The sequence below is a fragment of the Micromonospora sp. NBC_00421 genome, assembly GCF_036017915.1.
Classification (GTDB): Bacteria; Actinomycetota; Actinomycetes; order Mycobacteriales; family Micromonosporaceae; genus Micromonospora.
In genome coordinates, this window is sequence record NZ_CP107929.1 from 4,147,418 (window position 1) to 4,204,749 (window position 57,332).

Below are 57,332 nucleotides of genomic sequence, written 5' to 3' on the forward strand. Positions count from 1 at the left end.
TGGCCGTACCGCCGCTTGTCTTCACCGCCATCGTGGTCAGCGTGGTCAGCCTGCGCGGGGTGGCCAACGCCGCCCGGCTGGCGCTGAAGACGCTGCTCTGGTTCGGCATCACCGCGCTGATCGCGGTGAGCATCGGCATCGGCATCGGCCTGCTCACCGACCCGGGCCGGGGGGTGACCCTGGACGTCGGCGGCGCCACCCCGCCGAAGACCACCGGCTCGTGGACGGACTTCCTCACCGGCATCGTGCCGACCAACCCGGTCGGCGCGTTCGTCGAGGGCAACGTGCTCCAGATCGTCTTCCTCGCCGTGGTGGTCGGTGCCGCCGCGCTGCTTGTCGGCGCGGCTGCCGAACCGTTCGTCGAGCTCAACCGGGCGGTGCTGAGCATCGTGCAGAAGGCGCTGTGGTGGGTGATCCGGCTCGCCCCGATCGGCACCCTCGGCCTGATCGGCCACGCCGTCGCCGCGTACGGCTGGGACCTGCTGGCCCCGCTGGCGAAGTTCACCACCGCCGTCTACGTCGGCTGCGCGATCGTCCTGTTCGTGGTCTACCCGCTGCTGCTGGTGACGGCCGGCCGGCTCAACCCGCTGCGCTTCTTCGCCGGTGCCTGGCCGGCGATCGAGCTGGCCTTCGTCTCCCGCTCCTCGGTGGGCACCATGCCGGTGACCCAGCGCTCCGTCGAGCGGCTCGGCGTCCCCCGCGAGTACGCCTCCTTCGCGGTGCCGTTCGGCGCGACCACCAAGATGGACGGCTGCGCCGCGATCTACCCGGCGCTCGCCGCGATCTTCGTGGCGCAGGTCTTCGGGGTCGACCTCGGGGTCGGCGACTACCTGCTGATCGCCTTCGTCTCGGTGGTCGGCTCGGCCGCCACCGCCGGCCTGACCGGCGCCATCGTGATGCTCACCCTGACCCTGAGCACGCTGGGCCTGCCGCTGGCCGGGGCCGGTCTGCTGCTGGCGATCGACCCGATCCTCGACATGATCCGCACCGCCACCAACGTGGCCGGACAGGCCGTCGTGCCGACCATCGTGGCCGCCCGCGAGGGCACCCTGGACCGGGACGCCTACGCCAACGCCGGCCGGCGCGACCTGATCGACCCCGACGACGAGACCGCCGACGCCGACCGGCCGACCCGCCGGGACGAACTGACGCCGGCACCCGCCTGAGCGCCGGCCGGGTGCCCTGCCGTCGGGGCGGTGGGGCACCCGGCCGGGTCCTCCCCGCCCTGCACCGCTGCCCGTCCGTACCGGAGGATCACCCGCATGAGTGCCCTGTTCACCCCGCTCGCCCTGCGCGGCGTCACCCTGCCCAACCGGATCGCCCTGGCACCGATGTGCCAGTACAGCGCCGGCCCGGACGGCCTGCCCACCGACTGGCACCGGGTGCACCTCGGCTCCCGGGCCGTCGGCGGTGCCGGCCTGGTCCTCACCGAGGCGACCGCCGTCGTCCCCGAGGGGCGGATCAGCCCCCAGGACACCGGCCTCTGGTCCGACGCGCACGTCGACGCGTGGCGTCCGGTCACCGCGTTCGTCGCCGGCCAGGGGGCGGTGCCCGCCGTGCAACTCGCCCACGCCGGGTTCAAGGCCAGCACGTACCGGCCGTGGGCGCAGGAGCGCGGCGGGGTGCCGGACGCCGAGGGCGGTTGGACGCCGGTCGGGCCGGGAGCCGAGCCGTTCCTGCCCGACTACCGGCAGCCGACCGCGCTGGACGCGGCGGGGATCGCCGAGGTGGTGTCGGCCTTCGCCGTCGCCGCCGGTCGGGCCGTCGACGCCGGCTTCGCCGTGGTGGAGATCCACGCCGCGCACGGCTACCTGCTGCACGAATTCCTGTCCCCGCTGACCAACCACCGCACCGACGGCTACGGCGGCGACCGGGCCGCCCGGATGCGGCTCACCCTGGAGGTGGCCCGCGCGGTACGCGCCGCCGTCGGTGAGCAGGTCCCGGTGCTCGCCCGGATCTCCGCCACCGACTGGGTCGACGGCGGCTGGACGGTGGACGACAGCGTGGCCCTCGCCGCCGAGCTGGCCGCGACCGGGGTGGACCTGGTGGACGCCTCCTCCGGTGGGGCGGCGGCCAGGGCGACCATTCCGGTCGGGCCGGGCTACCAGGTGCCGCTGGCCGCGCGGATCCGCCGCGAGGCGGGCGTCCCGACGGGTGCCGTCGGCCTGATCGTCGAGCCGGAGCAGGCCGAGCAGATCGTCGCCGGCGGGGAGGCCGATCTGGTGCTGCTCGGTCGGGAGCTGCTCCGCGACCCGTACTGGCCACGCCGCGCCGCCGCCAAGCTCGGTGCCACCCCCGACTGGCCCGACCCGTACGCCCGCGCCTTCTGACCCCGCGCCTTCTGACCCCGCGCCGGACGGCCCGGCGGCGGCCCACGCCGGGTCACCGCGCCCTGCGGTCCCGCGGTCGCTGTCTTTGTGGAGAGTTCTTGTCGCCCCAGCGACAAGAACTCTCCACGAACCTGCGGCACCCACCCTGCCCGACGTCGCCCCACCCCAGGCGCGGCACCATCCCGCATCGCAGCGGCGCACCCGGCGCACCGGCCCCGGGTCAGCCGGCCAGGTGGCCCCAGTCGTCCTCCAGGTCACGCCACGGGCCCTGGGCGACGACCGTGCCATCGACAAGCACCACCACGTGGTCCGCGCGGACCAGCGCGGCCCGTTTGGAGGTGGAGCCGACCACTGTCACCCCGTGCTCGCGCAGCGCCGCCCAGAGCGCCAGCTCGGTGGTGACGTCCAGCGCGGACGACACGTCGTCGGCGACAAGCAGTTCGGTACGCGGCGCGAGGGCCCGGGCCAGCGCCAGCCGCTGCAACTGCCCGCCGGAGAGCCGGGTGCCCTTGTGCCCGATGAGCAGCCCCAACCCGCCCCCGGTCGCCAGGTCGTGGGCGAGCTGGGCGGTGGTCACCGCCCCGGCGGCGTCCACGTCGTGCCCGAGGGCGATGTTGTCGGCCACCGTGCCGGAGAGCACCCGGGGGAGCTGACTGACGTAACCGACCTGCTGGGGGCGGAGGAACAGCTCCGGCTCGGTCACCGGCTCGCCGTTCCAGCGCAGCTCGCCGACGTGGTGCACGATCCCGGCCAGCGCCCGCAGCAGCGACGATTTGCCCGCGCCGACCGGACCGACCACCAGCACCAGTCGGCCCCGGTCCACGGTCAGGTCGACACCCCGGACGGCCAGGGTGCCGTCGGAGTGCACCGCCCCGAAGCCGACCAGTTCCAACCGGCGCAGTGGCCGGCGGGGCGGCGGCTCCGGCGCGGGGGCGGTCCCGGCGACGAGGTCCACCCCGGGCAACTGCGCCGAGTACGCCCCGGTCCCGGTCATCGCCACCGTCCGGCGGGTCCAGACCCGCGCCGACGGGTACTGCGAGACCAGTGACGCGGCGGTCCAGGCAAACCAGCGGGCCGCGCCGAGAGTGGAGACGGCGACCAGGGTGGCACCGGCGGAGAGCCCGCCGGCCAGGTAGAGCGCCCACGCACCGATCGGCAGCAGTCCACTGGCCAGCGAGGGGGTGGACCGGGCCCACACCTGCGCCGAGATCTCCCACCGCTGCCGGTCGCTGCGGACCAGGTCCAGCGCCGAGAGGTGGTCGAGCACCGGCCGGGTCGCGCCGGCCAACTTGACCGTCCGGGCCGCCGACAGCGAGGAGACCAACGCGGTGGCGAAGGCGGCGCGGGCGGCGACGGTGTCCCGGGCGGAGCGTTCCAGCCGGGGGCCGAACAGGGTGGCGGCGAACCCGGAGACGGCCATCGCGCCGAGGAAGAACAACGCCGGTACGAAGCTGCCCGTCACCGCCGTCATGACCACCATGATGACCAGGGCGATGAACTGGTCCGACATGTTGTCGGCGAGCTGCACGACCCGTTCGGTGTCGCCAGCCTGGGCCACCACCTCGGCCGGGGTGTGCGCGCTGGTCCGGCGCGGGCCGGTCTGCCCGTTCACCAGCCGCAGGCTGATCCGCAGCATCTGCCGTACCCACCACTGGGGGAAGCGCAGGTTGGTCCAGTAGGGCAACGGCAGCACGACCAGCAGCGCGCCCGCGATGCCGATCGCCGGCAGCCACGGGTTGCCGCCGTCGACCACGTCCGCCCAGAGCCAGGGCAGCACCGTACCGTCCAGGCCGAACACGGTCATCACCACGAACATCGCGATCGACAACAGGCCGAAACGCGGGTCGTTGGTGGCCAGTCGCAGGATCTCCCGCATGGTCCGCGCGGGGGCGGCGGCCGGCAGCGGCGGCGGCTCCCCCTTCGGTACGGCAACCGCCGCCCGCCCGGACGCCCCGGTCTCCCCGGTCGCCCCGGCGGCTCCGACCCGAGCCGGCCCGTCGGCTCCGACCCGAGCCGGCCCGTCGGCGGTCGGGCAGGTGACGCCCGGACCGTCGAGCAGGTCCACCCCGCCCCGGGTGGCGCCGGCCAGGGCCACCCCGACCGGGGCGTACGCGGCGGCGTGGCTGGTGGCGAGCAGCTCGGCGAAGCGGGCCGAGGAACGCAGCGGTCCAGCCTCCAGGACCGCCCCGTCGGCCATCACCACCACCTCGTCGCAGCGCTGCACGGAGGAGAGCCGGTGCGCGATGATGATGCCGATCCGGTCGGTGAGCAGGCGTTCGGTCGCCTCGCGTACCCGGGCCTCGGTGACCGGGTCGAGCCGCGCGGTGGCCTCGTCGAGGATCACCACGTGCGGATCGCGGACCAGGATGCGGGCGAACGCCACGAGCTGTTCCTGACCGGCCGAGAGCACGTGGCCGCCCTCGCCGAGCCGGGTCCGGATGCCCTCCGGCAGCTCCGCGACCCAGCCGGTGAGGCCCAGCTCGGCCAGCGCCCGGGGTGCCTCGTCGAGCAGGTCGGGGTCGAACAGGGCGACGTTCTCGGCGAGGGTGCCGGCCAGGATCTCGGTACGCTGCGGCACCACCGCGATCCACCGGCGCAGTTCCTCGACGTCCAGGTCGCACAGGTCGGTGTCACCGAGCAGGACGGTCCCGCGCGGCACCTCGACCGCCCGGGTGAGCACCTTGGCCAACGTGGACTTGCCCGACCCGGTCCGGCCGACCAGCGCGTACGACCGGCCCCGGACGAAGCTGAGCCGGACGTCGCGCAGTGCCGGCCTGCGCTCGCCCTCCCCGCCGGCCGGACGCTCGCCTTCCCCGGCGGCCCGATGCTCGCCCTCCCCGCCGGCCGGACGCTCGCCTTCCCCGGCGGCCGGATAACGGAAGGTGAGCCCGCGCAGGGTCAGGTCGCCCTCGGTGGGGACGACCCCGCCGGACGGTTCCTGTCGGGCGTCGGAGAGCAACAACACCCGGGCCCAGGCGCCGAGCGCGTACTGAAGGTGTGGCACCCAGCGGGAGAGGTGTTCGACGGTCGCGCCGAAGCTCAGCGCAAGCAGCCAGATCGCGGTCAACCGGGCCCCGTCGACCCGGTCGGTGGTCAACGCCCAGGCCCCGGCGAGCACCACTGCGGCGATCCCGACCCGGATGGTGCCGGCGGCGACGGCGGTAACCCGCGCCGACATCAGGAAGACCCGGCGGCAGCGGGCCAGCACCTCGGCCGCCCGCCGGGCGTAGAGCCGCAGCACGTACGGCTGGGCGAGGCTGGTGCGTACGTCGTCCTGGCCGTGCACCGCCTCCTCCATCACGGCGGCCAGGTCCGACCAGGCCTCCTCCTCGAACATCCGCGCCGGCGCGATGGCGGAGGTGGGGCGGCGCAGCAGCACCCCGAGCAGCACGGTGAGCAGCAGCATGGCGACGCCGGCCGGCCACCAGACGAACAGCGCGCTGACCGTGGCGAGCAGGCAGAGCACCAGCCCCTGGACGAGCCGTACGCCGTTGTTCCGCAGCTCGGCGGCGACCTGGTAGACGTCGTTGTCGATCCGGTCGAGCAGTTCACCGACGGGGGTGCCCTCCAGCGTGGGCAGGTCCTGCCCGAGAGCGACCCGGCAGAGCCGGCGGCGCACGTCGGCGGACCAGTCGGCGGTGATGCCCGCCATCAACAGCGCGATCACCAACTCGGCGCAGACGGCGACGACCAGCGCCACGACCAGCGCGGTGAACCAGCCGGCCGAGCGGTGCACCAGTACCGGCCCGGCGACCGCCGAGGCGGCGGCCTGGCCGGCGGCGCCGAGCACCACGAGGACGATCACGACCGTCACGCGACGCGGCGCGGAGGCCCAGAGATCACGGAGCAGGCGCATGGAGATTCCCTCCGGACTCGGGGCGGCGGTCCCCCCAGCCTGCCCCCCAAACCCCCTCCCCTCAACACATTTACCCCCACCCCCACTCCCACCTACCCCCGCTCCCACCTACCCTCACTCCCCCTGCCCCCGCCCCGCTGCCCCCCCGTCCCGCCCCGCTGCCCCGTCCCGCCCCGGTGATCAAGAGCTTTACGTCACCCGCCACATCAAAGTTGACCCAAACCTCTTGATCACCGAACACCATCGCCGTCCCGCCCCGGTGATCAAGAGGTTTGGGTCACCTGCCGGGGGGATGTTGACGTATTTCTCTTGATCACCGGGGCGGGACGGGGCAGCGGGGCGGGACGGGGGGCAGCGGGGCAGGGGGCAGCGGGGCGGGGCAGGGGGCAGCGGGGCGGGGCAGGGGGCAGCGGGGCGGGGCAGGGGGCAGCGGGGCGGGGCAGGGGGCAGCGGGGCGGGGCAGGGGGCAGCGGGGCAGGGGGCAGCGGGGCGGGAGGGGGAAAGGGGAGGGAGGGGGGAGGGGGTGTTAGAAGAGGATGGTGGCGAGGGTGCCTACCGGGTGGAAGCCGCAGCGTTGGTAGACGCGGCGGGCGGGGAGGTTGAAGTCGTTGACGTAGAGGCTGACCGTGGGGGCGACCCGGAGCAGCGCGTCGCGTACCACGGCGGCCATCGCGGCGGTGGCGATCCCGCGTCCCCGCCACTGCGGCGCCACCCAGACGCCCTGGATCTGGGCGGTCCGGCGGGTCACCACCGCCAGTTCGGCCTTGAACACGACCTCCCCGTCGACCAGGCGGGCGTACGCCCGACCGGCCCGGACCAGGTCCTCGACGCGGCGGCGGTAGGCCCGGCCGTCGTCGTCGGCAAGCGGTGAGACACCGACCTCCTCGGCGTACATGGCGACCGCCGCCGGGAAGAGCCGGTGCACCTCGCTGGGCCGCACCCGACGTACCTCGGGGTCGACCGGGATGCGGGGCAACGCGTCGGTGGCCAGTAGCGGCTGGTTGGGGCGTACGTCGCGGGCCGGGCCCCAGTGGTCGGCGAGCCGTTCCCAGAGGCCGAGCACCGCGTCGGCCCGCCCGACGATGGAGGAGCAGAGCCGTTCCTCGCCGGCGAGCTGCTCGGCGAAGGCGGCGACGGCCGAGTCGGTGGCGAGGATCGGGGTGAGGTTGCCGCCGAGCCAGCAGATCGACTCCAGGTTGCGGCGGGTGCCGTAGCCCAGGATGCGTCCCTCGGCCCGCCACCAGGCCAGCCCTCGGGCGGAAACCCGTTCGGCGACCTGCGCGCCCGCGAACGGGTCGAGGTCGAGCAGCCGCTCGACCGCGCGTCGTTCGGACTCTCCCAGTTGACGTACCGGCACCGTCAGCACGGTTACCAGCCTGCCAGATACAGGCGGTGGTCCGCCGGGCGACCGGCGCAGCCGCCTGTCCGCCGGCCCCGGCCCGGTCCCACCGCGAACACCCTTGTCGGCGACACGTTGGCGATATATCGTTGATGCATCAGCGACACTCTACGGAAGGAACGACACGATGGGATTCCACAGTCGGATCCACGCACTACAGGAGGCACGTCAACGCGGCTTCGGCTTCCCGCCCGTACCGCCCGGCCCACACGGGCACGGGCACGGGGGTTGGGGCGGCGGCCGGGGTGGTCGCGGGCGGGGCCGGGGACGCCGGCCCAACGTCCGGGGTGCGGTGCTGGCCCTGCTCACCGAGCGGCCGATGCACGGCTACGAGATGATCCAGGAGATCGACTCCCGCACCGGTGGGGCCTGGCGGCCCAGCCCCGGTTCGATCTACCCGACCCTGCAACTGCTTGAGGACGAGGGCGTCATCGCCATGAGCACCGACCCGGCCGGCGGCGGGCGCAAGCGGTTCGACCTGACCGACGCCGGTCGGGAGGAGGCCACCACGGCCGCGCAGACCCCGCCCTGGGCGGAGTTCGCCGAGGACACCGTCAACAGCTGGCACGACATCCGCGACGCCGGCGCGCAGGCCATGCACGCGCTGCGGCAGGTGATGACGACCGGCACCGACGACCAGCGGGAACGCGCCGCCCAGGTGCTCGACGAGACCCGCCGCAAGCTGTACGCGATCCTCGCCGAATCCGAGTGACCAGGCCCGCACGGGAGAAGGGCGGCCGTCCCCTGCTGGGGGACGGCCGCCCTCGGCGGTGTCTACAGGTCAGTGCACGGTGACGGTGGGGCCGGGGATCAGGTCGCGCAGCTCCTCGGGGATCTCCGCGCCCATCTCGTCGGCGATCCGCAGCGCCTCTTCGATAAGCGTCTCGACGATCTGCCCCTCGGGGACGGTCTTGACGACCTGCCCCTTGACGAAGATCTGCCCCTTGCCGTTGCCGGAGGCGACGCCGAGGTCGGCCTCGCGGGCCTCGCCGGGCCCGTTCACCACGCAGCCCATCACGGCGACCCGCAGCGGCACCGGCAGCCCCTCCAGGCCGGCGGTGACCTCCTCGGCGAGCTTGTAGACGTCCACCTGGGCCCGGCCGCAGGACGGGCAGGAGACGATCTCCAGGCCACGCTCGCGCAGGCCCAGCGACTCCAGGATCTGGTTGCCGACCTTGATCTCCTCGACCGGCGGCGCGGACAGCGACACCCGGATGGTGTCGCCGATCCCCTCGGCCAGCAGCGCCCCGAAGGCGACAGCCGACTTGATGGTGCCCTGGAACGCCGGCCCGGCCTCGGTCACGCCCAGGTGCAGCGGGTAGTCGCACTGCTCGGCGAGCTGCCGGTACGCCCGGATCATCACCACCGGGTCGTTGTGCTTGACCGAGATCTTGATGTCCCGGAAGCCGTGCTCCTCGAACAGCGAGCACTCCCACAGCGCCGACTCGACAAGCGCCTCGGCGGTGGCCTTGCCGTACTTGGCGAGCAGCCGCTTGTCGAGCGAACCGGCGTTGACGCCGATCCGGATCGGCGTACCGGCGGCGGAGGCCGCTGCCGCGATCTCCCTGACCTTGTCGTCGAACTGGCGGATGTTGCCCGGGTTGACCCGGACGGCCGCGCAGCCGGCGTCGATCGCGGCGAAGACGTACTTCGGCTGGAAGTGGATGTCGGCGATCACCGGGATCTGCGACTTGCGGGCGATCGCCGGCAGCGCCTCCACGTCGTCCTGGCTGGGCACGGCGACCCGGACGATCTGGCAGCCGGAGGCGGTCAGCTCGGCGATCTGCTGGAGGGTGGCGTTGACGTCGGAGGTGAGGGTGGTGGTCATCGACTGCACCGAGACCGGGGCACCCCCACCGACCGGCACCGAGCCGACCATGATCTGGCGGCTGGCCCGGCGGGGGGCGAGCGGCGGGGGCGGTACGGCGGGCATACCGAGACTGACAGCGGTCACTTGAGCACTCACCTCGTGAAGAGCGTGATCGGGTTGACGATGTCCGCGGTGGCGGTGAGCAGCGTGAACGCGCCACCGATGAGGATCACCGCGTACGTGATGGGCATCAGCTTGAGGTAGTCGACCCGGCCCGGGTCGCGCCTGCCGATCCGGGCGTAGAGCCAGGAGCGGGCCCGTTCGAACCAGGCGATGGCGATGTGGCCGCCGTCGAGAGGCAGCAGCGGCAGCAGGTTGAACACGCCGACGAAGAAGTTCAGCGAGATGAAGAGCAGGACCAGCAACTGCCAGACGCCGTTCTCCAGCGCCTCACCGCCGAGCCGGCTCGCGCCGACCACGCTGATCGGGGTGTCCTTGTCCCGTTCGCCGCCGGTGACGGCGGTCCACAGGGCGGGGACCTTGTCGGGGATCCGCTTGAGCGCCTCGTAGGTGCCGACGGCCAGGTCCTTGGTGTAGCCGGCGGTGGCCGGGATCGCCTCGACCGGGCCGTAGGTGACGTTCGCCGGGACGCCGGGCGGGAGCATCGGGCCGGCGACGCCGAGGGCGGAGACGGTGACCGGGGCGCCGTTCGGGTCGTCGAGCGGCTTGCGCTGCACGGCGGCGAGGTCGGCCCGGACCTCACCGGGCGTCCCGTCGCGCTCGTAGCTGATCGTGGCCGGCTGCCCCGGGGGCAGGTCACGGACGGTCTTGACCAGCGCGGTGTAGTCGGCGACCGAGACCCCGTTGATGGCCACGATCCTGTCGTCGTCGCGCAGCCCGGCCTGCTTGGCGGGGCTGACCGGGTCGCCCGGGGCGCACTCGCGGGCCGCGTCGGTGGGGATGACGCAGTCGACGACCTTGACGTGTGCCGGCAGCGGGTTGGGCAGGTTCTTGTTGGGCAGGCCCATGAACATGGCGGCCAGCCAGATCGCGATGACGGCCAACGCGAAGTGGGTGACCGAGCCGGCCGACATCACGATCGTCCGCTTCCAGACCGGGTAGCGCCACATCGCCCGCTGCTCGTCACCCGGTTCGACGTCGTCGTCCTGCGGCGTCATCCCGACGATCTTGCAGAAGCCGCCGAGCGGGATGGCCTTGACGCCGTACTCCGTCTCGCCCCGGCGGAACGACCAGATGGTCGGCCCGAAGCCGACGAAGTAGCGGGTGACCTTCATCCCGAACGCCTTGGCGGTCAGCATGTGACCCGCCTCGTGCAGGCTCACCGAGATGAGGATCGCCAGGGCGATCACCAGCACCCCGAGCAGATAGAGCATCAGGCTTCCTTCCCCGACCCCGAGATGATCTCCTGCGCGTGCGCGCGCGCCCACGACTCGGCGGCGAGCACGTCCTCGACGGTACCTGGTGCACCGAAATCGGGGGCGTCCTCCAACACCCGCTCCAGGGTGTCGACGATGCCGAGGAACGGCAGCCGCCCGGCGACGAACGCCGCCACGCACTCCTCGTTCGCCGCGTTGTAGACCGCCGGCCTGCTGCGGCCCGCCTCGCCGGCCGCCTTGGCCAGCGCCACCGCCGGGAACGCCTCGTCGTCGAGCGGGGCGAACTCCCAGGTGTGGGCGGTGGTCCAGTCGACTGCTGCGGCGGCGTCCGGCACCCGGTCGGGCCAGCCGATGCCGAGCGCGATGGGTAGCCGCATGTCCGGCGGACTCGCCTGGGCCAGGGTGGAGCCGTCGACGAACTCGACCATCGAGTGGATCACCGACTGCGGGTGCACCATCACGGTGATGTCGGCGTAGGGCACGTCGAACAGCTCGTGCGCCTCGATCACCTCCAGCGCCTTGTTGACCATGGTGGCCGAGTTGATCGTGACGACCGGCCCCATGTTCCAGGTCGGATGGGCCAGCGCCTGCTCCGGGGTGACAGCGGTCAGCTCGTCGCGCCGCCGCCCCCGGAACGGCCCGCCGCTGGCCGTGACGACCAGCCGCCGTACCTCGCCGCGCGTCCCGCCGCGCAGGCACTGGGCCAGCGCCGAATGCTCCGAGTCGACAGGCACGATCTGCCCCGGCCGCGTCACCGCGGCCTTCACCAGCGGGCCGCCGGCCACCAGCGACTCCTTGTTGGCCAACGCGAGGGTACGACCACAGCGCAGCGCGGCAAGCGTCGGCGCGAGCCCGAGCGACCCGACCACCCCGTTGAGGACCACGTCGCAGGGCCACTGCGCCAGCTCGGTCATCGCGTCCGGGCCGGCGATGATCTTCGGCAGCTTGAAGTCACCGGTGGCCCAGCCCCGGCGGCTCGCCTCGGCATAGAAGGCGAGCTGGAGATCCTGCGCGGCGGACGCCTTCGCCACCCCGACCGCGTCCACGCCCAGTTCGAGCGCCTGGGTGGCGAGCAGTTCGACGTTGCCGCCGCCGGCACCGAGCGCCACCACCCGGAACCGGCCCGGGTTGCGCCTGACGATGTCGATCGCCTGGGTGCCTATCGAACCGGTGGAGCCGAGCAGTACGAGATCCCGGGGAGTTGTCACGCGGCCATTCTGCCCCGTACGCGCTGTGCGCCGGCTGGGAGCCTCACCCCTCGACGTCGCCCTCCGCGCCCGACGACCCGCCCCACGCGCTTGATCAACACATCGGGGCCGATACGGGGGTATCCACGTCGACCTTCACCCCCATATCGGCCCCGTTGAGTCGATCATCACGTCGGCGGCAGGCATGTGGGACGGGCCTGTCGCCCGCCTGTCGCCCGCCTGTCGTCCGGGCGGCGAACGGCAATGAAACGGCGGGCGACTGCGCCGGCAGTACGATCAATTTCGGGCGGAGTTCAGGTCACCTGAGCGGGTCGCGGCGACGAAGCTGACCCAGGCAGCGGGCGGGAAGGTCAGCGCGGGGCCGCCACGGTCCTTGCTGTCCCGCACCCCGACCACCTGCGGCAGATTCGTCGCCACCTCCACACAGGTGGAGCCACCGTTGTCGCTGCGGGTCGACTTGCGCCAGACTGCACCGGTCAAGTCCATGACTTCGCCAACTCCCGAATGAGATCCCGGGAGGCCCGGCGTGGCAGTGCTTCACCGCGCAGGCTCTCCCATCTGCGCTGAAGGCTATCAACATCGTCCGGCCGGTCGGTGATGTGCGCCCGCAGGGCGCTGTCCAGGTGCACGACCTCCCCTCCGTCGGGCACGCGGACCAGAATGAACGGACCAGCCAGGCCGGCGTGCATCCCCGCATCTGCTGGCACCACATGCACGCTGATGTGCGAGTGCTCAGTCAGCCGCAGTAGATGCTCGAACTGCTCGATCATCACCGCCGGTTCGCCGATTCCCCGGCGCAGCACCGCCTCGTCGATCACTGCCACCACCTCGGGCGGATGCTCCCGGGTCAGCACTGCCTGCCGATCCATTCGGGAGGAGACACGCTGCTCGATCTCACTCTCCCGAAGCATTCCGCCGCCGTGCAGCACCGCACGGGCGTACGCCTCGGTCTGTAATAGGCCGGGGATGAGGGACGGTTCGAACCAGCGGATCAAGGTGGCCTCCCGCTCCACGCTGATCCATTCGCGTAGCCACGGGGGTGCGGAGTCGGCGCGGACCAGGGCGAGCAGCCGTTCGAAGAGGCCGCCGGCCGCCAGGGCGGCGTCCGCGCGGGTGATGAAGTCCTGCGACGGCGTCCGGTGGCCGATCTCCACCATGCCCACCAGCGACGACGAGTAGCTGATCTGTTGGGCCAGGTCCTCCTGACTCAGCCCGCGCTCCTTTCGCGCCCGGCGCAGCTCCGCCCCGAGAAATTCCAGGGTCGACATCGGTCCACCGGTCATCACACCTCCACCACACATTTGTCACCAACCGCCAGCGCCGGCCACCTGGCCGGACCCGTTCGGCACACCCGACGCTGAGACCCCGCGCCACCTTCCGACAGTAGTCGCGTCCACAGCAGAGTGTGAACAGGCACAAGGAAGGACGAACCAATGAGGAAGCGGCACACCCCCGTACCGATGTCGCCACGGCATCGGCGGAACTGGTCGCGGTGGGGTCGGTACTGCACCTGCGGGCTGCGCTGGCCGTGCCCGGACCGGCTGGCCGGCGTACCCCGGCGGGAACCGCCACCAGCCACGCTGCCCGCGCCGCGCCACCACCTGTGGAACGGTCCCACCGCCGTGCACTGGGTGAGCGCGACGGGCCTGATCACCCCGGGCCAGGCGTTCCGGGCGAACGGCGGCCACCGGTGACCCCGCCGGGCGGCGCACCGCCGACGAACCGGCCTGAGGGCACCGCGCCGGTGACCGCTGCGGAAGGTGCGCCACCGCCCGCCGCACCGGTCGTGTCGGCCGGCACAGTGACGGTGGGCGACCTGGTCACGGTGGGCGAGGCCGACTACTGCTACGGGACCGGCCCGTTGCGCCTGCGGCTCACCGCGCCGCCGATCGGCCTCGACCGCGTCGGGCTGGAATGGGTCGAGCTGACCGGGGTGCCCCTGCACCCGGACGGCAGCGTGGCGCAGGGTGGACGATCGCGCACCGTCCTGGTCCGGGTGGCCGCGCTGCACCGCCGGTTCGCGGGACCGGCCCGATGAGCGACGACCCGGCGACCGACCGCCGGACAGGCGGCGACCGGGCGACGGCGCTCGAACGGTGGCGGCAGGCGGCGGGACGGCGGGACGGTCCCGGGCCGCACGTCGCCGCGCGGCCCACCTGGCGGTGCCGGGTCTGCGCCGCCCCGTGGCCCTGCCAGCCGGCCAAGCTGAGCCTCCGGCGGGAGTACGCCCAAGACCGGCCGGCGCTGGCCATCTACCTCTGCCTGCTCATGCAGGATGCGATCACCGATGCGCTGCGGGTCGGCACCGGCACTGTCGACCCGGCCGCATACTTCACCCGGTTTCTCGCGTGGACCCGCCACGGCTGGCCGCCGCCCCCACCTTCGGAAACGGGTTGATCCACACCACGGGGCCGAGGTGGGTGTGTCCCCGCCGACCGGACACCCCTACCTCGGCCCCGCTGAGTTGATCATCGCCCCGGGACCAGCCCGGGACGACGGGTCAGGCGTAGGTCTCGAACTCGGCGACCTTCGGGGTGGCAGCAGAGCTGTTGATCCGGAAGGTGATCTTCTTGAGGGAGGTGCGGGTGAAGGTGATCACGCCGGCCCGGCTGCCCGACGCAAGCACCGCGCCGGTGTCGCCGTTGAGGACCTGCCAGGAGGTGATGCTGCCGGCCGAGCCGGACGCCTCCCGGATGTTGATCGAGGACACGCCGGTGGCGGAGCCCCACTTGATCGAGATGTCACCGGTCGACCCGGCCGGCGACCAGAAGGTGCCCATGTCGCCGTCGCGGACGTCGCCGTAGCTCGTGCCGCTTGCCTTGCTGGAGCCGTCCGAGCCGGCCCCGATGCTGAGGTTGGTCCCGCCGGGGTTGCCGGTGGGCGGCGGGGTGGTCGGGGCTGGGGTGGTCGGCGCGGGCGTCGTCGGTCCCGGGGTGGTCGGGGCCGGAGTGGTCGGCGAGCAGCTTCCGTTCGACTCCTTGAGGCCGGTGTTCGCGCCGGCCGTCTGCCGGACGATGTCCGGCACGCAGCTCGCCCCGTCCAGCCGGTAGGAGTACGGGATGCTGACGCTGGTGTTCGACGGCATGCCCGGGCCGGCGGGGTTGGTCTCGCTGCCGGGCGACGACCAGGTCACGTTGTCCAGGATGTTGCCGCTGGCCTGCCAGTAGCCGGCCTCGCTGGTGTAGAAGGTGCCCAGCACGTCCCGGGAGTTCTTGAAGTAGTTGTTCTCCACCTTGGCGCGCGCGCCGGCCCGGGAGTTGATCCCGGACTCGTTGAGCTGCACGTACGAGTTGTTGTAGGCGTGCGCGATCCCGCCCCGCAGCAACGGCGTACGGGAGTCGATGTTCTGGTAGAGGTTGTGGTGGAAGGTGACGAAGCCGTTGCCCCGGTCGCTCTCGCTGGACCCGATCAGCCCGCCCCGGCCGGAGTTGCGCAGGATGCTGTACGACAGCGTCACGTACTGGACGTCGTCCTTCATGTCGAACAGCCCGTCGTAACCCGCCGACTCGCCACCCGACGCCTCCAGCGTGGTGTGGTCGACCCAGACGTTGCGCACGCTGCTCTCCATGCCGATGGCGTCACCGCCGTTGGAGATGGGCGAGCCCGACTTCTTGACGTTCCGGACGGTCACGTTCTGGATGATGATGTTGCGGGAGTCCCGGATGTGGATGCCGAGCTGGTCGAAGACCGCGCCGCTGCCCACCCCGACGATGGTGACGTTGCTGATCTCCTTCAGCTCGATCTTGTCGGCGGCGGTGTTGCAGCTGCTGCCGGAGACCTTCGTGGTGTTCCCGTGGTTGATCGTGCCCTGCACCTCGATGACGATCGGGGTGCTGCTGCTGGCCCGGTTGCACAGGGCGGCGTGGATCGCGGTGCCCGTGCTGGCCCGTACGGTCTGCCCGCCCGCGCCGCCGGTGGTGCCGCCGTTCTGGGTCGCGTAGCCGCTGGCGCTGCCGGCCGCCGCCGACGCCTGGTGCACCGGCAGGGCCACACAGATCGCGGCACCGACGGCCGCCGTGGCCAGCCCCGCCTGGACTCGTCGTGCAACTGGTCGTCTCATCCTCGCGTCACCTTTCTCATTACCTGGTGGTGGTGCCGCTGCCGGGGTGGTGTGGTGCCCGGCCGGGCGGCGGTGATGGTGGTGATCCTGCGAACCTCTGCGCGCCGGGGACGGGCCGGGCCTTCGCGGCCGTCGGGCGGAGTCGCCGGTCGGCCAGGGTGGTTGCGCCGGTGTACCGGATCGACCCGCTCACCGTGCTGCCGCGCACGGCGAACTGGCGCCTCCGGCGGCAGCAGAACTCGCCGAGGCACCCGCACTGAGCATCTGGAAAGCGCTTTCCACAAGCGAGGATAGGACGACGTCAATCGATACCGCAAGATGTCGTCCGGATTGCGGGCTAATGACCACCTGAGGGGGTTAATGACCACCTGGGGAGTCCGGGAGCGCCCGACGGACGAAGGTCTCCAGCTCCTCGCCGCCGTACCAGTCGGTGCGGCGGCCCAGGTGGGTCATGCCGAGCCGGCGGGCCACCGCCATCGACGCCACGTTGCCGGGGGAGACGACCGCGTACACCTGCGGGGTGCCGGTGGCCAGTTCCCGGTCGACCAGGGCGCGGGCCGCCTCGGTGGCGTACCCGTGACCCCACGAGTCGGGGTGCAGGTGCCAGCCCACCTCGATGTCGTCGGTGGGCACCTGCTCGTCCCGGCCGGGCAGCGGCTTGAGCAGGATCGTGCCGACCACCAGGCCGGTGTCGCGCACCTGCACCGCCCAGGTGCCGTACCGGTCGCCGTGGGTGGCGTGCCGGGCCCGCCAGAGCGCCAGCCGGTCGGCCGCCTGCGCGGGATCGGTCAACGGCAGGCCGGGGGCCGCGCCCAGCCAGCGCACCACCTCGTTGCGGGAGTAGAGGTCGAAGATCCGGGCCAGGTCGGCCGGCGAGTCGGTCCAGTTCCGCAGGATCAGCCGGGCGGTGGTGAGCACGGTCATGTCGCGGGATCGTAATGCGTGCCCGCCGCCGACAGGGGGAAGAACATCGCGATGGGCGACCCTTGGCAGCGTACGAAGCGGATCATCGGCGCCGCGTTCCGGCCGGTACGCGGACGGGACCTCTCCCTGCACGCCGCCGCGATCACCTTCTACGGGGCGATCGCCGTGGTGCCGGTGGCCCTGCTGGCGATCTGGCTGACCTCGCTGCTGGCCGGCGCGGACCGGGTACGCCGGCTCACCGCGTACGCCGTGGAGACGCTGCCGGACGCGATCGGTGCGCCCGACGCGGTGGACGCGCTTGTCAATGCCGGGGTGCAGTTGACCCCGCTGCTGGCGCTGGCCTCCCTGCTGCCCGCCTCGCTCTACGGGGAGGGGCTGCGCCGGGCGTTCGTCTCGGTGGCCGCGTCGCACACCGGTGAGTCGTTCGTCGGCTGGCGGGGGCGGTTGCTACTGCTGCCGCTACTCGCCCCCGCCCCCGCCCTGCTGCTGTCGATCCTCATCGCGCTGCCCACCACCACCCGGCTGATCCGGCAGGGCGGCTGGGTCGCCGCGCTCGGCATCGTGCTGTCGTTCCTGGCGGTGTGGCTGGTGCTCACCCCGGTGCTGATGTGGGTGTTCCGGGTGGTCGGGCCGGCCTCACCGGACTGGTTGTCGACGCTGGCGGTCGGCTCGTTCACCGCCGCCAACCTCTCCGGCTTCCTGCACGGGTTCGTGCTGTTCTGTTCGCTCCCGCTGGACCTCGGTGTCCCGTTCGGCGGTTTCGACCCGGTCGGGGCCGGTGTCGCGGTGCTGCTCTGGCTCTACCTGTTCCACGTGATCGTGCTGGCCGGCTACTCCGCCACCCTCGCGTTGTCCCGCTGGCGGGCCCGCCGCGCCGCCGCCTCCGGGTCGGCATCCGGCTCCGGGGCCGCACCCGCAGCCGACGGCTCCGCCGGGTCGTCGGTCTCGCGCAGGCCGTAGCGGGCCCAGAGCCGGGCCAGGGGTGTCGGGGCCCACCAGTTCCAGCGGCCCAGCAGGCGCATGGTGGCGGGCACGAGCAGGGCCCGGACCAGGGTCGCGTCCACCACGATCGCCACGATCATGCCGATCCCGATCAGCTTGATGTAGGCCATCCCACCGGTGGTGAAGCCGGCCACCACGATGATCAGCAGCAGCGCGGCGGCGGTGATGATCCGGCCGGTGCGTTGCAGGCCGACGGCGACCGCTGCGGTGTTGTCGCCGGTGCGGTCCCACTCCTCGCGGACCCGGCTGAGCAGGAACACCTCGTAGTCGGTGGCCAGTCCGAACAGCACCGCGAGCATCAGGATGAGGTTGCTCGGCTCGATGAACCCGGTGGAGGTGAAGCCGAGCGGGCCGGCCAGGTGCCCGTCCTGGAAGATCCAGACCACCACGCCGAACGACGCGCCGATCGACAGCAGGTTCATCAGCACCGCCTTGACCGGCAGCACCACCGAGCCGAAGGCGAGGAAGAGCAGCAGCAGGGTCGCGCCGGCCATCAGCAGCGCCATCCAGGGCAGCCGGTGACCGAGGCTGTCCAGCAGGTCGACGTCGGCGGCGGGCCGCCCACCGACGAGCACCTCCGCCCCGGCCGGGCCGGGCAGGTCGCGCAGCTCCCGCACCAGGTCCCGGGCGTCGTCGCCGGTCGGCTCCCCGGGGTAGCTCACCGACAGCAGGGTGGACTCCCCCTCGGCCGCCGTGACCTGGACGCCGGTCACCCCGGGCAGCGCCGCGATCCGGTCGGCGAACGGTCGCGCCGCGTCGGCCGGCGCACCGGAGACCAGCACCTCGATCGGGGCGATCGTGCCGCCGGGGAAATCGGCGGAGATCCGCTCGGAGACCACCCGGGGCGCGGCGTCCGCCGGCAGCACCCGCTCGTCGACCCCGCCGAAGGTGATCCGCGCGAACGGGGTGGCCAGCACGCCGAGCAGCACCGCGACCCCCACCAGGTAGAGCACCGGCCGGCGCATCACGCTGCGCGCGATCCGGGCCCAGGCGCCGCCGGCCTCACCCGTCGCCCGCCGCGCACCCCGCGACCCCCGCCGCCACGGCAGCGGTACGCGCACCGCGTCCACCCGGTGGCCGAGCACCACCAGCAGGGCCGGCAGCACGGTGAGCGCGGCCAGCATGGCGATCAGCACGGCGGCCATCCCGCCGAAGCCCATCGAGCGCAGGAACGGCTGCGGGAAGATCAACAGGCTGGCCATGGCGAGCGCGACGGTGAGCCCGGAGACGAAGACGGTCCGACCGGCGGTGAGCATGGTGCGCCTGATCGCCTCGGCGGTGCTCCGCCCGGCGGCCAACTCCTCCCGGAACCGGCTGATGACGAACAGCGCGTAGTCCACCGCCATCCCGAGGCCGATCAGGGTGATCACGTTGATCGCGAAGATCGACACGTCGGTGACCATGTTGACCAGGCGTACCGCCACGAATGCGCCGAGGATGGCCAGCCCGCCGACGAGCAGCGGGGTGCCGGCGGCGACCAGCCCACCGAAGATCAACACCAGCAGCACCAGCAGCACCGGCATGGACAGCAGCTCGGCCCGGGTGACGTCCTCGGTGCTCTGGCTGGTGGCCTCCGCCTGGAACGCCACCAGCCCGCCGACCTCGGTCCGCAGACCTGGTGCGTCCAGTGCCGGACGCAGCGCCTCGAACTGCGCCGAACGGGCGTCCTCGTCGGTGCCGGTGAGCTTGACAAGCGCGTAGGTGGCCCGCCGGTCCTCGGCGACCAGCGCGGGCGCGGGGGCGTCGTACCAGGTGGTCACCTGGGCCACCTCGGCGCGCTGGCGCAGCCCGGCCACGATGAAGGTCACCGGGTCGCGGAACTCCGGATCCTCGACTGAGGCGGTGTCGCTGGACCAGAGCACGATCACGTCGGCGCCCTGCCTGCCGAGTTCGGCGGTGACCCGCTGCACGGTCCGGCTGGACTCGCTCGCCGGGTCGTCGAACCCGCCCCCGGTCAGCTCGCCGAAAACCCCGGTGCCCCAGGTGGCCCCGACGGCCATCAGCACCCCGGCGGCGGCCAGCACCACCCACCGGGCGCGCACCACCACCCGCCCCCACCAGGCGAACATCGCCTCTCCCCTCGTCGACCCCACCGTCGCCCGACCCGGGCCACCGTCACCGGACCCGAACCGCCCGGCGACGGCAGTCGCGCCGTGACCGGGATCAACTATCGCAAGTGTCGTTCGCGTTCCGGGGGCGACCCGGCACCGCTGGGACCGCAACGGCCCGCACCCGATCGAGCCGGCAGACGGACGCGGCGCGCCGCAGTAGGCTGCGCAGGCATGAGCGATGCGAGTGAGCTGCCGTCCCGCGCCGACGTCGTGATCATCGGATCGGGGCACAACGGGCTGGTCTCCGCCGTCCTGCTGGCCCGTGCCGGGCTGGACGTGCTGGTGCTGGAGGCGGCAGAGGTGATCGGCGGGGCCACCCGCACCGAGAACCCGTTCCCGAAGGTGCCCGCGCTGCGCCACTCCACCGGGTCGTACCTGCTGGGGTTGATGCCACCGGAGCTGCTCGCCGCCCTCGACGTGCGCATCCCGGTGCTGCGCCGGGACCCGCACTACTTCCTGCCCACCCCGGGCGGGGCCGGTGCGCCCTACCTGCTGTTCGGCAGCGACACCGCCGCCACCCGGCGGCAGCTCACCGAGTTCTTCTCCCCCGCCGACGTGGCCGCCGACGACGCGCTCCAGGCCGAGCTGGCGCAGCTCCGCGCCGACCTGGCCCCGGCCTGGCTGGCGGACCCGCTGCCGGTGGAGCAGACCGCCGAGCGGTACGTCCGTCCCGGACTGCGACAGGTCTTCGTCGACCTGGTACGCGGCTCCGTCGCCGACTACCTGGCCCGCTTCGACTTCCGCTCCGAGCTGCTGGTGAGCATGTACGCGGTCACCGACGGGCTGTCCGGCCTCAACGCCGGTCCGGACGACCCCGGGACCGGTCACAACTTCCTGGTGCACAACATGTGCCGGTTGCCCGGTTCCGACGGCACCTGGATGATCGCCGAGGGCGGCATGGGCACCGTCTCCCGCACCTTCGCCGAGGCCGCCCGGTCGGCCGGGGCGACCATCCTGACCGGTGCCCGGGTCGACGCCGTCACCCTGGCCGGGGGCGCGGCCTCGGGCGTCCGGCTCGCCGACGGGCGGGAGGTCACCGCCGAGGTGGTGCTCGGCGCGTGTGACCCGTACCGGCTGATGGAGCTGGTGCCCGACGGCGCGCTGCCGGCGGAGCTGGGCGCGCGGATGGCGGCGGTCCGCCGGCCCGGCACCACCCTCAAGCTGAACCTGGCGCTGACCGGGCTGCCCCGGTTCTCCTGCCTGCCGGCGGACGCGCCCAGCCCGTTCGGGTCCACCATCCACCTGCTGCCCGGATCCGCGTCGCTGGTCGGGGCGGGAGGCGAGTCGCCGATGGCGGCGCTACGGGCGATGTGGGCGGACGTCCAGGCCGGTCGGCTGCCCGACGAGCCGACCATCGAGTGGTACCTGCACACCACCGTCGACCCGTCGCTGTCCGACCCGGCCGGGCACCACTCGTCGGCGCTGTTCGTCCAGTCGGTGCCCTACACGCTGGCCGGCACCGACTGGGACGCGGCGCTGCCCGGCTACGTCGCCCGCCTGGTGGAGATCTGCGAACGGTACGCCCCGGGCACCGGTGACCTGATCGCCGACGCGGTGCCGCTGCCGCCGCCCGGCATCGAGGCGCACTTCGGCATCACCGGCGGGCACATCCACCACGTCGACAACACCGTCTCGTTCACCGACCGGATGCCGTGCGCCACCGGCATCGACGGGGTCTACGCCGGCAGCGCCGGCTGCCACCCGGCCGGCAGCGTGATCGGCGCGGCCGGCCACAACGCCGCCCGACGCATCCTCGCCGACCTGGGCCGCTGAGCCGCACCACGCTCGGACCGCGAACACGACCGCCCGGTCGGCGCACCACGGGCCCGGCTCGGCACCGGGGCGGTCAGGCACGGGCCGAGCAGGAAGCGCCGGGCCACGGCGCGGGCGAGCCGGGGATCCAGCCCGGGGTGCAGCAGGCGTCGGCGGCGGGCCCACCACCAGCTCAGGTTGAAGAAGAGCGCCTCGCCCAACACCGTGCCGACATAGAGCGCGGCGGTCAGCCGCTGGTCGGCGGGGGTGCCGCGCAGGTTGTCGGCGAGCAGGCTGGCCGCGAACGGAATGGCCGCGACGAACAGCAACAACAACAGATTGAGTACGACGAGCAACTGGTCGACCCGGACGACGTACCGCCACATGTTGTGGTGGGTGAGCCAGACCTGCCCGACGATCGCGAAGGTGATCACGTACGCCAGGTAGGCGGGCCACTCGTGGAAGAGCGCGTCCGGTAACTCCTGCCCCTCGGGCCGCTGCGGACTGAGTTGGAGCAGCTCCACCGACATCAGCGTCAGCACGATCGCGATCACCGCATCGCTGAACGCCTCCACCCGCGAGGCGTCCCGCTCCTTCTCCGTCCACCGCCCGAACTCGTACTGCTCCCCCTCATCCACCCGTCCCACCCCACCCCCACGCCCACGCCCACGCCCACGCCCACGCCCACGCCCACGCCCACGCCCACGCCCACGCCCACGCCCACGGCGATCATGGAGTGGTGGTGCCCGGAGTGCACCGGTTCAGGGCCTTTGCGGCCCAGCACAACTCCATGATCGCCGGAAACAGGGGTCGGGCGGGGTGGAACGGGTCAGGGGGTGGGGGGAACGGTCAGGGGGTGGGGGTCTCGGTGCGGGCGGCGCGGATCTTGTGACCCACGCTGGTCAGGCAGCGGCCGGAGGGTAGGTCGAACTTCCAGCCGTGCAGTTGGCAGGTGAGCTGGTCGCCGTCGACGATGCCGAACCGGGTCAGGTCCGCCTTGAGGTGCGGGCAGCGGCGCTGCACCACCCAGTCGCCCAGGGTGACGTCCTCGGCGTCGACGGCCCGCTCGTGCTCGTCGTACCAGCCTTCGGCGTACTGCAGGCGCTCGGTGGACAGGCACTTGAAGAAGGCGTACACGAACTCGTTGTACTGGCCGATCCGGGCCGCCGAGAAGCGGCAGGACAGGAAGAGCGAGTTGACCCAGTCGACCTCGTCGATGTGCAACAGGTGCTCGATCAGCGCCCGCTCGGTACGGAACCGGTACCGGACCTTCTCGTCGGCGTACGGCCGGACCTGCTTGCCCGGGAAGTCCACCACGATCGACTCGACGCTCTGGCCGTCGTAGCCCACCAGGTCGAAGCGGACCGGCCCCCCGACCCCCTTGGCCAGGTAGATCGACTCGTCGAGCAACGGCTCGATCCGGCTCTTCATGCCGGCCAGCACGTCGATCTCGGGGTGCCGCCAGGACGCCTTCTCCGCCTCGATCACCCCGCGCTTACGCTCCCGCATCTCCTCCAGGTGCGCCGTCTTGTTCGCGAAGAACTCCTCGACCGGCTGCGGGTGGGTGGTGGTCGCGCCGGAGGTGGTCACCTCGGCGACGCTGCCCGGCAGCAGCACGATGCCGTTGGTGCCGCCGACCTTCGCGTACTCGGACAGGAACACCGACTGGTCGGGGAAGATGTTGCCCTCGTCGCCGTGGATGTCGTTGAACTGCCACAGCGCGTCGTCGAGGAAGCACGGCGGGCCGGCGATCGGAAAGACGTGGTCGGCCTTCAGGTCGTCGATGTAGCGCCAGGTCCGGTCGAACTGCCGCTCCCGCTTCTGCTTGCCGAACGCGGTCTTGGCCGACTGTGGCAGCTCGTAGACCATCGGGTACCAGATCGCGCCGGAGAACTGGAGCAGGTGCGCGTGCACGTGGCCCAGCTCGGCGAAGACGGTCAGGTCGGTGGGGCGGGCGTCGTTCTGGTTGAGCAGCCGGACCCCGTCGTACTCCACCCAGAGCGACGAGTCGCCGATCGGGCCGTCGGTCGGGCTGGTCAGCGCCTGGATCATGATCTTCAGGCCGCCGTCCAGCTCCACCACCTGCTCGTTGGGCGCCCGAAGGAACTTCGTGAAGCCCAGCGCCCGCAGCTCGTCCTCCATCTCGGAGGTGGGGAACTCGGGCAGCAGGACGGTGGCGTCCTTCGAGACGAAGTCGCGCAGGTGCTTGGCGTCGAAGTGGTCCCGGTGCAGGTGCGACACGTACAGGTAGTCGACCCGGCCCAGGGCCTCCCAGTCGAGCAGGGAGTTGTCCGGGAACGGGAACCAGGAGGCGAAGTAGGCCGGATTGACCCACGGGTCGCACAGGATGCTGCCCGCAGCCGTGTCGATCCGCATGCTGGCATGCCCCGTACCGGTCACTCGCACCGCAGTCCCCCTCAAACAGACAATCAAGGTGTACGTCCGAACGCTACCGGAGGCAGTGTGGTCGACGGTCCGCGACGCCGGTAGAGCCGATCCGCCCCGCCGGAAACGGGTCCTACGGCCCGGGTCCCCGGACGGCTTCCCGGCGGGTCCTCCCGGCTCCTGCCGGGGCTGCCGCCCCGGCCGCCGATCCTGGCCGGCGCGGGTGCTGTCGGTCGACAGCCGCACCGCACTCCACACTCCACGCGAGCCGCACCGCACTCCAAGCGAGCCGCACCGCACCCCAAGCGAGCCGCACCGCGCCCTACGCGAGCCGCACCGCACTCCATGCGCTCCCCGGTCCGTCGCGCCCCAGCAGGGCGGACCCCGCACCGGGCCCGGGGCAGGGCGTGCCAGACTAACCGGAGATCCGATCGCGAGGGAAGGACCGACAGTGGCAGGAAGCGAGCCGGTAACCGCGCCAGATCAGCACAGGCCCGGGCACCGCAAGGCCGGGCGGATCGGCGCGGTGCTCTCCGCGTTGGCGCTGTTGGCGATGCTGTGCGGCAACCACGAGGGCAAGGTCGAGGACATCTGGCTGGTCGGCCTGGCCGTGGCGTTGCTGGCGATCGTCGTCGGCGACGCCGTGCTGCGCCGCAGCGGGCTGCGCTCCTGACGCACCGCCCCCCAGACGCGCGAGGGCCCGCCCCGGTCGGGGCGGGCCCTCGTCATGTCCGGGGGATCAACGACCGAAGAGGATGTCCTGGACGTCCTTGAGCGCGGCGTCGACCTCGGCCTCGAAATAGCCGCCGGGCACCAGCCCGAACCGCAGCGTGTCCAGTTCCTTCGGGTTCACCGGCATCTGGTTGCGGCCCTGCATCCCACCGAGCAGGCTCTCGAAGAACCGGTCCACCTGGTCGGGGTCGTACCCGCTGCCGAAGCGGCGCACCTGGAAGCTGCGCCGGATCTGGTCGACCCGGTACAGCTCGCTCCCGGGCGGACCGGCCATCGGCGGACCCACCATCGGCGGACCACCCACCGGCGGGCCCATCGGCGGCGGACCACCGATCGGCTGGCCCATCGGCTGCTGTGGCATGGGCGGCGGACCGGCCGGGCCACGACCACGCAGGTCCCGCGGGTCGCGCTCGGGCATCCGGTCCCGCTCGGGCATCCGGTCGCGGTCCGGCATCCGGTCCCGCGGGTCCCGCTCGGGCATCCGGTCACGCTCCAGCATCCGGTCGCGCTCGGGCATCCGGATCTCGGCGGTCATGTCGGTACGACCGTGCCGGCCCGCCTCGAACCCGTCGAAGCGCTGCTCGTCCGGAGGGCCGTAGCCGCTACCCGGGCCTGCCGGCAGGCCACGCGGCGGTGGGCCACCGTGCCCCATCGGCCCGCCCGGACCGGGACCCATCGGCCCGCCCGGACCGGGACCCATCGGCGCAACGGGACCGGGTCCCATCGGCCCGCCGGGGCCCGGCCCCAACTGCCCACGCGGTGCGTCGTACCCGCCACGCGGTGCGTCGTACCCGCCGGCGAAGGCGCCCGTCGGCTCGTCGTAGCGGTTGCCGTAGCGGTCCGGCGGGCCGGGCTGGGCCGGCATGGCCCGGGGCGGCATCGCCTGTGGTGCCGGTGGCAGACCGCGGTGTTCGTCGCGCATGGGAGGGGCGAGCCGGTCCGCGCCGCGCGGGTCGGCACCCCGACCGCTCGGCACGGCGCGCTCCTCCAGCTCGGCCAGCTGCCGCTCGACCCGGTCCAGGTGCAGGTCGACCTGCCACTCGTCGTAACCGTTGAAGCGGACCCGGAAGACCACGTCGTGGACCTCCTGGGAGGCCACGGGAGCACCGACCGGCTGACCGGCGAGGGTCGCCTCCACCCGGTCCAGGAAGGCATCGACCTCGTCGACCTTGTAGCCCCGGCGGAGCGCCTTACGCCGGAAACGCTGACCCTGACTCGCCACTATGTCTCCTGGTCTCGTACCGCTACGCCCGGTCGCGCCCGCGCGGCGCTTCGATGTCACTGTCCACCGCGGCAGCCAACTGCCCGCACGCACCGTCGATCTCGCGTCCCCGGGTGTCACGCACCGTGGTGGAGACGCCGGACTCCCGCAACCGTCTGACGAACTCCCGCTCCACCGGCTTGGCACTGGCGTCCCAACGGCTGCCCGGCGTCGGATTGAGCGGGATGAGGTTGACGTGCGTCGACCTACCGGCCAACAGGCGTCCGAGCAGGTCGGCCCGCCAGGGCTGATCGTTCACGTCCTTGATCATCGCGTACTCGATCGACACCCGGCGCCCCGTCGTCGCCGCGTAGTCCCACGCTGCGCCCAGCACCTCGGCTACCTTCCAGCGCTGGTTGACCGGCACGAGTTCGTCGCGCAGCTCATCATCGGGCGCGTGCAGCGACAACGCAAGGGTCACCGCGAGGTCTTCGCTGGCCAGCCGGCGGATGGCCGGCACCAGGCCGACCGTGGAGACGGTGATGTGACGCTGCGACAGGCCCAGTCCCTCCGGGGCCGGAGCGACCAGCCGGCGGATCGCCGTGACGACCCGGGAGTAGTTGGCCAGCGGCTCACCCATGCCCATGAACACGACGTGGGACAGGCGCGGTGGCGACCCGGCCACCGCCCCCGAGGCGGCGACCCCGGCGAGGTAGACCGCCTGGTCGACGATCTCGGCGGCGGAGAGGTTACGGGTCAGCCCGGCCTGACCGGTGGCGCAGAACGGGCAGGCCATGCCGCAACCCGCCTGGCTGGAGATGCAGACGGTGACCCGGTCCGGGTAGCCCATCAACACGCTCTCCACGAGCGAACCGTCGTGCAGCCGCCACAGCGCCTTGCGGGTGGCGCCGTCGTCGCAGGCCAGCTCGCGCACCGGAGTGAGCAACCGGGGCAGCAGCGCTCCGGCCAGCCGCTCCCGGGTGGCCGCCGGCAGATCGGTCATCTCGGCCGGATCCCGAACCAGCCGACCGAAGTAGTGGTGGGACACCTGCTTGGCCCGGAAGGCCGGCTCGCCCAACTCGGTGACGAGCGCCTGCCGACCCGGCAGATCCAGGTCGGCGAGGTGCCGGGGCGGCATCGCCGGGCGGCGACCGGGGGCGTCAGGGTCAACGGGGATAACAGGCAGGCTCGTCATGGCTGGTCCAGTCTGTCACGCCGTTCGCCGAACCTGCCCGTCCGGAGGTGCCGATTCGGCCCCCACCAGGGGGACCACCCGGGCGACGCGGCGTGATTCATCCCTCAGCCCACCACCGGTACGAGGACCGCCAACAACAGATAGGCGGTGGGTACGGCGAACAGGATCGAGTCCAGCCGGTCCATCAGACCACCGTGTCCCGGCAGCAGGTTGCTCATGTCCTTCACGCCGAGATCCCGTTTGATCATGGACTCGGCGAGGTCGCCCAGGACCGCCGTGCCGGAGATCGCCACCCCGAACAGCGCCCCCCACCAGGGGGCCACGTCGAAGAGCAGCCAGATCAGCAGGGCGCTGCCGAGGGCTGCGGCGGTGACCGAACCGGCGAATCCCTCCCAGGACTTCTTCGGGCTGATCCGGGGTGCCATCGGGTGCTTGCCGAAGGACACCCCCGCGGCGTACCCACCGGTGTCGGAGAGCACCACGCCGACCACGGTGACCAGCACCCGCAGGTGGCCGTCGCCCGGGGCCGCCGCGAGCATCGCCGCGAAACCACCCAGGAACGGCACGTAGACCGCGATCAGGGTGGCCGCGGTGAGATCCCGCTGGAAGCCGGCCGGGCCGTCACCCAACCGCCAGACCATCGTGCCCAGCACGGTGACCAGCAGACCCAGGCTGAGCGCGTCCGGCCCGGCGAACCAGGCCAGACCGATGGTCAGCACGCCACCGGCGAGCAGCGGCACCAGCGGCGGGTGGGCGCCACTGCGCCGGACCGCGCGGGTCATCTCCCAGATGCCCACCCCGATCGCACCGGCCAGCACGGCCAGGAACCCGGGGAGGAAGAAGAAGAGCGGCACCAGCACCAGCGCGCCGAGGCCCAGGCCGACGCCGACGGCAGCCGGCAGGTTACGGCCGGCCCGACCGGTCGCCGACAGCTGGGTGGCCGGCCGGTCGGCGCTGGCCCGCCGCCGCCCGCGGAACCGTCGGCCGGTCGGTGGTGCCATCTCCAGGTCGACGTCGGTCGACGGGAGTGGCGACCGCGCCCCGCCGTCGTCGGGTACCGGGGTGAGCGGTGAGGTCGGCGGACCGTCGTCCCGCACCGGTGTCAGCTGGGCGGTCGGAGCGTCGTCCTCCCGCACCGGGGCCGGCTGCGCGGTCGGGTCGTCGTCACCTGAGGGCGGCCGGACCAGCCCGGCCACCGGACGGACACCGAACCGGCCGTCGTACGGCCCGGGGTCCGGCTCGTCGTGTCCGCGTCCCGACGGCCGGGGTGGGGCCTGCGGCCCGGCGGACAGGTCGGGGCCGGACTGCCGGGGCGACCACGGTTCGACCTCCCGTTCCGGCCAGGGCAGGGTCGGGGGACGTTCGGACCGGTCCCAGCCGCGAGGCTCGGCGCTGCCGTAGGGGTCGAGGTGGGACATCACGCACCGGACGAGGGTACGAGTGCCACCACATGACGCAAGACCACAACCATCCCCTACCCGCGTGACTGCTCCGGTATCCGCGTGACTACTGCGGTTGACCGACCCGACGGCCGGCCGATCCCCGCCGTTCACCGCACGGTGGCCGGGAATCGTGCCGAGCCTACTGCACCGGCTGGCCGGGCACGGCGGACGTCAGCGCGGCGAGCCAGCCCGGTCCGGTGCAGCCCGGTGCCTGACCTGGTCCGGCCCGCCCGACCGGTGCTGGCCGGCCCGACCCGGTGCTGGCCGGTCCTGCGCTCGTTCTGCCATCTGCCCGGCCACCGGCCGGCGACGGCATCGGCGCGACACCGCCGCAGGACGGTGGTACGCCGATGCCGTGACAGCCGGGGTCAGACTTCGAGCAGCTCCGACTCCTTGTGCTTGAGCAGCTCGTCGACGGTGGCCACGTAACGCTGGGTCAGGTCGTCGAGCTCCTTCTCGGCGCGGCGGCCGTCGTCCTCGCCGACCTCGCCGTCCTTGACCAGGCGGTCCAGCTCTTCCTTGCCCTTGCGGCGGACGTTGCGGACCGCCACCTTGGCCTCCTCGCCCTTGTGCCGAGCCACCTTGATCATCTCGCGGCGGCGTTCCTCGGTCATCTGCGGCAGCAGGATGCGGAGCTGGTTGCCCTCGTTGTTCGGGTTCACCCCGAGGTCGGAATCGCGGATCGCCTTCTCCATGGCGTTGATCTGCGAGTTGTCGTACGGCTTGATGATGACCATGCGCGGCTCGGGCACCCCGATGGAGGCCATCTGGGGCAGCGGCGTGGGCGTGCCGTAGTAGTCGATGATGACCTTGGAGAACATGGCGGCGTTGGCGCGACCGGTACGGATGGCGCCGAACTCCTCCTTGGCGTGCTCGACCGCACGCTCCATCTTCTCCTCGGCCTCGAGGAGGGTGTCGTCGATCACCGGTCTCCTCGCCTCCTTCTGTGTTCGTCGTGGGCTGAAGCTGCTGCTCTGGTACGCGAGGACCGCGGTGGTGGCCAGCGGGACCGTCAGGCGGTGATCAGCGTACCGATCTTGTCGCCGCCGACGGCCCGGATGATCGTGTCCTCGCCCTGGGCGCCGAAGACCAGCATCGGCAACCCGTTCTCCATGCACAGGCTGAACGCCGCGGCATCGGCCACCCGCAGGTTGCGTTGCAACACCTCGGAGAAGGTGATCGAGTCGAACTTGCTGGCGTCCGGGTCGATCCGCGGGTCGGCGGTGTAGACGCCGTCCACGCCGTTCTTGCTCATCAGCACCACGTCGGCACGGATCTCCAGCGCCCGCTGGGCGGCCACCGTGTCGGTGGAGAAGTACGGCATCCCGGCGCCGGCTCCGAAGATCACCACGCGCCCCTTCTCCAGGTGCCGGATCGCCCGCAGTGGAATGTACGGCTCGGCGACCTGGGCCATCGTGATCGCGCTCTGCACGCGCGTCTCGATGCCCTCCTTCTCCAGGAAGTCCTGCAGCGCCAGGCAGTTCATCACGGTGCCCAGCATGCCCATGTAGTCGGCACGGGCCCGGTCCATACCGCGCTTCTGCAACTCCGCGCCGCGGAAGAAGTTGCCGCCGCCGACCACCACGGAGACCTGCACACCGCGACGTACCACGGTGGCGATCTGCCGGGCGATGGCCTGCACGACGTCGGGGTCGACGCCGATCGCCCCGCCACCGAAGACCTCACCGGAGAGCTTCAGCACCACCCGGCGGGCGCGGCCGGGCGGCGGCGCCGTCGGGTCGTCCGCCTCCAGGCTCCGGTCGTTCACAACCTGTGTCATCCGCCCCGCCCCTCCCGCGTGCACGTCGACCGCGCCGCGTCACCGCGTACCTGCCCGTTGCCGACCCTATGTGACGAGGAGGCCGCGGTGCCTGTCGCGTACACCTGCGGCCTCCTCGTCGACGTTGCGTGCCCGCCCGGACGCGACCCGCGTCGCGGACGGTGGCGGCTCAGGCCTGGCCGACCTCGAACCGGACGAAGCGGGTCACCTCGATGCCGGCCTCGGCCAGCACCTGCTTGACGGTCTTCTTGTTGTCGGAGACCGACGCCTGCTCGATCAGGACGTAGTCCTTGAAGAAGGCGTTCACCCGGCCCTCGACGATCTTCGGCAGGGCCGCCTCGGGCTTGTTCTCCTCGCGGGCGGTCTGCTCGGCGATGCGCCGCTCGGACTCGACGACCTCGGCCGGCACCTCGTCACGGGTGACGTACTTCGGCCGCATCGCGGCGATCTGCATGGCGGTGCCCCGGGCGTCGGCGTCACCGGCCTCGTCGGTCTTGCCGCTGTACTCCACCAGCACGCCGACGGCAGGCGGCAGGTCCTGGCTCTTGCGGTGCAGGTAGACCGCGACCGTGCCGTCGAGCTTGGCGAAGCGGTTGAGCACCAGCTTCTCGCCGATCTTGGCGGACTGCTCCTGGATCACGTCGGCGACGGTCTTACCGTCCAGCTCGGTGGCGAGCAGTTCCTCGGCGGTGCCGACGTCGCTGCGCTCGCCGTGCTCGACCAGCTGCTGGGCCAGGGCGACGAACGCGTCGGTCTTGGCCACGAAGTCGGTCTCGCAGTTGAGCTCCAGCAGCGCCTTGCCGGAGTGCGCGACGAGGCCGTTGGCGGCGGTCCGGCCGGCCCGCTTGCCGACGTCCTTGGCGCCCTTGACGCGCAGGATCTCGACGGCCTTGTCGAAGTCGCCCTCCGCCTCGGTGAGCGCCTTCTTGCAGTCCATCATGCCGGCGCCGGTGAGGTCGCGGAGCTTCTTGACGTCCGCGGCGGTGAAGTTGGACATGGCTCTCTCTTCGGTGTTGAGACTGCGGTGGGTGGTCTGAGGTGCCGGTTACCCGGCCGGGGCCGGGTGTTCCCGGCAGGGACCGCCGCACCCCGCCGCCCGAACGGACGGGCGACGGGGACGCGGCGGTGCGGTCACTCGGCGGCGGCGGTGGCCGGCTGCTCGACCGGCTTCTGCTCGGCGACGGGCTGCTGCTCGGCGGCCGGCTGCTCGGCGGGAGCCTGCTCGGCGACGGGCTGCTCGGCCGGCTTCTGCTCGGCGGCGGGCTGCTCGGCCTTCTTCGGCTCCAGCAGCTCGCGCTCCCACTCGGTCAGCGGCTCGTCGCTGCCGACCTGGCCCTCCGGCTTCTCGTCGCCACCACGGCGACGGCCGGAACGGGCGATCAGACCATCGGCGACGGCGGCGGCCACCACCCGGGTCAGCAGCTCGGCGGAGCGGATCGCGTCGTCGTTGCCCGGGATCGGGAAGTCGACCTCGTCCGGGTCACAGTTGGTGTCCAGCACCGCGATCACCGGGATGCCCAGCTTGCGGGCCTCGTCGACGGCGATGTGCTCCTTCTTGGTGTCGACGATCCAGACCGCGGCCGGGAGCTTCTGCATGTCCCGCAGACCACCGAGGGTCTTGGTGAGCTTGGTCTTCTCACGGAACAGCTGAAGGGTCTCCTTCTTGGTGTAACCGGCGGCGGTGCCGGTCAGGTCGCCCAGCGCCTCCAGCTCCTTCATCCGCTGGAGCCGCTTGTACACCGTCTGGAAGTTGGTGAGCATGCCACCGAGCCAGCGGTGGTTGACGTACGGCTGACCGACCCGGGTGGCCTGCTCGGAGATGGCCTCCTGGGCCTGCTTCTTGGTGCCGACGAACAGGATGCTGCCACCCTCGGCCACCGTGCTGCGCACGAAGTCGTACGCCTTCTCGATGTAGTCGAGGGTCTGGCGCAGGTCGATGATGTAGATGCCGTTGCGCTCGGTCATGATGAAGCGCTTCATCTTCGGGTTCCAGCGCCGGGTCTGGTGCCCGAAGTGGACACCGCTCTCCAGCAGCTGACGCATGGTCACGACGGCCATGGTGGGGTACTCCTCAAGATCCCTGGTTTGTCACGCCCGGCCGGTGGCCGGGCGTCCTGGCGCCTGATCGCCGGCCATGGTGGGCCCGAAGGAGATCGGGACCAGGGAGGCCGTCGCTCCACGACGAAACGTGGAGAGGGCACGCGAGGTCGACCGCACGAGGCGGTCGCCAAGAGGCCAGTGTACGCCTCCACCCCGCCACCCGACCTCTGGGTACACACCCGCGTCCTCCCACCCTGCAAGAAGGTAGGGGCCCCGGGGCGGGGCGCCTGGCCAGCGGAGTGGCGGGTGGAGCGGGGCACCGGGTGGAGCGGGGTGCCGGGTCAGCGGGCGGCGAGGGCGGCGGCGACGAAGAGGACCAGCCCGACGGTGAGGTAGGCGGTCGGCGGGCGCAGCCAGCCCCGGCCGCTGTCGGCCATCGCCAGGCCACCGGTCCGCAGCCCGTACAGGCCGCCGGCGAAGATCGGCAAGCCGACCACCAGGAAGGTGCCCACGACGACGTGTGACGCCGGGACCGGGTCACCGGTGAGGCCGTGTAGCAGCACCCGCAGCGCCGGGACCTCGAAGACCAGGACCAACAACCCCAGCAGCACCGCCAGCGCCGGCCGTCGGGTGCTGTAGACGCCGTCGGAGGCCGGCCCACCCGTCCGGTACGCCCCGTCGGCCGGGCCGTCCGGGCGGGGCGTCACCGGGGTCATCGGGCCGGTCGGCACCTCCAACGGGGAGGGCTCCGCCGGGCGGTGGGGCTCGATGATCGGGTAGCCGCCCAACGCCGCCGGCCGTGCCGGATCGACACGTTCGGATCCACCCGTCGACGGGCCGACACCGCTGACGCCCAACATGCCGGAGTCGGCGGCGAACCGGCCGGTGCCGCTGTCGCTCCCGGCGAGGCGACCGGTCCCGGGACTGCTCAACCGGCCCGTCCCGGTATCACCGACACCCCGGCCCGCCCCGGTGTCGGTCAACCGGCCCGTCCCGGTATCACCGACACCCCGGCCCGCCCCGGTGTCGGTCAACCGGCCCGCCCCGGTGTCACCGACACCCCGGCCCGTGAGGCCGCCGAGCAGGCCCACACCGCTGTCGCCGACACCCCGGCCGGCGACGCCGCCGAGCGGACCCACGCCGCTGTTCCCGAGCGGGCCGACGTCGCTGGTTCCGGCCTCCCGGGCGGCGCGGCGGCCGACCCGGTCGGTGGGTAGCTCACCGGAGACGTCCGGGTCGTCCCGGCGGGACCGGGTCGGCCGGTATCCGACGCTGTCGCCCCCGCCGTCACCCAACGGATCGGCTGCGTCGAAGCGTCCCGAGTCGTAGCGGCCCGCCTCCGCGTACCGGCCCTCCTCTGCAGCCCGCTGGTCGGGGGTACGCGACTCGTCGTCGCGCCGGCGCACCCCGCTCGCCGTCCGCCAGTCCGAGTCGTCGTACCCGGGTTCCCGACCGGCCGGGTACCAGCGTGACTCCTGATCTTCGGGGTAGCTCCGTCGTGCGTCCACGTCCGGCACCGTATGCGACCGCCTCGCCGGGCGCCATTCACAGGTCGGACCGGCCGGACTGGCCGTCAGGGCACCCGGCGCGGGCCACCTCGACGGACAGGGCCGGCGTGGGTGACCTCAGCGGGCAGGCCGGTGCGGTCGGCCACCAGGGCGGGAGTTCACCCGGACGCCCATACCACGCCAGGACCTTGATCGTCCGGCCGTCCACAGGGCGCCACGTCGTCCACAGGCACGGAAACGGGTGTCGCACCGGTCCCCGCCCCACCCGCAGCCTGACGGGCATGACGAAGCGGAACCAGGCGGTTGGCGCGTACGGCGAACAGTGCGCCGTACGGCACCTGATCGGGGCCGGGCTGCGCCCGGTGGCCCGCAACTGGCGCTGCCGGGAGGGCGAGATCGACGTCATCGCCTGGGACGGCCAGGTCCTCGCCTTCTGCGAGGTGAAGACCCGGCGGGGCGACGCCTACGGCAGCCCCGCCGAGGCGATCGTCCCGGCCAAGGCCCGACGGTTGCGCGGCCTCGCCGCCAGGTGGTTGGCCGAGACCGGGACCACCGCCGACGAGGTGCGCTTCGACGTCCTGTCGGTCCGACTGCCGATGGCCGGCGCGGCCCGGGTCGAGCATGTCAAGGGAGCCTTCTGATGACCGACGGCCGCACCGCCGCCGACCCCACGACCGGCAGTCTCACGACCGGTGACCGCACGAGAGGCGCCTCGCGGTGAGCTACGCCAAGGTGCTCTCGGTCGGACTGGTCGGGGTCACCGGCCATCTGGTCGAGGTCGAGGCGGACCTCTCCCCCGGGCTGCCGGCGGTGGTCATCTCGGGTCTGCCGGACACCGCCCTGCACGAGGCACGGGACCGGGTCCGCGCGGCAGTGGTCAACTCGGGCCAGCGCTGGCCCAACCGTCGGATCACCCTCAACCTGCTCCCCGCCACGCTCCCCAAGTACGGCTCGGCGTTCGACCTGGCCATCGCGGTCGCGCTGCTCGGTGCCGCCGGTGAGCTGCCGCTGCTGCCGATGGAGGGGGTGGCGGTCCTCGGCGAGTTGGGCCTCGACGGCACGGTCCGGCCGGTCCGCGGGGTGCTGCCGATGGTCACCGCCGCCGTGCGGGCCGGCCTGGACCGGGTGGTCGTTCCGGTGGGGAACGCGGCCGAGGCGGCGGTGATCCCCGGGGTACGGGTTCGCGCCGTGGACACCCTGCACCGGCTCGTCGCCTTCGTCCGGGACGGCACCGCCCTGTTGGAGCCGCCGCCCGCCGCCCCCGCCGAGACGCCGTCCGGGCCGGATCTGGCCGACGTCGCCGGGCAGGGACTGGGCCGGCGGGCGTTGGAGGTGGCGGCGGCCGGCGGGCACCATCTCTCCCTGTTGGGGCCGCCCGGTGCCGGCAAGACGATGCTCGCCGAGCGGTTGCCGTCGATCCTGCCGTCGCTCGACGACGACGACGCGCTGGAGGTCACCGCGCTGCACTCGATCGCCGGCACGCTACCGCCGGACGGGCGACTGCTGCGCCGGCCGCCGTTCCAGGCCCCGCACCACTCGGCCACCGTGCCGTCGCTGGTAGGTGGTGGTTCGGGGCTGGCCCGGCCCGGCGCGGTGTCGCTGGCCCATCGGGGGGTGTTGTTTCTCGATGAAGCCGCCGAGTTCAGCAAGGGTGCCCTGGAGGCGTTGCGCCAACCGTTGGAGAGTGGGCACGTCCACCTGACCCGGGCCAGAGGGCGCACCCGGTACCCGGCTCGGGTGCAGTTGGTCCTGGCCGCCAATCCCTGCCCCTGCGCGAAGCCCGGCGGCGACGCCCTGTGCGAGTGCAGCCCGCTGGTACGGCGGCGGTACCTCGGCCGGCTCTCCGGTCCCCTGCTCGACCGGATCGACATCCAGGTCAGGGTGCTGCCGGTGGGGGCGGCCGAGCTGATGGGCACCGACCTCGACGGCGAACCGTCGGCGGCGGTCGCCGCCCGGGTGGCGGTGGCGCGTGGGGCTGCCGCCGAACGTTGGGCGCCGGCCGGGCACCGGCTCAACGCGGAGGTGCCCGGCCCACTGCTGCGCCGGCCACCGTGGCGGCTCGCCGGCCGGGCCACCGCCGAACTGCGGGGCCGGCTCGACCGGGGCTCGCTGTCTGCCCGGGGCTTCGACCGCATCATCCGGCTCGCCTGGACGATCGCCGATCTTGACAGCCGGACACGGCCCGATCTTGAGGATGTCCGGGAGGCCACCGGACTCCGGACGGGGGAGGAAGTGTGAACAGCACCGATGACCTGCACGCCCGGGTGGCGCTCACCTGGCTGGCCGAGCCGGGCACCCGGCTGGTGCACCGGCTGGTGGGCCGGCTCGGTCCAGTCGCCACGCTGGACCTGCTGCTCGACGGCGGCGCACCCGACGAGACGTTGCGGGCGGCGGTGGCGGCCCGGCTGCACGCGGGGGATCCCCGGGCGGTGGCCGCCGAGGCGGTGGCGCTCACCGACCGGCTCGGCGCTCGGATCATCGCGCCGCCGGACGACGAGTGGCCCGCCCCGCTGGGCGACCTGGAACGGCTGGTGCTGCCCGGGGCGAGCCGGAAGGTCGACCGGGAGACCGCCCCACCACTGTGCATCTGGGTACGCGGCGGGTGGCCGCTGGCCGAGGTGCTGGACCGCTCGGTCGCGGTGGTCGGCGCACGGGCCGCCACCGGGTACGGCGTACACGTCGCCACCGAGCTCGGGTACGGCCTGGCCGACCGGGAGTGGACGGTGGTCTCCGGCGGCGCGTTCGGCATCGACGCCGCCGCCCACCGGGGCGCGTTGAACGCCGGTGGGGTGACGGTGGCGGTGCTGGCCGGTGGGGTGGACCGCCCCTACCCGATGGGCAACTCCGCGCTGTTCGACCGGATCGCCGAGACCGGGTTGCTGATCAGCGAGTGGTTGCCGGGAGCGGAGCCGTTGCGTCCCCGCTTCCTGATCCGTAACCGGGTGATCGCCGCCGGCACCCGGGGCAGCGTGCTGGTGGAGGCGGCGGCACGCAGCGGCGCGGCCCAGACCATGCACCGCGCGATCGCCCTGCGACGACCGGCGATGGTGGTGCCCGGCCCGGTCACCTCGGCGCTGTCCGTCGGCGCGCACGAACTGCTGCGGGACTACGCGCACACCCGACTCGTCACCGGGCTCGCGCACGTGCTGGAGGAGGTGGGTCGGATCGGGGCGGACCTGGCACCACCGGCCAGGGGCGCGGAACGCCCGACGGACGTCCTCGACGACGAGGCGGCCATGCTGCGCGAGTCGATGCCCCGACGCGGCACGATCGGCGCGGACGCGCTCGCCGCCCGGGCCGGCGTGCCGGTCCGGACGGCGTTGCGCAAGCTCGCCCTGCTGGAGGAGCTGGGCCTGGTGACCCGCCGCGACGACGGTTACGCCCTCACCCGACCGCAATCGTCCAGGGGTTGAGGATGCCTCGGTGAGCAGTTCGACCCCACCGGTCGTTCAACAGCTTGACGAGCAGCGGATTCACCGCTATTCATCGGCCGCGGGTGAGGCCTCTCGTCCACAACGGAAGGGCTAGGTCGGTGCAGGCCGTCGGTCGCGCTGGCCCCGTGGTCGACACGGGTGCGATGATCGCTACCGTGTCGATTCCCCGTCGTTCCGTGCTCGGTCTCGGGTTCGCCGCCGCCCTCGGGTTGGCCGGCTGCGCCAAGAACCCGCCCACCGGGCCGGCCGGCTCCTGGGCCACCGCCGTGCCGGGTGACGGTACGCAGGGCGGCCAGGGTGCTGCGGCGGCCAACCGTGCGGGAGCCGCAGCCCGGGGCACCGCCCCGGTCCCGGCCAGCAAGCCGCGTACCCTCACCGTGGCGCTCCAGCGTTACCTCCAGCCCACCACCGAGAACCCGAAGCATCCGACGTACGCCGGGGCGGTGGTGCTGGCGGTGACCGACGGTGAGCCGACCGACCACCTGGCGGTCGGTGAGGCGCTGCGCTACGACGCCGGGCCGGTGCTGCTGCCCGCGGCGAAACGGGTCGCCATGCGCCCCGACTCGATCTTCGACCTGGCCTCGCTCACCAAGGTCTACACCGCGATCCTCACCCTGCAACAGGTCGACGCCGGCCGGATCGACCTGGACGCGCCGGTGGTGCGCTACCTGCCCGAGTTCACCGGCACCGGCAAGTCCACCGTCACCGTGGCGATGCTGCTGGCCCACACCAGCGGCCTGCCGGTCGGTGCGAAGGTCACCGGTTACGCGACGATGGCCGAGCGGTGGCGCGCGGTGCTGACCACGCCGCTGGTCAGCGGTGCCATTCCGGGCACCGTGTTCCGTTATTCCAGCGTCGGCCTGATGGTGGCCGGGAAGATCGTCGAGAAGGTCACCGGGCTCAGCCTCGACCGGGCCCTGAAGACCCACCTGACCACCCCGTTGGGGCTGCGCCACACCGGGTTCAACCCCAACACCTGGCTCGGCACGGCCGACCGGGCCAACCGGCTGGTCGCCACCGACGCCCGCTCCTCCCGGGGGCTGCTGCGGGGCGTGGTGCACGACGACGTCGCCAACCACCTCGGCGGCATCGCCGGCCACGCCGGCATCTTCGCCCCCGCCGAGGAGGTCGCGGTCATCGGGCAGCTGCTGCTCGACGGCGGCAGCTACGGCGGGAAGCGGATCCTCGCCGAGGGCACCGTCGCCCGGATGCTGCGCAACGCCAACACCGGGCTGCCCGCCGTCGACCCGGACCGGCCGAACCGCACCTCCGACCACGGCCTCGGCGTGGTGCTCAACCAGCCCTGGTTCATGGGCAAGCTCGCCCGCACCACCACCTTCGGGCACACCGGGTTCACCGGCACCTCGTTCCTGGTCCAGCCCGACCGACGCCGGGTGCTGGTGCTGCTCACCAACCGCGCCCACCCGAACTGGAGCTGGGCCGACCCGGACCCGGCCCGGGTCGCCGTGGCCGACACGTTCGCCTGAGCCGTCGCCCTGCCCGCCGGCGTCCGTAAGCTGTGCGGGTGGCCCCGGACGACCGCTCGCTCCCCCGTCGGTCACCGCCGACGTGCGGGCGTCGCCACCTGTCGACCACTGCGGAGGCGGCTCGATGAGTCGACGCGGTGCGGGCACCCGGGTCACCCACCAGGCGCTTCCCCCGGCGATGCGGGACGCGGTGGACGAGTTCGCCGCCCACCTCGCCCAGGTGCGCAACCGGTCCGCGCACACCGTCCGGGCGTACGTGGCCGACCTGGTCTCGCTGCTCGACCATGCCGTCCGGATGGGCTGTGCCGAGCCCGCCGACCTGGAGCTGGGCGTGCTGCGTAGCTGGCTGGCGAAGCAGCGGACGACAGGCGCGGCGCACAGCTCGTCGGCCCGGCGGGCCGCCGCGGCGCGTACCTTCAGCGGTTGGGCGCACCGGTCCGGCCTGCTGGCCACGGATGTAGCCGCCCCGCTGGCCACCCCGAAGGCCCGTCGGGAGCTGCCGGTCGTGCTCCGCGCCGACCAGGCCGCCACCCTCGTCGAGGCCCCGGGCGACGGCGGGTCTTCCGGACCGGGCGGTGCCGGTGGCCCCGGGTCGCCGGGGACGGCCACGGCGGCCGATCCGGTCCTGTTGCGCGACCGGGCGTTGCTCGAACTGCTCTACGCGACCGGCGCGCGGATCAGCGAGGTGTGCGGGTTGGACGCCACTGACGTCGACCACGAACGCCTGGTGGTCCGGGTCCTCGGCAAGGGCAACCGGGAGCGGACGGTCCCGTACGGGCTGCCGGCCCAGCGGGCGATCGACAGGTGGTTGGCGGTCGGCCGGCCCGAACTGGCCGGCCCGACCTCCGACCGGGCGCTGTTCCTCGGCACCCGGGGCGGGCGGCTCCATCCCACGACGGCCCGCCGGATCGTCGCCGGTTACGCCCGGGCCACCGGGCTGCCGCCGACCAGCCCGCACGGGCTGCGCCACTCGGCGGCCACCCACCTGCTGGACGGCGGCGCGGACCTGCGGGCGGTGCAGGAGCTGCTGGGGCACTCCTCCCTGGCGAGCACCCAGATCTACACCCACGTGTCGGTGGAGCGGTTGCGCGCCGCCTACCGCCAGGCCCACCCCCGGGCCTGACCACGTCGGGCCTGACCCACCCCGGGCCTGACCCACGCCGGGCCAGGCGCACGCCGGGCCAGGCGCACGCCGGGCCAGGCGCACGCCGGGCCAGGCGCGTCACGCAGACGGGTCGCAGTGACCGGCGACGATCGGTCCGCCGGTCACCGGGGTGCCGGCTACGATCATCGGATGAGCGTCCCGCCGCCGCCCGAGCCGATTCCCGGGGCCCGACTGCTCTTCACCCTCGACCCCTCGGTCAGTTATCTCAACCACGGCGCGTTCGGCGCGGTGCCGATCGGGGTGCAGCGGACCCAGCAGCGGCTGCGCGACGAGATGGAAGCCAACCCACAGCGCTTCTTCGGCCAGGCGCTTGTCGACCGGCTGGCCCACACCCGGCGGCACCTGGCCACCTTCCTCGGCGCCGATCCGGAGGGCACCGCCCTGGTCGGCAACACCACCACGGGGGTGGCCGTGGTGCTCCAGTCGCTCGGCCTGCGCCCCGACGACGAGGTGCTCGGCACCGACCACGGGTACGGCGCGGTGAACTACTCAGTCGCCCGGGAGTGCCGGCGTACCGGTGCCACCACCCGGAGCCTGCATCTGCCCCGGTCGGCCACCGACGGGCAACTCGTGGAGATCGTCCGGGCCGGGCTGCGGCCGGGGCGGACCCGGTTGCTGGTGGTCGACCAGCTCACCTCGGCCACGGCCCGGGTGCTGCCGGTCGCCGCGCTGGTGGCCGTGGCCCGGGAACACGGCATTCCCGTGCTGGTGGACGCCGCGCACGTGCCGGGGATGCTGCCGGTCCAGGTGGACGCGATCGGGGCAGACTTCTGGGTGGGCAACCTGCACAAGTGGGGGTACGCCCCGCGCGGCACCGCGGTCCTGGTGGTCGCCCCGTCGTGGCGGGAGCGGATCGAGCCGTTGGTGGTCTCCTGGCAGCAGCCGAGCGGCTTCCCGGGAAACGTCGAATGGCAGGCCACCCTCGACTACACCGGCTGGCTGAGCGCCCCGGCCGGCCTCTACACGCTGCGTAGCCTCGGGGTGGACCGGGTCCGCGCGCACAACGCCGCACTGGCCGCGTACGGGCAGCGGGTGGTCGGGGACGCGCTCGGGGTGCCGCCGGCCGACCTGCCCGACCCGGGCGGGCCGGGGGTGGCGATGCGGGTCGTGCCGTTACCACCGGGCATCGCCGGCACCCTGGAGGAGGCGGGGGCGTTACGGACCCGGATCGCCGAGCGGCTCGCCACCGAGGTGTCGGTGATGGCCTGGCACGGTCAGGGCTGGCTCCGGCTCTGCGGCCAGGTCTACAACGCCCCCGACGAGTACGAGCGGTTGGCGGCCCGGCTGCCGGCGTTGCTGGCCAAGGGCTGACTGGCCGGGAGGCTGGCCGGTCGGGGGTCGACTGGTCGGGGCTGCTCGGATGCCGGGGCGCTGACCACAGCGGCAGGGTGCCCACCCCTCCCGCCGGGCAACCCCGTCCGGCCCCTCGCCCCACCGCCGACCGGTGTCGGAGTCGTCGCCCCGGGTCAGTCGACGCCCGGAGGCGGCGTCGCCGTCCCGGGGCCGCCGACCGTCGACGTCGCCGGCCCGGCCCGAACCGTCGTCCTGGGAGAAGCCCACGTCGACGCGTGCGGCCACCGGCAGCAGGCGGACCGGGCCGAGCCCCAACAGGGCCAGCGGGTCGAGGTATTCCGGGCCCCGCCGCGCCCCCCAGTGCAGGCAGCTCCCGGTCGGGGCGGCGGCCCTCGCCGTGGGGCAACCCGGATGCCCGGCCAGCAACACGCCCAGCGGCGCGCCGGCCGCCACGACGTCACCGGGGTGGACCTCGGGGTGGACCGGCTCGTAGGTGGTCCGCAGACCCCCGGGGTGGCCGACGGTGACCACCGGCCGGCCGGCCACCATGTCCGCGAAGAGCACCGTGCCTGCCCCGGCAGCCCGGACGGTGGCGCCGGGCGCGGCGGCGAGGTCCACGCCCCGGTGGCCGGGAAGCCACGGCAGCGGGGGCGGGTCGAACCGGCGTACCGGCCGGGGTGGGCCGTCGAGGGGCCACCGGAACACCGGTGCCGGCTCGACCCGGGTCGGGACGGAGGGTGGCGGGGTGGCCCGCCCGGGGAGCCAGTGGGCGCCGATGACGAGCACGGCGACCCCGAGGGCCACCGTCTGCCGCAGTCCTGTGAGCATCACCGCAGCATGTCCGGATCGGCCGACCGGTGCCACGGACCGGTTGTCCGCTGTGGACGAAGGGACCGGCTGTGGACAAGGCCCGCCCGGCCCGTCGATCTGCTATGACACACCGGGCGGCGGGGGTCCGCCGGTCTAGGCTGGCGGCATCACAGGCGGGTGCCGACCGGGAGGCCACCGATGACCACCATGGACGAGGTGAGCCGGCCGTCGCGGGTCGCCGGGGCGACCGAGGCGATCAGCCCGGAGGAGCTCCAGCTCGCCGCCCGCAACCACGGCATCCCGCTCGAAGCGCTGCGCTACGACGTCACCCCGGCCGGGCTGCACTACCTGCTCATCCACTACGACATCCCCGATCTCGACCCGGTGACCCACCCGCTGACCGTGGACGGCGCGGTACGTCGGCCGCTCCGGCTCGGGCCGGCCGAGTTGCGCGAGCGCCCCCGGGTGACCCGCCGGGTCACCCTGGAGTGCGCCGGCAACGGCCGAGCGCTGCTGCACCCCCGCCCGGTCAGCCAGCCGTGGCTGGTGGAGGCCGTGGGCAACGCCGAGTGGACCGGCACCCCGTTGGCGCCGTTGCTGCGTGAGGCCGGGCTCGCCCCCGAGGCGGTGGACGTGGTGTTCACCGGCGCCGACCACGGCGTGGAGCGCGGGGTCGAACAGGACTACCAGCGGGCCCTGCCGGTCGCCGACGCGCTCCGCGAGGAGGTGCTACTGGCGTACGAGATGAACGGCGCTCCCCTGCTGCCCCAGCACGGCGCACCGCTGCGGCTGATCGTCCCCGGCTGGTACGGCATGGCGCACGTCAAGTGGTTGCGCTCGATCACGGTGCTGACCGGGGAGTTCGACGGTTACCAGAACGCGGTGGCCTACCGGCTGCGACGCGATGCCGACGACCCGGGGGTGCCGGTGACCCGGATCGAACCCCGGGCGCTGGTCCGGCCACCGGGTTTCCCGGACTTCATGTCCCGCAGCAGGGTGCTGCGTCCCGCGCCGTGCACCGTGGACGGACGGGCCTGGTCGGGTCACGGCCCGGTGGTGGCGGTGGAGGTGACCACCGACGGCGGGGTGAGCTGGACGCCGGCCACCCTGGACCCACCGAGCGGCGGCGAATGGTCCTGGCGACGCTGGCGGTACGAGTGGACGCCGCAGCCCGGCCGCTACTCGCTCGGGGCGCGGGCGACCGACGCGTCGGGGCGTACCCAGCCGGTGGAGCAGGAGTGGAACCGGGGTGGTTTCGCCAACAACCTCGTCCAGCGGTTGGACGTGCTCGTCGTCGCGGAGTGAGGCCGGCGGGGCGAGCCCCGGCCCGGCGTCGGCGGGTGGGATGCCGACGCGGGGCGGGGATCAGCTACCGAAGCCCGAGTCGGCGGGCAGCGAGATGTCGGGCTTCTCCAACTCCTCGACGTTGACGTCCTTGAACGTCATCACCCGGACGTTCTTGACGAAGCGGGCGGGGCGGTACATGTCCCAGACCCAGGCGTCGTGCATCTCGACCTCGAAGTAGACCTCGCCGTCGGAGTTGCGCACGTGCAGGTCCACCTGGTTGGCAAGGTAGAAGCGGCGTTCCGTCTCCACCACGTAGGAGAACTGACGGACAATGTCGCGGTACTCCCGGTAGAGCTGCAGCTCCATCTCGGTCTCGTACTTCTCGAGATCTTCCGCGCTCATCGCACTCCGCCTTCCATGACCACATCTTCCCCCACCGGTGCCGGAGGCCGAGGCTGCTCGCCCAACGCCACGCCGACGGTACCCCCTGACGAGCCCGAGCGCTCCATCGGCTCGGGAGCAGCTGCGTCGAACGGCCGGCGGGCCCGGGGCGGGGCGCCCTCCCGGCCGGAGACGGCAGCCACATTGACGTACGAGAACCGGTGCTCCACGCAGGGCCCGCGCTCGCGCAGCGCCTCGGTGTGCTCGGCCGTGGCGTACCCCTTGTGCTCGGCGAAGCCGTAGCCCGGATGGCGTCCGTCCAGCTCCACCATGAGCCGGTCCCGGGTGACCTTGGCCAGTACGCTGGCCGCCGCCACGCAGGCCGCCACCCGGTCGCCCTTCCAGACCGCCAGCCCCGGCACGTCCAACCCGTCCACCCCGAAGCCGTCGGTGAGGACGTAGTCCGGCCGGGTGGTCAGCAAGGCCAGGGCCCGGCGCATCGCGGCCAGGTTGCACACGTGCAGCCCCCGGGCGTCGACCTCCTCGGCCGGGATGACCACCACCGAGTACGCCAGGGCGCGGGTGACCACCTCGGCGTACACCCGCTCCCGGCTCGCCGGGGTGAGCAGCTTGGAATCGGCAAGTCCCTCTACCTCACCGCGCCGCCCCTCGGGGAGCACCGCCGCGGCGGCCACCAGCGGGCCGGCGCAGGCCCCCCGGCCGGCCTCGTCCGCCCCGGCGACGTGCCGGAAGCCGCGGCGTTGCAGGGCCCGCTCCAGCGCGTAGAGCCCACCGTCGCGGCGGACCACCGTGCGCGGCGGGGTCAGCACGACGCCCCCGGAACCGGGACCGTGGCGGCGTCGCCGTCCAGCACCCGCGCCAGCAGGGCCGACAGGTCGGCCGGGTAGCACCGCTCGGCGGTGTCGGCCAGCTCGGCCGCCGACCACCAGCGGTGCCCGGTGACGCTGGCCCGCTCGATCTCGTCGAAACCGGCCGTGTCCACCTCCCAGGCGGGCACCCGGACCACGAAGAACTCCTGTTCCTGGCGGTACCACACGCCGTCGAAGGGAAACTCGATCGTCTCGTACCGGACCGTCGCGCCCAGCTCGGCCGGGGTCAGCCGCAGCCCGGTCTCCTCGGCCAACTCGCGGGCCGCACCGGCCGCCGCGGACTCCCCCGGGGCGAGCCCACCGCCGGGGGTGAACCAGTACCGGTGACCCGGACGGGCCGGATCGGTGCCGGCGAAGAGGAGCACCCGGCCGGACGCGTCGACGAGCAGCACGCGTGCCGCGCGCCGGGGGTGGAAGACGGTCACCGTATTAGCCTGCCAGACGACACCTGCTGTCGGCCACGCCCCGGCGGGCCGAACCGGTTCAGGGGTTGGGAATCCCGTCGAACGACTTGGGCACGGTCAGCCAGGTGGCCCGGTCGAACGGCCAGAAGACGGTGAAGGCCCGGCCCACCACCTCGCCCTCGGGGATGGTGGCGCTGTCGATGTTGCGACCTGACTGCTGCCAGTGCTCCAGGGAGTCGCCGGAGGCCGAACGGTGGTCACCCATCACCCAGAGCCGCCCCGGCGGGACGGTGATGTCGAACTCCTGGTCGGCGGGCTTGTCCTGCTGCCCGTTGGCGGAGTAGACGTACGGCTCGTCGAGGGACCTGCCGTTGATCGTCAGCCGCTCCTGCGCGTCGCAGCAGACCACGTGGTCGCCGCCGACCCCGATCACCCGCTTGATGAAGTCCTCACCGTCGGGGTTGCCGCTCCACTCGGTCGGGGCCTTGAACACCACCACCTCGCCACGGTGCGGTGAGCGGAAGTCGTAGACCAGTTTGTTGACCAGCACCCGATCGTCGATCTTGAGGGTGTTCTCCATGGACGGGGACGGGATGAAGAAGGTCTGCAGCACGAATGCGCGGACCAGCACCGCCACCAGGATCGCGACGCCCAGGAGGATGGGCAGCTCCTTCCAGAAGGAGCTACGCGGCTTTTCGGTCTGCTCGTCAATCACGGGTGGAGCCTACGTCGCCGGAGCCGAACGGGCCGCCCGGAACGCCGGAGGTGGTCCGGGCACCGGGAATGCCAGGGCCGGTCCCGGCACAGACGCGGTGGCCCGCCGGAGCCTCCGGGACCGCGCGGCCACACCTGCCGCCCGGACCGGGCGACGGCGGAGAGCAGGGCGACGACCGGGAGGAGCAGGGCCACGTCACCGGACGGGGTGGGCCGCACCGGCGCCGGAGCGGGCGCAGCGGCGGAGCCGGCCAGCCGTTCGAAGGTGGCCGGCACCGGCAACGACGTCCACCGGGACGACGGCCACACCACCATGAACGCCCGGCCCACCACGTTGTCGATCGGCACCGGGCCCTGGCAGCGGGCATCCTGGGAGACCAACCGGTGGTCACCCATCACGAAGATCTGACCGGGGGGTACGACCACCTCGTCGAACCGGCGGGACCGGCACTCCTTCGGGTTCGGCGGCACGTCCAGGGGCGAGTCGCGCACCACGTAGGGCTCGTCCAACGGGATGCCGTTGACCAGCACCCGACCCTGGTCGTCGCAGCACTTGACCCGGTCGCCGGGCACCCCGATCACCCGCTTGATGAAGTCCTTCTCACCGGGACGGCTCACGCCGATCAGGTCGCCGAGGGTACGCCCGATCTTGCCGGCGGCGCCGGTCGGTGGCGCGGGGCTCTCCTGGGCGACCCACTTGTCGGTGCCCCGGAAGACCACCACCTCGCCGCGCAGCGGGTCGCGGACGTCGTAGACGACCTTGTTGACCAGGACCCGGTCGCCGATGAGGAGGGTGTCCTCCATCGAACTGGACGGGATGAAGAAGGCCTGGAGCAGGAAGGTGCGGATCAGCACCGCGAGACAGAAGGCCACGATCAACAGGAGCGGCAACTCCTGCCAGAGGGGCATCTGCCGACGGGTGGGCCGGGCCCGCCGACGCCACGGGTCGGCTGTCTCGTTCGAGTCAAGCACCTGCACCACGCCACTCCCCGGTCCGCAGAAACGACACTACCGCCCGGGAGCCTCGTCGAGGCCCCACGGGCGGCAGTGGACGATCGGAGCACCGCAACCTGGGTCGCGGTGCCACCTGCCGGTCTGCGCCCGTACCGATCAGCGTAATGCGCTCTGGTCGATACGACATCCGCGCAGCTCAGGCGGCGTGGCGATCGGGAAGTCAGCTGGGCTGCTTCTCCCGCTTCTCCTTGATCTTGGCCTTCTTGCCGCGCAGCTCGCGCAGGTAGTAGAGCTTGGCCCGGCGCACGTCGCCACGGGTCACGATCTCGATCCGGTCGATGCCGGGGCCGTTGATCGGGTACGTCCGCTCCACACCCACCCCGAAGCTGACCTTGCGGACCGAGAAGGTCTCGCGCAGACCGTCACCCTGGCGGCGGATGACGACGCCCTGGAAGATCTGGACCCGGGACCGGTTGCCCTCGACGACCCGCGCGTGCACCTTGACGGTGTCACCGGCACGGAAGTCGGGGAGGTCGGTGCGCTTCGACTGGGCGTCAAGGGCGTCCAGGATGTTCATCGCTGCGTCCTCGTGATGCTCACGGCGCACCGTCAGTCGGTGCGCGGATGGGTGATTCTGATCCCCGGACGGTGGTCGGCCGGGCCGACCCCGGTCGGGAATCCTCGCAGCCACCCACGGGCGCGGGCGGATGCGGCAACCCCCCTACTTTGCCACATCCTCCGCGGGCAGCGGAAACCCACCCCGCTCCAAGGCGACGACGTCCCGTTTGTCCAGGACCTCCGGGGGCAGCGCGGCGATCATGTCGGGCCGCCGGGCGGCCGTCCGGGTCAGCGCCTCGTCGCGCCGCCAGCGGGCGATCCGCCCGTGGTCGCCCGAGCGGAGCACCTCGGGCACCTCGTGCCCCCGCCAACTCGCCGGCTTGGTGTACATCGGGGCTTCCAGCAGGCCGTGGGCGTGCGACTCGTCGTCAAGCGAACCGGCGTTGCCGAGCACCCCCGGCAGCAGCCGGGTGACCGCCTCCAGGACCACCAACACCGCGACCTCGCCGCCGAAGAGCACGTAGTCGCCGAGTGAGACCTCGGTGACCCGCAGCCGGGTCGCGGCGTGGTCCAGCACCCGCTGGTCGATGCCCTCGTACCGGCCGCAGGCGAAGAGCAGGTGCGACTCGGCGGCCAACTCGTGCGCCATCGCCTGGGTGAACGGCTCGCCCGCCGGGGAGGGCACCAGCAGCCGGGGCAGGGTCAGACCGTCCGGGGCCAGCTCGTCGGGGGCCAGCGCGTCCAGCGCCGCACCCCACGGCTCCGGCCGCATCACCATGCCCGGCCCGCCGCCGTACGGCGTGTCGTCGACCGTGCGGTGCACGTCGTGGGTCCAGCTTCGCAGGTCGTGTACGGCCAGCCGGAGCAGACCCTGCTCACGGGCCCGCCCGATCAGGGACAGGTCCAGCGGGGCGAAGTACTCCGGGAAGATCGACACGATGTCGACGCGCATGTGGGTGGCTTCCGGTCTAGAGGTCGAGCAGACCGGCCGGCGGGTCGACGACGACGCGTCCGCCGGCGAGATCGACCTCCGGGACGATCGCCTTGACGAACGGGATCAGCGCGGTACGCCCCTGCGGGCGACGCAGGACGAGCAGATCGGAGGCGGGCGCGTGGTCGATCTTGGCCACCTCGCCGAGGTGTTCCCCGGCCGGGGTCACCACGGCCAGACCGACCAGCTGGTGGTCGTGGAACTCCTCAGGGTCCTCCGGTGGGGCGACGGAGGCGCTGTCCACCCCGAGCAGGGTGCCGCGCAGCGCCTCGGCGGTCTCCCGGTCGAGCACCCCGTCGAAGGCCACCAGCATCCGCCCCTGGTGCCAGCGGGCCGCCTCGATGGTCAGCTCGCCGGGAACCTCGTACACCGCCCCCGGCTCGGCGGTCGGGGCCGACTCGGTGGCCGACCCCCCGGCAGCGCGGGGCGGCGCGGCACGGGGCGTCGCCCCCGGCTCGGTGCACAGCACCGCGCCGGGGGCGAACCGCGCTTCGGGCTCGTCGGTCCGCACCTCCACGGTGACCTCACCGCGGATGCCGTGCGGCTTGCCGATCCTGCCGACGATGAGCAGCATCAGTACGAGTCGACGATGTCGACGCGTACCCCGCGTCCACCGATGGAGCCGATCACCTGACGCAGTGCCTTGGCGGTCCGGCCGGACCGCCCGATCACCGTGCCGAGATCCTCCGGGTGCACGCGGACTTCCAGCCGCTTGCCCCGACGGGAGTCGACCATCCGGACGCGCACGTCGTCCGGGTGGTCGACGATTCCCTTGACCAGGTGCTCCAGGGCGGGACGCAGCGGCATGTCAGGCCTGCTCACCGGCGTCGGCAGCAGCGGCCGGGGCCTCGGCCGGAGCCTCGGTCTTCTCGGCCGGGGTCTCCGGGGCCTCGGTCTTCGGGGCCTCCGCCTTCGGGGCCTCGGTCTTGGCGGCCTTCCGGGCCGGCTTGGCCGGGGTCTCCGGAGCCAGGCCGGCAGCGGCCTTCGCCTCGGCCTCGTACGCCGCCTTGCGGTCGGCCCGCTCGGCGGCGACCTTCAGCGGCGGCGGGGCCGGCAGGCCCTTGTACTTCTGCCAGTCACCGGTCAGCTCCAGCAGACGCTGGACGGCCTCGCTCGGCTGCGCGCCGACCGAGAGCCAGTACTGGACCCGCTCCGACTTGACCTCGATGATCGAAGGATCTTCCTTCGGCTGGTACACGCCCACGAACTCGATCGCGCGCCCGTCACGCTTGGTGCGCGAGTCGGCGATGACGATGCGGTACTGCGGGTTGCGGATCTTGCCCATCCGCAGGAGCCGGATCTTTACGGCCACAGTTGTTTCGCTCCTGTTGCGATTTCACCGACCCGGCTACGGGCGGTGCACGGGTGAGCGTCGACCGGCACAGTGGGGTTGGGCCGGAGACTGCTCGGGTGGACTGACGACGCGCCCGGGTTAGAGGGCGCCGAACGCGCGTCGGATACCAGCGACCTATTGTGCCAGACAGCTCGCCGGACGCTCACATCGACCCCGGCCGGCGCCCACCCGACCGGGATTCATGTGAGCAGCGACACACTCACCGCGCCGGCGGTCGGTCCCAGCCGGGTGGCAGGCCCTCCGGGGGCGTCCAGTCGGCCGGCGGAGTGAAGTCACACCAGGTGCCGTCGAACGGGAACTCCCCCGACTCGACGAGGGCGATCACCCGCTCCCCCTCGGCCCGGACCGCCTTCTCGTCGGTCACCCAGTAGTGGCCGGGGAAGGCGAGCCGCTCGGTGAACTCGTCCTCGTCCTTCCACCGCCAACCGAGGTCGGGGCGGACCACCACGTCCAGGTCCTGGTCGACAACGTCCACCCCGGCCACCGGCCCGTCGTCCCACCGGACACCGGGCTCCTCCAGGTTGACGTACCACTCGGCGAAGCGCTCCTGCGCGTCGCGGAAGAACCAGACCGAGTGGGCCGCCCCGGCGGGCAGGAACTCCAGCAGGGGAGGACCGTCCCACCGGCCCTGGGCCAGCCGGTAGGACGAGGTGATCCACTCGGTGAAGGGCATCGCCCGCATGCCCAGCCCCGCCTCGGAGACCTCGTGCGCCACCGGCGAGTCCCGGGCCACCCAGAGCAGCAGGCCCCGGTCGTCGTCGAGGACCACCCGGGCCGGTCGGACCCAGCCGATCCGGCCGTGCCGCACGTTCCGGTGCATGATCAGCCGACCTGGCTCGAAACGCACCCACACCTCCACAGGTCAGAGCGGGCCTCCCGCCCACCACCGACTGGCCGCGACCGGTGCGCGGCGGGCGGAGGGCGGTCCGACGGGTGTGCCGACGTCGCTCAGTAGGCGCGGGCCAGGATGGCGACGAGGTCCGGCTCGTCCTCGCTGTCCGGGACGGAACCGTCGGCGCGCAGCAGGCAGCGGACGGTGACGCCCTGGCCGTTGGCCTCGGCCTCGCCCGGGACACCGACGGCCGACCACGGCACCATGGCCCAGCCGGTGGCGGCCGCCTCGATCGCCTCGGCGAGGGTCGACACCTCGACGGTCCGGGAACGTCGGTGGGCGAGCGCCTGGTCGTGCAGCGCCCGCTGGTCGGCCTCCAGGGCGGCCAGGACCGCGCCGACCACGTCCGCGACCGGGGTGGGCGCCTTCGAGCCGTCCGTACGCCGGACCACCACCGCGTTGCCGGCGGCCAGGTCACGGGGGCCGACCTCGACGCGTACCGGATAGCCGCGCAGCTCGGCGTCGACGGCCCGGCGGCCGAACGCGGTGTCGGTGCGGTCGTCGAGCGCCACCCGGACGCCGGCGTCGCGCAGCGCGTCGCGCAGCGTGGCCGCCGCCTCGCCCACGCCGTCGCCCGCCTTGACGATCATGACGTACGCCTGGATCGGGGCCAGCCTCGGCGGCACCCGCAGACCGTTGTCGTCGCCGTGCGCCATGATCAGGCCGCCGAGCATCCGGGTCGAGGTGCCCCAGGAGGTCGTCCAGGCGTGCTCCCGGCCACCCTCGGCCGAGGAGTAGCTGATGTCGAACGCCTTGGCGAAGTTCTGCCCCAGCTCGTGACTGGTGCCCAGCTGGAGCGCCTTGCCGTCACCCATCATGCCTTCGCAGGTGTAGGTGGCGGTCGCCCCGGCGAAGCGCTCCCGGGCGGTCTTCAGCCCGACCACCACCGGGATGCCCAGAACGTTGACCATCAGATCCTCGTACGCCTCGTGCAGGATCCTGCGGGCGTAGGCCCGCGCGTCCTCCCGGGTGGCGTGGGCGGTGTGCCCCTCCTGCCAGAGGAACTCGCTGGTCCGCAGGAAGATCCGCGGGCGCAGCTCCCAACGGACCACGTTCGCCCACTGGTTGAGCAGCAGCGGCAGGTCGCGGTACGAGTCGATCCACTTGGCCATGAACTCGCCGATCACCGTCTCGCTGGTGGGGCGCACCACCACCGGCTCGGCGAGCTGCTTGCCACCACCGTGGGTGACCACCGCCAGCTCCGGCGAGAAGCCCTCGACGTGCTCGGCCTCGCGCTTGAGGTAGCTCTCCGGGATGAACAGCGGAAAGTACGCGTTCTCCGCGCCGGCCGCCTTGATCCGGGCGTCCATCTCGGCCTGCATCCGCTCCCAGATGGCATAGCCGGCCGGACGGATGACCATGGTCCCCCGGACCGGGCCGTTGTCGGCCAGCTTCGCCTTGGCGATCAGGTCCTGGTACCAGCGGGGAAAGTCCTCCGCACGGGGAGTGAGCACACGAGCCATGACCGCAGATCCTATGCGCCCCGCCCGGGGACGACGCGCTCGGGCGCGACATCACCCACATCCCACCCACCGAACCGCCCCGCTCCCCCGCCCCTGACGCTCCCCCGCCCCACACCCCACGACAAGATCGTGCTACTTCCGGGATGTAGTGGCATCCCCGAGCCGCGAGGCCACTACATCCCGGAAACATCCCGGACAACGCCGTTGCGTTAACGCCGTGGGCGGCTGGTCAACCCGGGACAGGAAGTGCCAGATCGGGGAGCGGGGTGGGCCCGCTTGGCGATCATGGAGTGGTGGTGCCGACTTTGGGGGTTTTACAGGCGTTCTGTCACCCACCACAACTCCATGATCGGCGAGGCAGCGCTGGTTGACGAACAGCCGTTCCACCTAACGCAACGGTGTTGACATCCCGGATCGAGCACGATCTTGCCCGCGGGCAGCAGGCGGCGGGCAGGGGACGGCGGGCGGCGGGGGTGACGGGCGGGAACCGCAGGTGGACGGTGGGACCGCGGCGTGGGGAGCGGCAGGTGGGAGTGGGGCGGGGTGGGAGTGGGGTGGGGGTGGGGTGGGAGTGGGGTGGGAGTGGGGTGGGAGTGGGGTGGGGGTGGGGGCGGGGGTGGGAGTGGGGTGGGGGTGGGGGTCAGCGGACCACCCGGCCGCGCAGGATGATGCGGGAGGGGTTGCGCACCACGCTCAGGTCGCGGCGCGGGTCCTCCGGGTAGACGACCAGGTCGGCCAGCCCACCCTCGACAAGGCCGGGGAAGCCGAGCCATTCCCGGGCCCGCCAGGAGGCGGCGGCGAGGACGTCCACCGCCGACATGCCGGCCTGCTCGTGCAGCAGCAGCATCTCCTCGGCGGCCAGTCCGTGGTCGATGCCGCCGCCCGCATCGGTGCCCACGTAGATCGGCACCCCGGCCTCGTGGGCGGCGCGGACCACGGCAGGGAAGCCGTCCCGCAGGGCGAGCATGTGGTCGGCGTACCCGGGGAACCGGGGGCGGGCCCGGTCGGCGATGCCGCCGAAGGTCCGAATGTTGATCATCGTGGGGACCAGCGCGGTGCCCTGCCGGGCCATCAGGTCGATCAGGTCGAGGCTCAGTCCGGTGCCGTGCTCCACCGAGTCCACCCCGGCCCGCACCATGATCTCCACCGCCGACTCGCTGAAGGTGTGCACCGCGGCGCGTACCCCGGCGGCGTGTGCGGCGGCCACCGCGGCGGTCATCGTGTCGGCGTCCCAGGCCGGCGCGAGGTCGCCGACGCCGCGGTCGATCCAGTCGCCGACCAGTTTGACCCAGCCGTTCCCGGCGGCGGCCTGCGCGGCCACGGTCGCGGCCACCTCCGCCGCGTCGACCTCCAGACCGATGTCGCGCAGGTAGCGCTTCGGCGGGGCCACGTGCCGGCCGGCGCGGGCCAGTCGCGGCAGCTCCGGTTCGTCGTCGAGTTCGGGGTACGGGTACGGCGAGCCCGCGTCCCGCAGCGCGAGCACCCCGGCGTCCCGGTCGGTACGGGCCGATTTCCGGGCCTGGTCGAGGGAGGTGATCGGGGTGCCGCCCCGGGCGATGCCGAGGTGGCAGTGGGCGTCGACCAGACCGGGCAGCACGAATCCACGGTCGACGACCGTCTCCGCCCCGGGCACCGGGTCGAAGGTGACCCGGTCGGCGTCGAGCCAGATGTCGCGTACCTCGTCTTCGGGCAGGAGCACACCGCGCACATGCAGAGCCATGCGCACAGTCCTACCCGATCACTGCCCGTCGGGGGCGAGCAGGTCGTTCTTCCGGGCGGTCAACGCCGGCAGGTCGACGGAGACCTTCCACGGCTGCTCGGTGACGAAGAGGTCATCGGTGTGGGTGACCTGCTCGTACTCGCGGTTGGCACCGAGCGTGTACTCGGTGAGCGTGAGCCGGTCCTGGAGCGGGTCGAGCACCCAGTAGGACCGGACACCGGCGTGCGCGCAGACCTTCGCCTTGTCGTACATGTCGCGGAAGGTGGAGGTGGGCGAGACCACCTCCACGGCGAGCAGTGCGTCCTCGACCGGGACCGGCGATCGGCCGGCGTGCTTGCGACGAATGACGACCACGTCGGGACGCGGCTCGTTGCGGCGGTCCACCCGCATCGACAGGTCGAAGCTCACCAGCTACTCCGGCGGGCAGTTGACTCGAAGCGCAAGCAGCAGCTCGACACACAGCTCTTGGTGCATGGCAGTCGGCGACGGCACGATCAACCTTCCGTTGATCAGTTCGTACGGAAGGTCCTGCGGCAGGTCGCCGAGGTCGTCGACCGTCCACTCGTGCCGTTCGGGCAGGATCGGGGCCGCGGTCATGACATCTCCTTCCAGGGGGCGGCAACCACCCTAGGCTCCGGAATCGTCACCCACCGCCACCGACACGCGTCAGCGGGGACGGTTGTCGCCCTTGCCGAGCTTGTTGAAGTCGATCTTCGGCAGCTTGAAGCCCGGCGGCAGGCCCTGACCCCCGGCCAGGTCTCCCGGGTCCATCCCCGGGGGAAGCTGCGGCATGCCACCGGGGAACCCGCCCGGCAGCCCGGCCCCCGCACCACCGCGTGGCCGGTTGCCACCCTTGGTGCCCTTGCGCTTGTTCTTGGGCGACTTGGTGGCCTTGCGGCGACCCCCGCCGGGCAGGCCCATCATGCCGCCCATCTGCTTCATCATCTTCTGTGCGTCGGCGAAGCGGTTGAGCAGCTGGTTGACGTCCATCACGGTGACCCCGGAGCCACCGGCGATGCGGGCCCGCCGGGATCCGTTGATGATCTTCGGGTTGGTCCGCTCGGCCGGGGTCATCGACCTGATGATCGCGGTGACCCGGTCGAAGTGCTTGTCGTCCAGCTCGGCGAGCTGGTCCTTCATCTGCCCCATCCCGGGCATCATGGCCAGCACGTTGGCGATCGGGCCCATCCGCCGCACCGCGATGAGCTGGTCGAGGAAGTCCTCCAGGGTGAACTGCTCACCGCCCATCAGCTTGGCGGTCATCTTCTCCTTCTGATCGGAGTCGAAGGCCTGCTCGGCCTGCTCGATCAGAGTGAGGACGTCGCCCATGCCGAGGATCCGGCTGGCCATCCGGTCGGGGTGGAAGACGTCGAAGTCCTCCAGTTTCTCGCCGGTGGAGGCGAAGAGGATCGGCTGGCCGGTGACCTCCCGCACCGACAGTGCGGCGCCACCCCGGGCGTCACCGTCGAGCTTGGACAGCACCACACCGGTGATGCCGACGCCGTCGCGGAACGCCTCGGCGGTACGGACCGCGTCCTGACCCACCATCGCGTCGATGACGAAGATGACCTCGTCGGGGTCGACCGCGTCGCGGATGTCGGCGGCCTGCTGCATCATCTCGGCGTCGATGCCGAGCCGGCCGGCGGTGTCGACGATGACGATGTCCCGGGCGGCCCGCTTCGCGTGCTCGATCGAGGCGCGGGCGACCTGCACCGGGTCGCCGGTGCCGTTGCCGGGCTCCGGGGCGTACACCTCGACGCCGGCACGGCCACCGAGCACCTGGAGCTGCCCGACGGCGTTGGGGCGCTGCAGGTCGGCGGCGACCAGCAGCGGCTGGTGCCCCTGGGCCTTGAGCCAGCGGGCCAGCTTGCCGGCCAGGGTGGTCTTGCCCGAACCCTGGAGACCGGCCAGCATGATCACCGTCGGTGGCTGCTTGGCGAACTGGAGCCGTCGCCCCTCGCCGCCGAGCACGTTGATCAGCTCGTCGTTGACGATCTTGACGATCTGCTGGGCCGGGTTGAGCGCCTGGGAGACCTCCGCGCTGCGGGCCCGCTCCTTGACGTTCGCGATGAATCCCTTGACCACCGGCAGCGCGACGTCCGCCTCCAGCAGCGCGAGGCGGATCTCGCGCGCGGTGGCGTCGATGTCGGCGTCGGTGAGCCGGCCCTTGCCGCGGAGCTTGGTGAAGATTCCGGACAGGCGGTCACTCAAGGTGTCAAACACGCGAACATCCCGTTTGTCGTTTTCCGGCGGGCACAACGCGGCCGGGCAGAAGTCCAGCCACCGCTAGGGTAGCCCGCCACCCGCCACCGCGCTCCGGCCCCGCCCAGCCACCGCGCTCCGGCCCGCCCAGCCACCGCCCGGACCGCCCTGATCCGTCGACGTCATCAGCTCCACAGCATCCCCACCCATCCACCCGCACCGCCGGCCGCCCCGTCCGCGCACTCACACGGCGGCCAGCACCGCCGCTTCCAACCGGGCCCGCTCGGCGTCGTCGGGCCAGCCGCCCACCAGGTAGAAGGCGTCCACCACGTCGCCACCGAGGGTGGAGATCCGGGCCGCCCGGACCTGCGCCCCGGCCTCGTCCAACGCGCAGGTCACCCGGTAGAGCAGGCCGGCGGCGTCGGCGGCGCGCAACTCCAGCAGCACCGCGTCGGTGGCCGCCTCCCGGTGCCACACCACCCGGGGAGCGGCCCCCTCGGCCCGCGCGGCGAGGGCCCTCCCCCGCAGCCGCTGGGTCACCGAGACGTCACCGTTGACCGCGCGCCGCAGGTCGGTGCTGAGCGCGATCGGGTCCGGGGCCAGCCCGTAGCGGGGCTGCACCCGGCACTCCACCAGGGCCCGGCCGTCGACGGTGGAGGCGTCGGCCGCGAGCACCTCAAGCCGGTGCAGGGCCAGGCAACCGGCCACCGTGGCGAGCAGCCCACGCCGGTCGGCGGCGGCCACCGCCACCACCTCCTCGGTCAGGTGTACGGCCGGTAGCGGCCCGGCCACCAGCGCCGGATCCGGAGCCGGTGGCGCGGGCAGCGCGCCGGTGTCCAGTGCGGTGCGTACCCGGGAGACCAGTTCGGCGACGAGCCGACCCTTCCAGTCCGACCAGGCCGCCGGGCCGGTGGCGGCGGCGTCGGCCCGGACCAGGGCGTGCAGCAGGTCCAACGTGGTGGTGTCACCGACCCGCTCGGCCACCCCGGCGATCGTCTTCGGGTCGGACAGGTCGCGCCGGGTGGCCACGTCGGGCAGGAGCAGGTGCAGCCGCACCAGCGTGCCGATCAGCCCCGCCTCCTCGGCGGGCAGGCCGATCCGGGTCGCCACCGCCTCGGCCAGCGGCGCACCGACGGTCGAGTGGTCGCCGCCCAGCCCCTTGCCGATGTCGTGCAGGAACGCGCCGATCAGCAGCAGGTCC

51 protein-coding genes and 3 pseudogenes (2 of these 54 running past the window's edge) are annotated in these 57,332 nt (G+C 72.7%); 16 read left to right on the forward strand and 38 right to left on the reverse strand.

Annotated features, from left to right (window positions below; translation table 11 throughout):
• A protein-coding gene (locus OHQ87_RS17165; protein ID WP_328348893.1) for a dicarboxylate/amino acid:cation symporter crosses the window boundary here: on the forward strand, positions 1-1,166 show its 3' portion. It extends 145 nt beyond the left edge of the window; 1,166 of the gene's 1,311 nt are visible here — the last part of the coding sequence; its start codon lies off the left edge, out of view; its stop codon occupies positions 1,164-1,166.
• A gap of 96 nt (positions 1,167-1,262) precedes the next feature.
• Entirely contained in the window at positions 1,263-2,330 is a 1,068-nt protein-coding gene (locus tag OHQ87_RS17170; protein ID WP_328339039.1) for an NADH:flavin oxidoreductase/NADH oxidase, read from the forward strand.
• 220 nt (positions 2,331-2,550) lie between these two features.
• Here OHQ87_RS17170 and OHQ87_RS17175 read toward each other — a convergent pair whose 3' ends face one another.
• Entirely contained in the window at positions 2,551-6,186 is a 3,636-nt protein-coding gene (locus OHQ87_RS17175) for an ABC transporter ATP-binding protein/permease (RefSeq protein ID WP_328339041.1), read from the reverse strand.
• Positions 6,187-6,712: 526 nt separating this feature from the next.
• Positions 6,713-7,552, reverse strand: a complete 840-nt coding sequence (locus tag OHQ87_RS17180; RefSeq protein WP_328339043.1) for a GNAT family N-acetyltransferase — start codon at positions 7,550-7,552, stop codon at positions 6,713-6,715.
• A 160-nt stretch (positions 7,553-7,712) separates the two neighbouring features.
• On the opposite strand from OHQ87_RS17180, the gene OHQ87_RS17185 reads away from it, so the two are divergent.
• A complete protein-coding gene (locus OHQ87_RS17185; protein WP_328339045.1) occupies positions 7,713-8,297 on the forward strand; it encodes a PadR family transcriptional regulator in 585 nt (194 codons plus the stop codon).
• Positions 8,298-8,366: 69 nt separating this feature from the next.
• Here the strand turns inward: OHQ87_RS17185 and ispG are convergent, their stop codons facing one another.
• From ispG to OHQ87_RS17210, 5 genes are all read right to left on the reverse strand, one after another.
• Positions 8,367-9,539 (reverse strand): flavodoxin-dependent (E)-4-hydroxy-3-methylbut-2-enyl-diphosphate synthase, encoded by a 1,173-nt coding sequence (gene ispG / locus OHQ87_RS17190; protein WP_328339047.1) that lies wholly within the window; start codon positions 9,537-9,539, stop codon positions 8,367-8,369.
• Positions 9,540-9,547: 8 nt separating this feature from the next.
• Positions 9,548-10,789, reverse strand: coding sequence for a M50 family metallopeptidase (locus OHQ87_RS17195; protein ID WP_328339049.1), 1,242 nt, complete (start codon positions 10,787-10,789; stop codon positions 9,548-9,550).
• The gene (dxr, locus tag OHQ87_RS17200; protein ID WP_328339051.1) at positions 10,789-12,000 is read right to left on the reverse strand and encodes a 1-deoxy-D-xylulose-5-phosphate reductoisomerase; all 1,212 of its coding nucleotides are present in this window, start codon (positions 11,998-12,000) and stop codon (positions 10,789-10,791) included. The genes OHQ87_RS17195 and dxr overlap by 1 nt, the downstream gene beginning before the upstream one ends.
• 276 nt (positions 12,001-12,276) lie before the next feature.
• Entirely contained in the window at positions 12,277-12,486 is a 210-nt protein-coding gene (locus OHQ87_RS17205; RefSeq protein WP_302741340.1) for a DUF397 domain-containing protein, read from the reverse strand.
• On the reverse strand, positions 12,477-13,283 hold the full coding sequence (locus OHQ87_RS17210; protein ID WP_328339055.1) for a helix-turn-helix domain-containing protein: 807 nt from the start codon (positions 13,281-13,283) through the stop codon (positions 12,477-12,479). Before OHQ87_RS17210 ends, OHQ87_RS17205 begins: the two co-directional genes overlap by 10 nt.
• A gap of 150 nt (positions 13,284-13,433) precedes the next feature.
• Between OHQ87_RS17210 and OHQ87_RS17215 the strand changes: the two genes are divergently transcribed.
• The 3 genes from OHQ87_RS17215 to OHQ87_RS17225 are packed head-to-tail and all read left to right on the forward strand — an operon-like array spanning position 13,434 to position 14,397.
• Positions 13,434-13,694: a hypothetical protein gene (locus tag OHQ87_RS17215; RefSeq protein ID WP_328339057.1), complete on the forward strand. Its 261-nt coding sequence runs from the start codon at positions 13,434-13,436 to the stop codon at positions 13,692-13,694.
• 50 nt (positions 13,695-13,744) lie between these two features.
• Positions 13,745-14,038, forward strand: a complete 294-nt coding sequence (locus OHQ87_RS17220; protein ID WP_328339059.1) for a hypothetical protein — start codon at positions 13,745-13,747, stop codon at positions 14,036-14,038.
• On the forward strand, positions 14,035-14,397 hold the full coding sequence (locus OHQ87_RS17225) for a hypothetical protein (protein WP_328339060.1): 363 nt from the start codon (positions 14,035-14,037) through the stop codon (positions 14,395-14,397). The genes OHQ87_RS17220 and OHQ87_RS17225 overlap by 4 nt, the downstream gene beginning before the upstream one ends.
• 103 nt (positions 14,398-14,500) lie before the next feature.
• On the opposite strand, the gene OHQ87_RS17230 is transcribed toward OHQ87_RS17225, so the two are convergent.
• Entirely contained in the window at positions 14,501-16,060 is a 1,560-nt protein-coding gene (locus OHQ87_RS17230) for a pectate lyase family protein (protein ID WP_328339061.1), read from the reverse strand.
• 357 nt (positions 16,061-16,417) lie between these two features.
• A complete protein-coding gene (locus tag OHQ87_RS17235) occupies positions 16,418-16,984 on the reverse strand; it encodes a GNAT family N-acetyltransferase (RefSeq protein WP_328339062.1) in 567 nt (188 codons plus the stop codon).
• 51 nt (positions 16,985-17,035) lie between these two features.
• On the opposite strand from OHQ87_RS17235, the gene OHQ87_RS17240 reads away from it, so the two are divergent.
• Positions 17,036-17,944 carry a YhjD/YihY/BrkB family envelope integrity protein gene (locus tag OHQ87_RS17240; protein WP_328339064.1) on the forward strand — a complete coding sequence of 303 codons (909 nt, stop codon included), beginning with the start codon at positions 17,036-17,038 and terminating at the stop codon, positions 17,942-17,944.
• 32 nt (positions 17,945-17,976) lie between these two features.
• Here the strand turns inward: OHQ87_RS17240 and OHQ87_RS17245 are convergent.
• A pseudogene (locus OHQ87_RS17245) lies at positions 17,977-20,055 on the reverse strand (MMPL family transporter); the annotation flags it as partial.
• A gap of 213 nt (positions 20,056-20,268) precedes the next feature.
• On the opposite strand from OHQ87_RS17245, the gene OHQ87_RS17250 reads away from it, so the two are divergent.
• On the forward strand, positions 20,269-21,870 hold the full coding sequence (locus OHQ87_RS17250) for a phytoene desaturase family protein (RefSeq protein ID WP_328339066.1): 1,602 nt from the start codon (positions 20,269-20,271) through the stop codon (positions 21,868-21,870).
• On the opposite strand, the gene OHQ87_RS17255 is transcribed toward OHQ87_RS17250, so the two are convergent.
• Both OHQ87_RS17255 and OHQ87_RS17260 read right to left on the reverse strand, forming a co-directional pair.
• A complete protein-coding gene (locus OHQ87_RS17255; RefSeq protein ID WP_442930482.1) occupies positions 21,774-22,496 on the reverse strand; it encodes a TMEM175 family protein in 723 nt (240 codons plus the stop codon). The two genes, OHQ87_RS17250 and OHQ87_RS17255, sit on opposite strands and share 97 nt — an antisense overlap.
• Before the next feature lie 202 nt (positions 22,497-22,698).
• Positions 22,699-24,255, reverse strand: a complete 1,557-nt coding sequence (locus tag OHQ87_RS17260) for a Rieske 2Fe-2S domain-containing protein (protein WP_328339070.1) — start codon at positions 24,253-24,255, stop codon at positions 22,699-22,701.
• Positions 24,256-24,685: 430 nt separating this feature from the next.
• Between OHQ87_RS17260 and OHQ87_RS17265 the strand changes: the two genes are divergently transcribed.
• The gene (locus tag OHQ87_RS17265; protein ID WP_328339072.1) at positions 24,686-24,907 is read left to right on the forward strand and encodes a DUF2631 domain-containing protein; all 222 of its coding nucleotides are present in this window, start codon (positions 24,686-24,688) and stop codon (positions 24,905-24,907) included.
• 66 nt (positions 24,908-24,973) lie between these two features.
• Here the strand turns inward: OHQ87_RS17265 and OHQ87_RS17270 are convergent, their stop codons facing one another.
• The 8 genes from OHQ87_RS17270 to OHQ87_RS17305 all read right to left on the reverse strand — a co-directional run bounded on the left by OHQ87_RS17270 (position 24,974) and on the right by OHQ87_RS17305 (position 34,132).
• Positions 24,974-26,188, reverse strand: a complete 1,215-nt coding sequence (locus OHQ87_RS17270; RefSeq protein ID WP_328339074.1) for a DivIVA domain-containing protein — start codon at positions 26,186-26,188, stop codon at positions 24,974-24,976.
• Positions 26,189-26,210: 22 nt separating this feature from the next.
• Positions 26,211-27,362 (reverse strand): 23S rRNA (adenine(2503)-C(2))-methyltransferase RlmN, encoded by a 1,152-nt coding sequence (rlmN, locus tag OHQ87_RS17275; RefSeq protein WP_328339076.1) that lies wholly within the window; start codon positions 27,360-27,362, stop codon positions 26,211-26,213.
• A 104-nt stretch (positions 27,363-27,466) separates the two neighbouring features.
• Entirely contained in the window at positions 27,467-28,780 is a 1,314-nt protein-coding gene (locus OHQ87_RS17280) for a phosphatidate cytidylyltransferase (protein ID WP_328339078.1), read from the reverse strand.
• Positions 28,781-29,172: 392 nt separating this feature from the next.
• Positions 29,173-29,730 (reverse strand): ribosome recycling factor, encoded by a 558-nt coding sequence (gene frr / locus OHQ87_RS17285; RefSeq protein ID WP_328339080.1) that lies wholly within the window; start codon positions 29,728-29,730, stop codon positions 29,173-29,175.
• 86 nt (positions 29,731-29,816) lie between these two features.
• Positions 29,817-30,584 carry a UMP kinase gene (gene pyrH / locus OHQ87_RS17290; protein WP_328339082.1) on the reverse strand — a complete coding sequence of 256 codons (768 nt, stop codon included), beginning with the start codon at positions 30,582-30,584 and terminating at the stop codon, positions 29,817-29,819.
• A 169-nt stretch (positions 30,585-30,753) separates the two neighbouring features.
• Positions 30,754-31,581 (reverse strand): translation elongation factor Ts, encoded by an 828-nt coding sequence (tsf, locus tag OHQ87_RS17295; RefSeq protein ID WP_328339084.1) that lies wholly within the window; start codon positions 31,579-31,581, stop codon positions 30,754-30,756.
• A 134-nt stretch (positions 31,582-31,715) separates the two neighbouring features.
• The gene (gene rpsB / locus OHQ87_RS17300; RefSeq protein ID WP_328339086.1) at positions 31,716-32,642 is read right to left on the reverse strand and encodes a 30S ribosomal protein S2; all 927 of its coding nucleotides are present in this window, start codon (positions 32,640-32,642) and stop codon (positions 31,716-31,718) included.
• Positions 32,643-32,965: 323 nt separating this feature from the next.
• Entirely contained in the window at positions 32,966-34,132 is a 1,167-nt protein-coding gene (locus OHQ87_RS17305) for a hypothetical protein (RefSeq protein WP_328339088.1), read from the reverse strand.
• A 281-nt stretch (positions 34,133-34,413) separates the two neighbouring features.
• Between OHQ87_RS17305 and OHQ87_RS17310 the strand changes: the two genes are divergently transcribed.
• The 6 genes from OHQ87_RS17310 to OHQ87_RS17335 all read left to right on the forward strand — a co-directional run bounded on the left by OHQ87_RS17310 (position 34,414) and on the right by OHQ87_RS17335 (position 41,529).
• The gene (locus OHQ87_RS17310; RefSeq protein WP_328339090.1) at positions 34,414-34,773 is read left to right on the forward strand and encodes a YraN family protein; all 360 of its coding nucleotides are present in this window, start codon (positions 34,414-34,416) and stop codon (positions 34,771-34,773) included.
• Positions 34,774-34,849: 76 nt separating this feature from the next.
• Positions 34,850-36,370: a YifB family Mg chelatase-like AAA ATPase gene (locus OHQ87_RS17315; RefSeq protein WP_328339092.1), complete on the forward strand. Its 1,521-nt coding sequence runs from the start codon at positions 34,850-34,852 to the stop codon at positions 36,368-36,370.
• A complete protein-coding gene (locus OHQ87_RS17320) occupies positions 36,367-37,545 on the forward strand; it encodes a DNA-processing protein DprA (RefSeq protein WP_328339094.1) in 1,179 nt (392 codons plus the stop codon). Before OHQ87_RS17315 ends, OHQ87_RS17320 begins: the two co-directional genes overlap by 4 nt.
• A 176-nt stretch (positions 37,546-37,721) precedes the next feature.
• Positions 37,722-39,053 carry a serine hydrolase domain-containing protein gene (locus tag OHQ87_RS17325; protein ID WP_328339096.1) on the forward strand — a complete coding sequence of 444 codons (1,332 nt, stop codon included), beginning with the start codon at positions 37,722-37,724 and terminating at the stop codon, positions 39,051-39,053.
• A gap of 124 nt (positions 39,054-39,177) precedes the next feature.
• The gene (locus OHQ87_RS17330) at positions 39,178-40,176 is read left to right on the forward strand and encodes a tyrosine recombinase XerC (protein WP_328339098.1); all 999 of its coding nucleotides are present in this window, start codon (positions 39,178-39,180) and stop codon (positions 40,174-40,176) included.
• Positions 40,177-40,347: 171 nt separating this feature from the next.
• Entirely contained in the window at positions 40,348-41,529 is a 1,182-nt protein-coding gene (locus OHQ87_RS17335; protein WP_328339100.1) for an aminotransferase class V-fold PLP-dependent enzyme, read from the forward strand.
• Between the two features lie 264 nt (positions 41,530-41,793).
• On the opposite strand, the pseudogene OHQ87_RS17340 reads toward OHQ87_RS17335, so the two are convergent.
• Positions 41,794-42,339: pseudogene (locus OHQ87_RS17340) on the reverse strand (murein hydrolase activator EnvC family protein); the annotation flags it as partial.
• 180 nt (positions 42,340-42,519) lie between these two features.
• On the opposite strand from OHQ87_RS17340, the gene OHQ87_RS17345 reads away from it, so the two are divergent.
• Positions 42,520-43,626, forward strand: coding sequence for a sulfite oxidase (locus OHQ87_RS17345; RefSeq protein WP_328339102.1), 1,107 nt, complete (start codon positions 42,520-42,522; stop codon positions 43,624-43,626).
• A gap of 60 nt (positions 43,627-43,686) precedes the next feature.
• On the opposite strand, the gene OHQ87_RS17350 is transcribed toward OHQ87_RS17345, so the two are convergent.
• The 17 genes and pseudogenes from OHQ87_RS17350 to OHQ87_RS17430 form a co-directional block, all read right to left on the reverse strand.
• Positions 43,687-44,010, reverse strand: a complete 324-nt coding sequence (locus tag OHQ87_RS17350) for a DUF2469 domain-containing protein (RefSeq protein WP_011905215.1) — start codon at positions 44,008-44,010, stop codon at positions 43,687-43,689.
• Positions 44,007-44,819 (reverse strand): ribonuclease HII, encoded by an 813-nt coding sequence (locus OHQ87_RS17355; RefSeq protein WP_328339104.1) that lies wholly within the window; start codon positions 44,817-44,819, stop codon positions 44,007-44,009. Before OHQ87_RS17355 ends, OHQ87_RS17350 begins: the two co-directional genes overlap by 4 nt.
• Entirely contained in the window at positions 44,813-45,304 is a 492-nt protein-coding gene (locus OHQ87_RS17360; protein WP_328339106.1) for an NUDIX hydrolase, read from the reverse strand. Before OHQ87_RS17360 ends, OHQ87_RS17355 begins: the two co-directional genes overlap by 7 nt.
• A gap of 58 nt (positions 45,305-45,362) precedes the next feature.
• Positions 45,363-45,998: a signal peptidase I gene (gene lepB, locus OHQ87_RS17365; protein WP_328339107.1), complete on the reverse strand. Its 636-nt coding sequence runs from the start codon at positions 45,996-45,998 to the stop codon at positions 45,363-45,365.
• A gap of 149 nt (positions 45,999-46,147) precedes the next feature.
• Positions 46,148-46,978 (reverse strand): annotated as a pseudogene (gene lepB, locus OHQ87_RS17370) (signal peptidase I); the annotation flags it as partial.
• 193 nt (positions 46,979-47,171) lie between these two features.
• On the reverse strand, positions 47,172-47,528 hold the full coding sequence (gene rplS, locus OHQ87_RS17375; protein ID WP_091245871.1) for a 50S ribosomal protein L19: 357 nt from the start codon (positions 47,526-47,528) through the stop codon (positions 47,172-47,174).
• 144 nt (positions 47,529-47,672) lie between these two features.
• Positions 47,673-48,461: a tRNA (guanosine(37)-N1)-methyltransferase TrmD gene (gene trmD, locus OHQ87_RS17380; protein WP_328339111.1), complete on the reverse strand. Its 789-nt coding sequence runs from the start codon at positions 48,459-48,461 to the stop codon at positions 47,673-47,675.
• A gap of 16 nt (positions 48,462-48,477) precedes the next feature.
• Positions 48,478-49,071, reverse strand: a complete 594-nt coding sequence (gene rimM, locus OHQ87_RS17385; RefSeq protein ID WP_328348894.1) for a ribosome maturation factor RimM — start codon at positions 49,069-49,071, stop codon at positions 48,478-48,480.
• A 2-nt stretch (positions 49,072-49,073) separates the two neighbouring features.
• Complete coding sequence (locus OHQ87_RS17390) at positions 49,074-49,334, reverse strand: RNA-binding protein (protein ID WP_172862164.1); 261 nt, start codon at positions 49,332-49,334, stop codon at positions 49,074-49,076.
• Positions 49,309-49,812, reverse strand: coding sequence for a 30S ribosomal protein S16 (gene rpsP, locus OHQ87_RS17395; RefSeq protein WP_328339113.1), 504 nt, complete (start codon positions 49,810-49,812; stop codon positions 49,309-49,311). Before rpsP ends, OHQ87_RS17390 begins: the two co-directional genes overlap by 26 nt.
• Positions 49,813-50,053: 241 nt before the next feature.
• Positions 50,054-50,701: a DUF402 domain-containing protein gene (locus OHQ87_RS17400; RefSeq protein ID WP_328339115.1), complete on the reverse strand. Its 648-nt coding sequence runs from the start codon at positions 50,699-50,701 to the stop codon at positions 50,054-50,056.
• Between the two features lie 101 nt (positions 50,702-50,802).
• Complete coding sequence (gene proS, locus OHQ87_RS17405; RefSeq protein ID WP_328339117.1) at positions 50,803-52,209, reverse strand: proline--tRNA ligase; 1,407 nt, start codon at positions 52,207-52,209, stop codon at positions 50,803-50,805.
• 640 nt (positions 52,210-52,849) lie between these two features.
• A complete protein-coding gene (locus tag OHQ87_RS17410; protein WP_328339119.1) occupies positions 52,850-53,929 on the reverse strand; it encodes an amidohydrolase family protein in 1,080 nt (359 codons plus the stop codon).
• An 18-nt stretch (positions 53,930-53,947) separates the two neighbouring features.
• Positions 53,948-54,337: a Uma2 family endonuclease gene (locus tag OHQ87_RS17415; RefSeq protein WP_328339121.1), complete on the reverse strand. Its 390-nt coding sequence runs from the start codon at positions 54,335-54,337 to the stop codon at positions 53,948-53,950.
• Between the two features lie 3 nt (positions 54,338-54,340).
• A complete protein-coding gene (locus OHQ87_RS17420; protein WP_328339122.1) occupies positions 54,341-54,526 on the reverse strand; it encodes a hypothetical protein in 186 nt (61 codons plus the stop codon).
• A 69-nt stretch (positions 54,527-54,595) separates the two neighbouring features.
• Entirely contained in the window at positions 54,596-56,152 is a 1,557-nt protein-coding gene (ffh, locus tag OHQ87_RS17425) for a signal recognition particle protein (RefSeq protein WP_328339123.1), read from the reverse strand.
• A 222-nt stretch (positions 56,153-56,374) separates the two neighbouring features.
• Positions 56,375-57,332, reverse strand: partial view of a [protein-PII] uridylyltransferase gene (locus OHQ87_RS17430; protein ID WP_328339124.1) — the 3' end only. 1,367 nt of this gene lie beyond the right edge of the window; 958 of the gene's 2,325 nt are visible here — the last part of the coding sequence; the start codon falls outside the window, past its right edge; the stop codon is at positions 56,375-56,377.

What these genes read in the sequence shown, in the direction of transcription:
- OHQ87_RS17170 (WP_328339039.1), top strand. Translation starts at nt 1,263, where the DNA reads ATGAGTGCCCTGTTCACCCCGCTCGCCCTGCGCGGCGTCACCCTGCCC.
- OHQ87_RS17175 (WP_328339041.1), bottom strand. Translation starts at nt 6,186, where the DNA reads ATGCGCCTGCTCCGTGATCTCTGGGCCTCCGCGCCGCGTCGCGTGACG.
- OHQ87_RS17185 (WP_328339045.1), top strand. Translation starts at nt 7,713, where the DNA reads ATGGGATTCCACAGTCGGATCCACGCACTACAGGAGGCACGTCAACGC.
- OHQ87_RS17195 (WP_328339049.1), bottom strand. Translation starts at nt 10,789, where the DNA reads ATGCTCTATCTGCTCGGGGTGCTGGTGATCGCCCTGGCGATCCTCATC.
- OHQ87_RS17205 (WP_302741340.1), bottom strand. Translation starts at nt 12,486, where the DNA reads ATGGACTTGACCGGTGCAGTCTGGCGCAAGTCGACCCGCAGCGACAAC.
- OHQ87_RS17210 (WP_328339055.1), bottom strand. Translation starts at nt 13,283, where the DNA reads ATGACCGGTGGACCGATGTCGACCCTGGAATTTCTCGGGGCGGAGCTG.
- OHQ87_RS17215 (WP_328339057.1), top strand. Translation starts at nt 13,434, where the DNA reads ATGAGGAAGCGGCACACCCCCGTACCGATGTCGCCACGGCATCGGCGG.
- OHQ87_RS17225 (WP_328339060.1), top strand. Translation starts at nt 14,035, where the DNA reads ATGAGCGACGACCCGGCGACCGACCGCCGGACAGGCGGCGACCGGGCG.
- OHQ87_RS17230 (WP_328339061.1), bottom strand. Translation starts at nt 16,060, where the DNA reads ATGAGACGACCAGTTGCACGACGAGTCCAGGCGGGGCTGGCCACGGCG.
- OHQ87_RS17235 (WP_328339062.1), bottom strand. Translation starts at nt 16,984, where the DNA reads ATGACCGTGCTCACCACCGCCCGGCTGATCCTGCGGAACTGGACCGAC.
- OHQ87_RS17240 (WP_328339064.1), top strand. Translation starts at nt 17,036, where the DNA reads ATGGGCGACCCTTGGCAGCGTACGAAGCGGATCATCGGCGCCGCGTTC.
- OHQ87_RS17250 (WP_328339066.1), top strand. Translation starts at nt 20,269, where the DNA reads ATGAGCGATGCGAGTGAGCTGCCGTCCCGCGCCGACGTCGTGATCATC.
- rlmN (WP_328339076.1), bottom strand. Translation starts at nt 27,362, where the DNA reads ATGACGAGCCTGCCTGTTATCCCCGTTGACCCTGACGCCCCCGGTCGC.
- OHQ87_RS17280 (WP_328339078.1), bottom strand. Translation starts at nt 28,780, where the DNA reads ATGTCCCACCTCGACCCCTACGGCAGCGCCGAGCCTCGCGGCTGGGAC.
- pyrH (WP_328339082.1), bottom strand. Translation starts at nt 30,584, where the DNA reads ATGACACAGGTTGTGAACGACCGGAGCCTGGAGGCGGACGACCCGACG.
- tsf (WP_328339084.1), bottom strand. Translation starts at nt 31,581, where the DNA reads ATGTCCAACTTCACCGCCGCGGACGTCAAGAAGCTCCGCGACCTCACC.
- rpsB (WP_328339086.1), bottom strand. Translation starts at nt 32,642, where the DNA reads ATGGCCGTCGTGACCATGCGTCAGCTGCTGGAGAGCGGTGTCCACTTC.
- OHQ87_RS17310 (WP_328339090.1), top strand. Translation starts at nt 34,414, where the DNA reads ATGACGAAGCGGAACCAGGCGGTTGGCGCGTACGGCGAACAGTGCGCC.
- OHQ87_RS17330 (WP_328339098.1), top strand. Translation starts at nt 39,178, where the DNA reads ATGAGTCGACGCGGTGCGGGCACCCGGGTCACCCACCAGGCGCTTCCC.
- OHQ87_RS17335 (WP_328339100.1), top strand. Translation starts at nt 40,348, where the DNA reads ATGAGCGTCCCGCCGCCGCCCGAGCCGATTCCCGGGGCCCGACTGCTC.
- OHQ87_RS17345 (WP_328339102.1), top strand. Translation starts at nt 42,520, where the DNA reads ATGACCACCATGGACGAGGTGAGCCGGCCGTCGCGGGTCGCCGGGGCG.
- OHQ87_RS17350 (WP_011905215.1), bottom strand. Translation starts at nt 44,010, where the DNA reads ATGAGCGCGGAAGATCTCGAGAAGTACGAGACCGAGATGGAGCTGCAG.
- rplS (WP_091245871.1), bottom strand. Translation starts at nt 47,528, where the DNA reads ATGAACATCCTGGACGCCCTTGACGCCCAGTCGAAGCGCACCGACCTC.
- trmD (WP_328339111.1), bottom strand. Translation starts at nt 48,461, where the DNA reads ATGCGCGTCGACATCGTGTCGATCTTCCCGGAGTACTTCGCCCCGCTG.
- proS (WP_328339117.1), bottom strand. Translation starts at nt 52,209, where the DNA reads ATGGCTCGTGTGCTCACTCCCCGTGCGGAGGACTTTCCCCGCTGGTAC.
- OHQ87_RS17410 (WP_328339119.1), bottom strand. Translation starts at nt 53,929, where the DNA reads ATGGCTCTGCATGTGCGCGGTGTGCTCCTGCCCGAAGACGAGGTACGC.
- OHQ87_RS17420 (WP_328339122.1), bottom strand. Translation starts at nt 54,526, where the DNA reads ATGACCGCGGCCCCGATCCTGCCCGAACGGCACGAGTGGACGGTCGAC.